This is a genomic window from Actinotalea lenta, assembly GCF_030586465.1.
GTDB classification, from domain to species: domain Bacteria; phylum Actinomycetota; class Actinomycetes; order Actinomycetales; family Cellulomonadaceae; genus Actinotalea; species Actinotalea lenta.
On record NZ_JAUQYP010000001.1, the window covers coordinates 1280907 to 1338577 of the forward strand.

Genomic DNA, 57671 nt, shown 5'->3' on the forward strand with positions numbered 1-57671 from the left:
AGTAGCCGCTCCGGGCCAGGGCTGCGCGCGCGCCCGTGACCAGCTCGGGGAAGAACGGGTTGGTGATCGAGGGGACCACGAGGGCCACGTGGCGGGTTCGGGCCTGCGCGGCGGGCCCCCCGGGGTAGCCCAGCTCGTCGATCGCGGCCGCGACCCGGCGACTGGTTCCCTCGGCGACCCGGGCCGTGCCGTTGACGACGCGGGACACGGTGGCGGTGGAGACCTCGGCACGACGCGCGACGTCACGGACGGTCACTCGACCCGCCATGCGACCTCCCCGTCGAGGACCCGTGAAATGGATTTCCCAGGCGTTTCCCGGCTTTCCTACACCGCTCGGGCGGTCGCGTCAACGGCTGCGAGGCGCCGGCCACGGCCTGCAGCAGGGCCCTTGCGTACATGGCGTTACACGCCTATCAAGACCGCGTCGCGCGCCGTGAGCCCAACGGTGGGCTCGCCCCGGCAGCGCGCGGAGAGGAAGGCCCCCGCGATGACGACCAGGCTGATCCTGGACTGCGACACCGGTACCGACGACGCCGTGGCGATCATGCTCGCCGCGACCCACCCCGACCTCGAGCTCGTCGGGGTCACCACGGTGAACGGCAACGTGCAGGTCGAGTACTGCACCGAGAACACCCTGCGCGTCCTGGACCACGTCGGACGTTCCGACGTGCCGGTCCACGAAGGCATGGACCGGCCGATCGTGCGGACCGACTTCCCCGTTCCGCGCGACGCGGCGCTCAACCCGAACAGCTCGATCCACGGGCGCGAGCTGCCGCTGCCGCCGGCCACCACGCGCAAGCAGGACGTCGGCGCCGTGGAGTTCCTGGTCGAGACCTACCGGCGTACCACCCAGGAGATCACGCTGGTCCCGGTCGGCCCGCTGAGCAACATCGCGGCCGCGCTGGCCGTCGAGCCCGGTCTCGTCGATGCCGTGCCCGAGGTGGTGATCATGGGCGGGGGCAACGTCAAGGGCAACGCCACGCCGTCGGCCGAGTTCAACATCTGGGCGGATCCGGAGGCGGCGGCCACGGTGCTCGCCGCCGGCTTCCGTCGGGTCACCCTCGTGCCGCTGGACGCCACCCACCAGGCCCTCGTCTCCCAGGCCCAGTGCGACGAGCTCCGCGCACTGGGGACAACCGCCGGCGAGGCGGCCGCCACGCTCATCGAGCGTCGGATCACCGGGTACGACTCCACCCAGCCGATGGCCACCACGCACAGCGCGCCCGTGCACGACGCGCTGTGCGTGGCCTACCTGCTCGACCGGGACGTGGTGGACCTGCACCACCGGCACGTGGACGTCGAGACCGCGGGGCGGCTGACCGTGGGCCGCACGGTGATGGACCTGTACTTCCGCGGCCACCAGGAGCCGAACTGCCACGTCGCACTGGGTGCCGACCCGGACCGGTTCTTCGCGATCCTGCGGGACACCTTCGCCCGCGCGGTGTGACTCAGGCCGGGTGGGGGGCGGCCGTCCGCGCTCCCCACCCGCCGGTCGAGGCCGGCTCGTGGACGGCCGTGGACTCGCGCACGACGATGTCCGGGGCGAAGATGCTCTTCCGGATGGCGGCCTCGGGGTGGCGGCGCCGGTGGTCGAGCAGCCGGACGGCCTCGCGCGCCATCGAGTCCACCGGCTGGTGCACCGAGGTGAGGTGCGGCACGGTGAGCAGGCCGAGACCCGAGTCGTCGTAGCTGACGACCTTGACCTCGTCGGGGACGTGCACGCCGGCCTCGGACAGCACCGCCATGAGGGACACGGCGATGACGTCCGCCCCGCACACGATCGCCTCGGGCATCTCCCCACGCACGAGCGTGGTGGCGGCCTCGCGGCCCCAGCCGCCGCTGAACTCCCCGAGCAGGATCCACTCGTCCCGGGTCGAGTCGGGCCCGACGAGCTCGCGGAACGCCCGCAGGCGTGCCTCGGCGGTGCTCGTCGTCGGGCGTGCTCCGATGTATGCGAACGTGCTGCAGCCCCGGTCGCGCAGGTGGTCCACGCACTGGTGGACGCCCTCGGCGTCGTCGCTGCCGACGAAGTCGGTCAGCGCGCCGCGCGCGACGCGGTCGAACTGCACGACCGGCACGCGCGCCGCGGCGGCTGCGAGGGCGGGCACGGACCGGGAGTCGTCGACGGGGATCACGACGAGCCCGTCGACCATGCGCTGCACGAGCAGGTCGGTGCGCTGCGCCTCGATCTCGACGGAGTTGCCGGAGTTGCACAGGATGAGGGACCGGCCCGAGCTCGCCAGGGCCTTCTCGACGGCCTCGACGGCGCCGACGAAGTAGGGGTTGCTGATCGACGGGACGACCATGCCGATGCTGTCCGTGCGCTCGGTGCGCAGCGCCCGGGCGAACACGTTGGCCGAGTAGCCCAGCTCCGCGCTGGCCTTGAGCACGCGCCGCGCCATCTCGGGGTTGACGGACTCGTGCCCGGACAGCACGCGGGAGGCCGTGGCGGCGGAGACGCCGGCGGCGGCCGCGACGTCCCGGACCGTGACCTTGCGCCCCGACGAGGAGCCGCCATCGTGTCGAGCTCGCACCGCCGTCTCCTCCGCACCATCCACCGACTGTCGAGGGGAAGGTATCGCATGGCCGTCCAGATGCGGCCGACTCTACGCCTGGAAATCGATTCCTGGGATGTCTCCTCCCGATGGCCCTCATCCCTGCAGGTCGCGGTCGATCCCGTCCTCAGGTGCTGGTGCGCGGGTGGTGGCCACCCCGAACTCACGGGCTGGATCGTGCGTGTAGTCGTGACAAAACCGCAACAAACCGAAGGCGGCCCCACCCCTTGACAGTGCCGGGGCGGGCGGAGTTTGATCCGGGAAACGCGAGAAATCGATCTCTCGGAAGGTTGGGCAATGAGGCCAGACCTCGACGTCACCGTCGTCGGCAGCGTGAACGTCGACCTCGTGGCGACGGTGGCGGCGCTCCCGCTGCCGGGGGAGACGGTCCCCGCGCTCGACTACGCGCAGTTCATCGGGGGCAAGGGCAGCAACCAGGCGATCGCTGCGGCGCGGCTCGGCCGCGCCGTCGCCTTCGTGGGCCTGGTCGGCGACGACCGCGAGGGGACCGCGGTACGCGGCGCGCTCGCGGCCGAGGGCGTCGACGTCACCTACCTCGAGGTCTGTGAGGGCGTCCCGACGGGCCGCGCCATCGTCCTGGTCGACGGGACGGCCGAGAACTCGATCGTCGTGGTGGGCGGTGCGAACCAGAGCCTCGGACCGCGACACATCGAGGCCGCCGGCGAGGTCGTGCGCCGCGCGAGGGTCGTGGTCAGCCAGCTCGAGATCCCGCTCGACGCGGTGAGCGCGGCGGCACGGACGTGCGAGGGCACGTTCATCCTGAACCCGGCCCCGGCGCGGTCCCTGCCGCGTGAGCTGCTCGACCTCGTGGACGTGCTGGTGGTCAACGAGGTCGAGTACGAAGCCGTCACGGGCGCTGCGCTGCCCGACGACGTCGACGACCTCGAGCGAGCCGTCCGCGAGCCGGGCATGCCGCCCGGGGTGGTGGTCACCCTCGGCGCCCGCGGCGCCTACGTCTGGGACGGGGAGCAGGTCGCCCACGTCGCGGCCCCTCGGGTCAAGGTCGTCGACACCACCGGTGCCGGGGACACCTTCATCGGTGCGCTCGCCGACGCACTCAGCCGCGGCGAGGAGCTGCGGTCCGCCGTCCAGTGGGCCGTGCGCGCAGGCGCCGCCGCCGTGCGCTCGCTCGGTGCGACGACCGGCATGCCGACCCCGGAGCAGGTGCAGGCCCTCACGGCTGACCAGCACGAGCACGCCCCGGAAGGGGAGGAGGACGTGCGAACACCTCGGTAACCCCCAGCAGGACACCCGGAACGACACGAAGGAGTGGAAAGCATGAAGCACGGACGGTTCGGTGGGTTGGCCATCGCCGCCGCGGCGGCACTCACCCTGGCTGCCTGCAGCGGCGGCACGACGAGTGCGGCATCGAGCGGTGACACCAGCTCGTCCAGCAGCGGCGGCAGTGCCGACAAGCCTCTGCGGGTGGTCAACGTCATCAACGGCTCTCTCGGCGACCAGGGCTTCTTCGACGACGCCGCACGCGGCATGGCCGCGATCGCCAAGACGGGCGCCGAGACGCGCAACATCCAGGCCGACGCCGAGAACCCGGCGCAGTGGCGGTCCAACCTCGAGTCGGTCTCGGGCGGTGACTGGGACCTCGTCATCACGGGGACGTCGCAGATGGTCGACATCCTCAACGAGACCGCGCCCAAGTACCCCGACCAGAAGTACGTCATCTACGACAGCGTCGTCGACCAGCCCAACGTGGCGTCCATCGTCTACAAGCAGAACGAGGGCTCGTTCCTCGCCGGCGTGCTCGCCGGTCTGGTGACCGAGGACCCGTCCACCTTCCCCAAGGCGAACGCGGACAAGACCGTCGGTCTCGTCGGTGGCATGGACATCCCGGTCATCAACGACTTCGTCGCCGGGTTCAAGGCCGGCGTCGAGGCCGTGGACCCCGACATCCAGGTGCTCGTCTCCTACGTGGGTGACTTCACCGACTCCAACCGGGGCTTCGACCAGGCGACCGCGATGTACGACCAGGGCGCCGACGTGGTGTTCCAGGTGGCCGGTGGCGCGGGGATCGGCGTCCTGCGCGCGGCCGAGCAGAGCGACAAGTACGCGATCGGCGTGGACGCGAACCAGAACGCGCTCCACAAGGGCTACATCCTGGCCTCGATGCTCAAGAACGTCGGCGTCTCGCTGGAGAACGCGTTCGAGCAGTTCAAGAAGGGTGACCTGGCGTTCGGTCAGACCACCGAGTACGGCCTCGCCAACAACGGTGTCGGCCTGGTCTTCGAGGACAACGGCGGCATCGTCCCCGACAGCATCCAGAAGGACATCAAGGACTACGCGCAGAAGGTCATCGACGGGCAGATCAAGGTCCCGTCGGCCACGTCCTGATGCCGGCCGCGGCAGGTCCCGGGCGTGCCCGGGACCTGCCGCGGCACCCCGTTCGGGTTTCTCCCCCCGGCCCGCGAAGAGAGAGACGATGACCACTCCACTCCTCGAGCTCCGCGACATCACCAAGGCGTTCGGCGACCTGGTCGCCAACGACCGGATCTCGTTGTCGGTCATGCCCGGACGTGTGCACGCCCTCGTCGGGGAGAACGGCGCGGGGAAGACCACCCTCATGACGATGGTGGCCGGCACCGCCCAGCCGGACTCCGGCCGCATCGTCTTCGACGGGCGCGAGGTGGAGATCACCAGCCCGCACCGGGCCGCGTCGCTCGGCATCGGCATGGTGCACCAGCACTTCAAGCTCGTGCCCTCGCTCACGGTCGCCGCCAACGTGTTCCTCGGCCGCGAGCTCCGCACGCAGCGCGGCACGCTGGACACCGCGGCGATGGAGCACGAGGTCGCCGAGCTCAGCCGTCGGTTCGGCCTCGCGATCGACCCGAAGGCGCGGATCTCCTCGCTCTCGGTCGGGCTCCGCCAGCGGGTCGAGGTGCTCAAGGCGCTCAGCCACGACACCCGGCTGCTGATCCTGGACGAGCCGACCGCCGTGCTCACGCCGCAGGAGACCGACGAGCTCTTCGTCGTGGTCCGCGACCTCGCGCGCAAGGGCTGCGCCGTGCTGTTCATCTCCCACAAGCTCGGCGAGGTCCTCGAGATCGCCGACGACGTCACCGTGATCCGCGACGGGCAGGTCATCGACACCAGGCCCGCGGCCGGGCTGTCCCAGGCGGACATCGCCCAGATGATGGTCGGCCGCGAGGTCCTCCTGCGCATCGCGCACACCCCCGCGACGCCGGGCGACGTCGTGCTGTCCGTCGAGGACCTGACCGTGGTGGACCACCGCGGGGTCAACGCCCTCACGGACCTCTCGCTGCAGGTGCGCTCGGGGGAGATCGTCGGCATCGCCGGCGTGGAGGGCAACGGCCAGAGCGAGCTCGCCGCCGCCGTCGCCGGCATGCAGCCCGTGGCCGCCGGACGCATCGTCCTCGACGGCGCCGAGATCACGACCGCGCCGGTCGCCCAGCGGCGCGCGGCCGGGCTCGCCTACATCCCCGAGGACCGGCACGAGGTCGGCTCGGGCCCGAACCTCTCCGTCGCGGAGAACGTGATCCCCACCCACCTCACCCCGCCCGTCGCACGGTACGGGTGGGTCGACAACGCGGCCGCCGCCGCGTTCACGCGCGAGCTCATCGAGCAGTTCGACATCCGCGGTGCTGGCCCGGCGACGCCGATCAGCTCGTTGTCCGGCGGCAACATGCAGAAGGTCATCATCGCCCGCGAGTTCGCGAGCGAGCCCCGGCTCCTCGCGGTGAGCCAGCCCACCCGGGGCGTCGACGTGGGCGCGATGGAGTTCGTCCACAACGCGATCGTGGCGCGCCGCGACGCCGGCGCCGGCGTCCTGCTGCTGAGCGCGGACCTCAACGAGGTCATGTCCCTGTCCGACCGGCTGCTGGTGATGCACCGCGGTCGGATCGTGGCCGAGTTCACCCAGGAGACGATGAGCGAGGCCGCCGTCGGGCTCGCGATGGCCGGTACCGCGCCGACCGAGGAGGACATCGCTCGGGCGCGCGAGCAGCACGAGCGCACCGCGGCCGCCGTCGCGACGAGCGCGCAGGGCGCGCCGGTCGCGCAGGCCGCCGGTGTCGGGCACGCCGCCAGGGAGGCCGCGGCGGCGCCCGACCGCCCGGCGCGGTCGCGCAGGACGGAGCGAGGAGCGCCCGAGACCTGGTCGGCCAGGGTGGCCCGCGGAGCCCGCCGCGCGCTCGCGGCCTCCGTGCAGCCGGTCGTCGCGATCGTCCTCGCCCTGCTGATCGGGATGGGCATCATCCTGGCCCTGGGCGAGAACCCGATGGACGCCTACGACCAGCTCTTCTTCTCCAGCTTCCGCACCCCCTTCGGGGTCGCGGCCTTCCTGGCCCAGTTCATCCCGTTGGTCGTGCTGGCCTCGGCCGTGATCGTGTCCTTCCGGGCCGGCTTCTTCAACATCGGTGGGGAGGGGCAGCTCTTCCTCGGCGCGTTCACCGCGGCCTGGGCCGGTTTCACCTTCACGGGACTGCCCGGTCCCGTGCTCACGCTCGTGGTGCTCCTGGCGGGCTTCGTCGGCGGGATGGTGTGGGGCTTCATCCCGGGGCTGCTGCTCGCGCTGTGGCGGGTGGACATCATCGTGACGACCTTGATGATGTCGAGCATCGCGGCGCTCCTGACGGCCTACCTCGTGACCGGCCCGTTCAAGGACCCGACCGCGGGGATGGCCGCGTCGGCGAAGATCGCGCCCGACGCCCACCTGCCACTCTTCGTGGCGCGGTACGGCATCGGCCTGGACCTGGTGATCGCCCTCGCGATCGCGGTCGTGCTCGGGCTCATCCTCACGCGGTCGACATGGGGCCTGAACGTCCGACAGCTCGGTGAGATGAACCGGTTCGCGGAGTACACCGGCGTCAGCGCCAAGAAGATGAGTGTCCAGGTGATGTCCCTGGCCGGCGGCGCGGCGGGGCTCGCGGGTGCGATCTTCGTGCTCGGCCCGAACGGCGGCCGGTTCCTGCAGAACTTCTCCCCGGGGTACGGGTTCCTCGGCATCACGGTCGCGCTGCTCGCCCGGCTCAACCCGTGGGCCGCGATCCTGGCGGCGGCGTTCTACGCCAACATGATGTCCGGCGCGAACGGTATGCAGATCAACACGGACGTCCCGTTCCCGCTGGTCAACGTGCTCCAGGGCATCATCATCCTGATCATCACCGCGGTGTTCGTGATCGATCGGCGTACCCGCGAGCGCATCCTCGCGATGCTCCCCTTCCGGCGGCGCGGTGCGACCGCGTCCGGCCCCGGTCCCGAGACGGCCGCACGGCAGGGCGACGTGGCCGTCGCTCCGGTCGCCGCGAGCTCCGACCACCACCGAGGAGACGTGTGATGGACGTCCTCCAGCAGATCCTCACGACGGCGACGCTGTTCGTCATCCTCATGAAGGTCGCTCCGATCCTGCTGGCCGCGATCGGCGGCTCGTTCACCCAGCAGGGCAACATCCTGAACATCGGCCTCGAGGGCATGATGCTCATGGGTGCGTTCACGGCGATCGCGGTGGGCTCCGCCACGGGCAGCGCCCTGGTCGGGGTGCTCGCCGCAGCCGGGGCCGGGCTGGCCCTCGCCCTGCTCTTCGCCCTGGCGACCCTGTGGTGGAAGGCCGACTTCATCGTGGTCGGCATCGGGGTGAACCTGCTCGCCGCAGGCCTGACGATCTTCCTGCTTCTCGTGGTCTACGGGAGCCCGGGCGTCACCCCCCCGACGGCCAGCATCCGTCTGCCGCGCATCCCCCTCGGGCCGGTGGCGGACATCCCGGTGATCGGGCCCACGATCAACAACCAGACGGCCCTGGTGTGGCTGGCGTTCCTCAGCGTGCCGCTGGCCTCGCTGCTGCTCTACCGGACGCGGTTCGGGGTGCACCTGCGCGCCGTCGGCGAGGACGAGCCCGCCGCCGAGGCCGCCGGCATCGCGGTGCGTCGCGTCAAGCTGGGCGGGGTGCTGATCTCCGGTCTGCTGTCCGGCATCGCCGGTGCCCAGCTGTCCATGGCCACGCTCGGCAGCTTCACGGCCAACATGACCTCCGGCCGGGGGTTCATCGCCGTCGCAGCCCTCACGTTCGGGCTCGCCAGACCCCTGCGCACCATGATCGCCGCGGTCATCTTCGGCGCCGCGGACGCGGTCGCCGACCAGCTGGGGATCGCCGGGTTCAACTCGAACCTCGCCCTCATGACGCCCTACGTCATCACGATCATCGCTCTCGTCCTCGTCGGCATCAGGTTCCGCGGCGCCTGGCGCGCGCGGGCCTCGGCGGCCCCCGCGCCGCAAGCCGGTTGAGCGTGTCCTGCCCGCATGCCCCCACCAGCAAGGAGTGCTTGGCCCGATGACCGAACGCCTGATCCTCGACTGCGACCCGGGACACGACGACGCGCTGGCGATGATCCTCGCCGCGGGAGACCCGCGCGTGGAGCTGCTCGCCGTCACCACGTGCGCCGGCAACCAGACCATCGAGAAGGTCACGCGCAACGCGCTGGCCGTGTGCGCGGTCGCCGGCATCGACGTGCCCGTCGCCCAGGGCGCCGCGCTGCCGCTGGTCCGTGAGCAGACGGTGGCTGCCGACATCCACGGCGACTCCGGACTGGACGGTCCCGTCCTGCCGGAGACGACCCGTGCGCTCGACCCCCGGCACGCGGTCGACCTCATCGTGGAGGAGGTCATGGCCGCGGAGCCCGGAAGCATCACGTTGGTGCCGACCGGTCCGCTGACCAACATCGCCCTTGCGATGCGCAAGGAGCCGCGGATCGTCGAGCGGGTCAAGCGGGTCGTGCTCATGGGCGGGGGGTACTCGCGCGGCAACGTGACCCCCACGGCCGAGTTCAACATCTACGTCGACCCGGAGGCGGCGGAGGCCGTGTTCGCCGCCGACTGGCCGGTGACCATGGTCGGCCTCGACCTCACGCACCAGGCCACGGCCGACGCCGACGTCGTGGAACGGATCCGCGCGATCGGGTCCCCGCTGTCGCAGTTCGTTGTCGACGTCCTGACGTTCTTCGGGTCGACGTACCGTGAGCGGCAGGGCTTCGACGCGCCCCCCGTGCACGACCTGTGCTGCGTGGCAGCCCTGTGCGACCCGGCGGTGCTGGCGACCCGGCCCGCGTTCGTGACGGTCGAGCTGGCCGGCCGGTGGACCGCGGGCACGACCGTCACGGACTTCGGTGACCTGCTGGGCCGGCCGCACAACACGGACGTCGCCACCACCCTGGACCGGACGCGGCTGTGGGACATGACCGTCGAGGCGATCGAGCGCCTCTCCCGGACGGGAGGCGCACGATGACCGCGATCATCCTGGACTGCGACACCGGCATCGACGACTCGATGGCGATCGTGCACGGCGCGGGCAACGGCGCGCGGTTCGTCGCGTGCACCGTCACGCACGGCAACGTACCCGTGCACGTCGGGGCGCGTAACACGGTGACCGTGCTGGACCTCCTCGGGCTGAGCGACGTCCCCGTGCACGCCGGCGCCGCCCGGCCGATGGCCCAGCCCCTGCTCACCGCCGAGTGGGTGCACGGCCAGGACGGGCTCGGAGACGCAGGCATCCAGGCGTCGGACCGCGAGATCGCGGGCGACCTGGCGGCCGCGGAGATCGTCCGGCTCGCCAGGCTCCACCCGGGTGAGCTCACGGTGGTCGCGGTGGGTCCGCTCACCAACATCGGCCTGGCCCTGCTCCTCGAGCCGCGGCTGCCCGAGCTGGTGCGCGGGATCGTCCTCATGGGCGGGGCCGTCGGCGTGCCGGGCAACGCCTCCGAGCTCGGCGAGGCGAACGTCTGGCACGACCCGGAGGCCGCCCAGCTGGTGATCGACGCGCCGTGGGACGTGCTGCTCGTCGGCCTGGAGACCACCATGCGCACCGTCCTGCCGGACGAGGCGCTGCAGCGGATCGCGACGAGCCCCGACCCCCGGGCGCAGTTCGTCTGGCGCATCCTGCACCACTACCTCGGGGTGTATGAGCCGATGTTCGGGCGCCGCACCTGCGTGCTGCACGACCCGTTGGCCATGGCGCTCGCGCTCGAGCCCGAGCTCGCGACCTACCGGCTGCTGCGGGCCGGTGTCGAGCTGCGCGGCGAGCGCTCCCGCGGCCAGGTGGTCGCCGACCTGCGGGGCTTCGACGCGCCCCCGACCGACCCCCGCGAGCCCGGTGTGGTGCGGGTCGTGGACGTCCTGGACGTGTCGACCTTCCACGAGCGCTTCCTCCGGGCGATGGGGGCCTGAGGTGCCGGTTCCTCTGCTCCTGGACTGCGACACCGGCGTCGACGACACGCTCGCGATCCTGCTCGCCGCCCTGCACCCCGACGCCGAGCTGGTGGGTGTGGGTTCGGTGTGGGGCAACGTCGACGTGGGTACCGCGACGCGCAACTCGCTGCACACCGTGCACATGGCGGGCCGCCCCGACGTCCCGGTCGCGCAGGGTGCCGCCGGGCCGCTGCTCGGGACGCCGCCGGTGTACGCGTTCCACGTGCACGGCGACGACGGGCAGGGCAACGCCGGTACAGGTCGGGCGGTCGGCACTCCGGTCGCCGAGAGCGCGGCGGAGCAGATCGTCCGGCTCGCGCGCTCGCGTCCCGGCGAGATCGAGCTCGTCGCGGTCGGTCCGCTGACCAACCTCGCGCTCGCCCTCGGCCTGTGCCCGGAGCTGCCCCGGCTGGTGCGGGGCGTCACGATCATGGGTGGTGCCGCCCTCGCCCCGGGCAACGTGACCGAGGTGGCCGAGGCGAACATCTGGTGCGACCCGGAGGCCGCGGCCGCGGTGTTCCGCGCACCGTGGCCGCTGACCATGGTCGGGCTCGATGTCACGATGCGGACCACCCTCGACGAGGGGCACCGTGCACGGCTGGCCGCAGGAGGATCGCTCGGCCGCTACGTCGCCCGCATCCTCGACCACTACATGGGGTACTTCGCGGCCGCCTCGTTCGGGGAGCGGCGCAGCTGCATGCACGACGCGCTGGCCGTCGCCGTGGCGTGCGGTGCTCTCGTCCCCCACCTCGCTCCGACCGTGCGCGCCTTCGTCGTGACCGATGGTCCCGCCCGGGGCCAGACGGTGTGCGACCTGCGTGGCCGGTACATGGGGTACCCCGCGCAGGACGGCGCGCACTGCCGGGTCGTCCTGGACAGCGACCCCGCCTACGCCGACGTCGTCGTGGACCTCCTGGTCGCGGCGGGCGATGCGGCCATCGACGTGGAGGTGCAGCAGTGATCGACCTCACCGAGCAGGTGGCGCTCGTCACAGGCGCAGCGCGGGGCATCGGACGGGCGACCGCCATCGCCCTCGCCGAGGCGGGTGCAGCGGTGGTGGTGACGGACCTGGCCCACCAGCTGGACGGCCTGACCTACCGCACCGCCACGGACGACGACCTGGCGCAGACCCTGTCCGCGGTGCGGGCCGCCGGGGGCCGCGCCGCGGCGGCGCCGGCCGACGTGCGTGACTACGCCGCGCTGGTCGCAGCGGTCGAGCTCGCCATGAGCCGGTTCGGTCGGCTCGATCTCGTGGTCGCCAACGCCGGCGTCGCGAGCTGGCCGGAGAGCACGTGGCAGGCCACGCCCGAGCAGTGGCAGACCATGATCGATGTGGTCCTGACCGGCACCTGGAACACGGTCCGGGCCGCGGTGCCGGCGATCCTGGCCGGGGGGCGGGGCGGGTCGATCGTGCTGATGGGCTCCACCGCGGCGGTCAAGCCGCTGCCGACCATCGGGCACTACGCGGCGGCGAAGTTCGGCATGGTCGGCCTGATGAAGAGCCTGGCGCTCGAGCTGGCCGGGGACCGGATCCGGGTCAACGCCGTCCACCCGGGTGGCACGGGCACCGAGATGACCCAGAACCCGGCGGCCGAGCACTGGCAGGCGACCGCGCCGGGCGTCGGCGGCGCTCTCGAGCTGCCGCTGCCGATCCACCGGATGGAGCCCGTCGACGTCGCGCACGCGGTGCGGTGGCTGTGCTCGTCCGAGGCCCGCTACATGACCGGAGCCGAGCTCGTGCTCGACGCCGGCGCGACCCTGCGCTGACGGTCCCCCGCGCGCGAACCGAAGGAGGACGTGATGGACAGCCCTGTCGTCGTGGCCGAGGAGGTGGCCGACGCGCTCGCGGACGGGCGCCCCGTGGTGGCGCTCGAGTCGACGATCATCTCGCACGGCTTCCCGCGCCCCCGCAACCTCGAGGCCGCGCGGCTGTTCGAGCGCCTCCTCGTGGACGCCGGCGTCACGCCGGCGACGATCGCGCTGATCGACGGCGTGCCGCGCGTCGGGCTCGACGAGGCGGCCCTGGTCCGGATCGCCGAGGACCCGGCGGTGGTCAAGGTGTCCGGGCGGGACCTGCCGGTCGCGATGGTCCAGCGGGTCACCGGCGCCACCACGGTCGCGGCCACGGCGTTGCTCGCGCACAGGTCCGGGATCCGGGTGTTCTCCACCGGCGGCCTGGGCGGGGTGCACCGGCAGGCTGCGCGGACCTTCGACGAGTCCGCGGACCTGACGACGCTGGCCCGGGTGCCCATCGCCGTGGTCTCCGCCGGCGCGAAGTCCATCCTGGACATCCATGCCACGCTCGAGCGGCTGGAGACGCTCGGGGTGACCGTGGTCGGGTACCGCACCTCGCGATACCCGGGCTTCTACCTCTCCGACTCCGGTCACCCGGTGGACTGGCGTGTCGAGACGCCGGAGGAGGTGGCCGAGGTGATGGCGGCGAGGGACTCGCTCGACGCCCCCCAGGCCGTCCTGGTGGCGAACCCGCTCCCCGCCGACCTGCAGCTCGACCCGACCGTGCACGACCGTGTCCTGACCGACGCGCTGGCCGAGGCAGACCGGCGCGGGGTGACCGGCAAGGCGGTCACCCCGTTCCTGCTCGCCTACCTCCAGGAGCACACCGGTGGGGCGAGCCTGGACGTCAACATCGACATCGCACGCAACAACATCGTTCTCGGCGGCCGGATCGCTGCGGCGTGGTGCGCCCGGGCCGCGGAACGGTGACCCCCCGGGTCCTGGTGGTCGGGGACGTCATCAACGACCTCATCGTCCGCCCGCTGTCTGCGACGGTGCCGGACTCCGACACGCGTGCCGAGATCGTGCAGCGGCCGGGTGGCTCGGCCGCCAACCAGGCGTGCTGGTTGGGGCTGCTCGGCGCACCGGTGACCTTCGTCGGCAGGGTCGGCCGGGCAGACCTCGACCGGCACGTCGCCGAGCTGCGGCGCTGGGGGGTCCAGCCGGCGCTGGTCGCGGACGACACCGAGACCGGCTCCATCGTGATCGTGGTGGCCGAGGGCGCCCGCACGATGTACGTGGACCGCGGCGCCAACCTGAACCTCCACGAGCGGGACGTGCCCGAGGCCGCCTGGGCCGACGCGGGGCTGCTGCACCTGACCGGCTACTCGTTCTTCGAACGCGGCACCCGCGCCGCAGCACTCGCGCTGCTGGACCGTGCCCGGGCTCGGGGAGTCCCGGTCTCGGTGGACCCGAGCTCCGTGGGGTTCCTGTCCGAGGTCGGTCCCGAGGAGTTCCTCCGGTGGACCGACGGCGCGGAGCTGTGCTTCCCGAACCGGGCCGAGGCGGCCCTGCTCACCGGGACCGACGACCCGGCCGAGGCCGCCGTCCGCCTCACGGAGCGCTGCCGCACCGCCGTGGTCACGCTGGACGCGGACGGCGCGGTGGTGGCCAGCCGCGGGAGCGCACCCGTGGCGATCCCGGCCCTACCCGGCCCGGTCCTGGACACGACGGGCGCCGGAGACGCCTTCTGCGCCGGCTTCCTGCGCCGGTGGACGGTCGACCGGGACCCGGTCGCCGCGGCCCGGGACGCCGTGCGGGTCGCCACCTCGGCCCTGCGCCGGCTCGGCGGCCGCCCGGGCCCGGTCGCCGAGCTCGCCGCCGGCGCGCCGGCGACCTGACCTTCCCATCCCTGACGAACGGAGCCGACATCGTGCAGAAGATGATCATCGACACGGACACCGCGTCCGACGACGCCGTGGCACTCGTGCTCGCGTTGACCGACCCTCGCGCGCAGGTCCTGGCCGTGACCGTGGCGTCCGGGAACGTGCCGCTCACCCCGGCCGTGCAGAACGCGCTCTACACGGTCGAGCTGTGCGGGGCGGACGTGCCCGTGCACGCCGGGGCGGACCGGCCGCTGCAGCGCCCGGCGCAGTACGCGACGGACGTGCACGGCCAGGACGGCATGGGAGACATCGGACTCGTGCTGCACGGCCGGGAGCCGCGGCCCGAGCACGCCGTCGACGTCCTCATCGACCTCGTCCGGCGCAACCCGGGTGAGATCACGCTGGTGACGCTCGGCCCGCTCACGAACATCGCCCTCGCGCTGCGCAAGGCCCCGGACATCGCCGCGCTGATCCCGCGCGTGGTGATGATGGCGGGTGCCGCAGACGGGCTGGGCAACGTCACCCCGGCGGCGGAGTTCAACGTCTGGGTCGACCCGGAGGCGGCCGACATCGTCTACCGCTCGGGCATGCCCCTGGTCCAGGTCGGCTGGGACGTGTCCCGCAAGGACGCCACCCTGACGCTCGCCGAGGGCGACGAGCTGGCGGCCCGGGGTCCGCTCGGCGAGTTCTGCGTCCGCATCCAACGCCAGCTCGTCGAGTTCTGCCGCGAGGTCACCCACATCGACGGCTTCGACCTGCCGGACCCGGTCACGATGGCCGTCGCGCTCGAGCCCGCGGTCGCGACCCGGGTCGAGCGTCGCTACGTCGTGGTCGAGACGTCCGGGGACCACACCACGGGAGCGACCCTCGTCGACCACCTGGGGGTCACGGGGGAGCCGCCCAACGTCGACGTCGTGCTGGCCGCAGACCGGGCCCGCTTCCGGGAGATGCTCCTGCAGGCAGGTGCCGCCAGGGCGGGACGGTGACCGGCGGCGTCCTCCTCGCACTGCTCACCAGCGCGCTGTACGGGGTCGGCGACTTCGTCGGCGGCCTGGTGTCGCGTCGCCGGCCGTTGACCTCTGTGCTGTTCGTGGCACAGACGGCGGCCGTCGTGCTGCTGGTGCCGCGAGGTGTCGGAGCCCTCGAGCACGCGAGCGCGTCATCCCTCGCGTGGGGCGCGCTCGCGGGGGCCGGGGTCGCGCTGGGGATGGCCGGCCTCTTCCGCGGGCTGGCGATCGGCACGATGGGGGTGGTGGCGCCCATCTCGGCGCTGAGCGTGGTGATCCCCGTCCTGGCCGGCGTGCTGTCGGGGGAGAGGTTCGGCCTGCTGGTCGCGTTCGGCCTGGTGGTCGCCGTGGCCGGCGCGGTGCTGGCCAGTGGTCCGGAGCGACGTCGCGGTGGCGACCGCGCCTCGCTGCAGCCCGTCGTGATGGCGGTGCTCGCCGCCGTGGGGTTCGGGATCGCGCAGCTGGCCATCGCCCGCGGCAGCGCCACGGGCGTCACCGCGACCGTGTTCTGCGCGAACCTCGTCACCTGGGTGCTGTACGCAGGCGCCGCGGCGCTGCGCCGCGCACCGGTCCGGATGCGCGGGTGGGACCTTGTCGGAGCGCTCGGGGTCGGCGCTGCGGGCGTCGGGGCGACCCTCGCCTTCGGGACGGCGTCGAGGGCAGGTGCGTTGACCGTGGTCGCCGTCCTGGCCGCCCTCTACCCGGCGATCACCGCCGTGCTCGGCTGGCGCCTGCTCGGTGAGCACCTGCGCGGCATCCAGCGTGCCGGGGTCGTCGCCGTGCTTGCGGGGGTCGCGCTGATCGCGGGTGGCGCCTGACTGTTCCCGGTCCTGCCCGTCGCCCTAGGCTGGCGGCGCGTGCGGTGCGCCGCGCGGGCCGCCGACGGAGGCGGTCCGCCCGGCCCCGGAGGGAGAGTCCGATGTCGCACCCTGTGCCCCAGCCGAGTCCCGAGCGGATGGTCCCGGTCTCCGGCCATCCCCTGGTGCTCGCTCTCGAGCCGGACCAGCCGGAGCTCGTGGCGCTCACCGCCGCGGAGTGGGCGCGGGCCGCCGGGGCGTCCGCGTTGTACTGCGCCTACGTCGACCAGGCGCGCTACGTCGCCCAGGAGTACCCGGACGGCACCGTGCTGCACGCCCCGATCGACCCGGACGGGCTGGACGACGCGTGGCAGGCGCGCGAGCGGACCTACGTGGCGCACCTGGAGTCGGTGCTGGCCGACGCCGGGCTGCCGTGGGAGTTCAGGTACCTCGCCGGCCGCCCCGACCGCGCGCTGACGCACCTCGCCCGGGCGGTGGACGCCGCCGGCTTCGTGGTCGGCACGCGGGCGCCGGGGCCCGGCGCCCGGGTACGGGAGTTCGTCGACGGTTCGGTCGCCGTGCGGCTGACCCACCACCAGCACCGGCCGGTCCTGATCGTGCCGCTCGAGGTGATCGACTGGCGCGCCAGCCACTGGAGCTGAGGCCGCCGCGCACGCTGCGTCGTGGTCGTCGTGGTGCGCGACCACCGATCGGGTGACAGGTTTGACGGGAACGTCGCCGACGCGCACACTAGTGACCAGACAGTGCGCGTCGCCTGCCCCCTGCGCGGCGCGCACTGTCGTATGTCCGGGCACTGCGGCTCCGGGCACTGTCGGCCGCGGCGACCGCCGCGCCCACTCCTTCGCGCTCCGCTCCCGGACCGCCCGGCGATGGCATCCCACCGGCCCGACGGCGCGCCTCACGCCCCGTACCGAGACCGCCCCGTTAGCGTGCTGGGGTGATCCCCGCCCAGCACCCCGGGACGAGCCCGGCGGACCCCGAGACCGGCAGCCGGCCGGTGGCTGCGGTGACCACGGCCGACCTGGTCGCCACCGCGGTGCGCCGATGGCGGGACGCGCTCGCGGACGCCGCCGGCGACTCGGCACTCTCGGACGTCGAGCGCCTCGGCGACGCCCAGCTCGACCTGTCCGCGGCCCACCCGTCCGGCATCGCCCAGCTCTTCGCCGGACGGCCCACCAGACTGTCCAACCTGGTACGGGAGGGTGCCGCCCTGGCGCTGGCGCGCCGCCGCGCGCGCGCCGTCGGAGCGCTCGCGGAGCAGCATGCCCTGCGGTCCGGTCTCGCGACCGCCTTCCTCGCGATCGGGGTGGCCTCCTGGAACGAGCCGGAGGATGGCTCCGAGGCCGGCTCGTCGGAGGACGGCGACACCGTGCCGCGCGCCGTCGAAGGCGACACCCCCCACGGGACCGCGAGCGAGGAGGAGCCCCGCCGGATGCGCGCGCCGGTCCTGCTACGTCCCGTCACGGTGACGCCGAGGGGGCGTGGCGAGGCCGACTACGACCTGGTCCTGGAACCGTCCCTGGAGATCAACCCGCTGCTGGCGACGGCTCTGCGCCGCCGCGGGGCGCTGCTGGACCCGGCCTCCCTGGCGCGCGGGGCGTTCACCGCGCAGGGCTTCGACCCGCGTGCGGCGCTCGAACGGCTCGGCTCGCTCGGTGGCGCGCTGCTGGACGACTTCGAGCTCGTCGACCGCGTGGTCGTCGGGACCTTCATGCACCCCGAGCAGACGCTGCTCGACGACCTCGACCAGCTGGCGCCGACGCTGGCGGGGCACGAGGTGGTCGCCGCCGCGTGCGGGGATCAGCGGGCCGCGGCCGCTCTCGCCCACCCGTTGCCGACGCCGGTGCGCGGGGATCGAGGACTGGACCAGGAGCGCGGGGTCGGCGACCTCGATCCCGCCCAGGCGCACGTCCTGGACAGCCTCGCGGGCGGGCACCATCTCCTGGTCGACGCCCCGGCCGGCGCCGACGTGCCCGGAACCTTGGCGGCGGTGGTCGCCGACGCGGCCGCGGCGGGGCGCAGGGTGCTCTACGTGGCGGGGCATCGCCGGGCGGCGACGGCGATGACCGCGCGGCTCGGCGCGCTCGGTCTCGGGGACCTCGTGCTGGACGTCGCACCCGACTCGGGCTGGCGTTCCGAGGTGGCGCGTCGCCTGCTGGGCGCCATGACGATCGAGCCGGTGCTGGTCGACGCGGAGAAGGTCTCGATCGTCGAGCGGGAGCTGCTCGACCGCCGCGCCCGGCTGTCCGGCTACGTCGAGGCGCTGCACACCGTGCGCGACCCGTGGGGATGCTCGGCCTACGACGCGCTGCAGGCCCTGGCACGGTTGACGGCGGACCGTCCGTGCCCGCGTACCACCGTGCGCCTGACCGCCCAGGTGGCCGAGTCGCTGACCGCCGAGCGCCGCGCCCAGGCGGCTGCCGACCTGGTCACCGTCGCGGGGCTCGGGGCCTTCACCGCGAGCACCACGACGACGGCCTGGTACGGGGCGGACCTGCCGACCGCCGATCGTGCGGCCAAGGCCCTGGAGCGGGTGGCCAGGCTCCGCGAGCGCCTGCCCGAGCTCGAGGAGCAGACGGCGGAGGTCGCGGAGGCCACCGGGCTGGTGCAGGCCAGGACACCCGCGCAGTGGGCTGAGCAGCTGGCCATGCTCGGGGGCGTCCGCCAGGTCCTGGACGTGTTCCAGCCGATCGCCTTCGAACGGTCGGCCGCGGACCTGATCTCGGCCACAGCGAGCACGCAGTGGCGTGCCGAGCACGGCGTGGAGATGCCCGGGCGGGTGCGGCGGCGGTTGCGCCGGCAGGCCAAGGACCTGCTGCGGCCGGGTCGCCCGGTGGCGGACCTGCACGGCGCGCTCGTCGAGCTGCACGCGCAACGCGAGATCTGGCAGGCGCACTGCCCGGCCGGAGGGTGGCCCCGCCTGCCCGAGGGCCTCGCGGCGATCGAGCGCGAGCACCGCACGGTCGCGGAGGACCTCGCCGAGCTCTCCGCCGTCCTGCGGCCCACGGCCGACGGGGGCGGCCTCGCGGAGCTGACGTGGGCGGATCTGCGCGCTCGCCTGGACCGGCTGCACGCGGACGCCGCGGCGCTGGAGTCGCTGCCCGGCCGGACCGCGCTCCTGCGGGACCTGACCAAGCGCGGGCTCGGCGAGCTGCTCGAGGACCTGGCCCGCCGGCACGCCGTGGCCGGTGTGGTGGCGTCCGAGCTCGACCTCGCCTGGTGGTCCACCGCGTTCGAGGAGATCCTCCGCCAGGACCCGGCGATGGCCGCGGCCGACGGGGCCGCCCTGGCCCGGCTCGCGGCGGAGTTCCGCACGCTCGACCGCCGGCACCTCACCGACCGCGCGCTGCTGCACGTCGCAGGCTCCCGGGAGTCGCTGCGTCAGCGCCTGCACCGCTGCGACGAGCAGGCCCAGGCACTGTTCGGCGAGATCGTCGAGGACCGCTTCACGAGCCTGCGCGCCGCGGTCGAGCGGTACCCCGACGTCACCCGGCACCTGCGCCCGTGCCTGGTCGTCGGGCCGATGCTGGTGCCGCACGTGCTGCCGCCCACGAGGTCCGAGGACCTGGTGATCCTGGACGCGGCCGGCCACCTGCCGACCGAGCTGGTCGTCGGCGCGCTGGCCCGAGGCAAGCAGGTCCTCGTGGTCGCGGACACCCGCACCGCGACCGGGTCGGCGATCCGGTCGTTGGCCGAGGTGCTGCCGCGCGTGACCCTGCACAGCGACGCCACCCCGCGTCACCCCCGCCTGACCAGGTTCCTGGCCGAGCACGGGTACGGCGACAGCGTGACCGCGACCCCGCTGCCGAGCACCGCCGGACTGCTGCGTCTGGACGTCGTCGACGGCACGGGGATGCCCGGGCCGGACGGCGCCGTCGCGTCGACGCCCGCCGAGGTGCGGCACGTCGTGGAGACCGTCGTGGAGCACGCCGTGACGCGGCCCGAGGAGAGCCTGGCCGTGGTGGCGCTCAGCACCGCGCACGCCGACCAGGTGCGCCAGGCCGTGCTCGCGGAGGTCCGGGCCAGTCCCGCCCTCGGGCGGTTCTTCGACCCCTTGGCGCGCGAGCCGTTCGTCGTCGTGGACCTCGGCTCGACCGAGGCGCTGCGGCGCGACGCGGTAGTGCTCACGGTGGGGTACGGACGGACGCCGCACGGTCGCGTGCTGCACCGCTTCGGCCCGCTCGCCGAGCCTGGCGGGGACGCGCGGCTGCTCGAGGCGCTGGGCGTGGCGCGTCGTCGGCTCGCCGTGGTGTCGTGCTTCGGCGCCCAGGACCTCGACCCCGAGCGCCTCGGGGCCCCGGGCGCGGCCCTGCTGCGTGATCTGCTCGCCTCGGCGGCCGAGGCGGACGCGACCGGTTCCGGCCGGCGCGCGCCCGAAGGAGCCGACCGCCTCGTCCTCGACCTCGCCGAACGGCTCTGGCGGATGGGGCTGACGGTCGTCCTGGACCACGGTGCGGCGGGCACCACGGTGCCGATCGCCGTCGGGCACCCGGACCTGCCCGACGAGCTGCTCGTCGCGGTCCTCACCGACGACGACGACTACCTCGGCGAGCCGAGCGTGCGGGTCAGGGACCGGCAGGTGCCCGAGCGGCTCGAGCGGCTGGGATGGAGCGTGGTCCAGGTCTGGTCCGCGGCCGCGTTCGGCGACCCGCAGGCCGAGGCGGACGCGATCGCCCAGGCCGTCGTCGAGGCATACCAGGCCGCGGTGCGCGACCGGCCCGGACCGGCCCCGGTACCGGACCGGGTGGACGCCGCCGACGCGGTGCCGGTCGAGCCGCGCGCGTCCGGTGCCGTACCGGTCCGGCCGGCCGTGTCGCCCGGTAAGCCGATCAATGCCTACTCCGACGACGAGCTCGACGACCTGGTGGCCTGGTTGCGCGCCCGGGACGACGCCCGGGACGACGAGGAGCTCGCGGCCGCGGTGCGCGCGGAGCTCGGGTTGAAGCGTCGCGGTTCCCGGATCGACGCGGTCGTCGGGGCGGCCGTCCGGCGGGCCCTGGGCTCATCGTGACCGAGCGCGACGAGCCCTCGGAGCCTCGTCCGCGCCGCAGGCACCGGCGGGCGATCGGCGGGACGCCGTCGACAGGGCCGGAGCCGCGCGCCCCGCGCGACGAGCCGGAGGGCTGGGGCGGGGCTCCTGAGGCCGAGGACGACGACGAGCGCATCCGGCGGGAGAAGCCGCCGCACTGGTGACGGCTAGCGCTTGAGCAGGTCCCGGATCTCCGTGAGCAGCAGGATGTCCTCGGCTGGTGCGGCGGGCTCGGGCTCCGCTCCCGACTTGCGGCGCTCCGCGAGCCTGTTCATCGGCACGACCACGGCGAGGTAGACCGCGAGGGCGATCAGGACGAAGTTCAGCGCCGAGCCCAGGAACGCCCCGATCGACAGGACCGTGGCGGGTGTGTCGCCCTCGGCGGGGCGCACGGTCCAGGCGAGGACGCCGGACAGGTCCGGCTGGCCGAACACCGCGGCGATGAGCGGGTTGATCACGTTGGTCACGAGCGAGGTCACCACGGCGCCGAACGCCGCGCCGATGACGATGCCGACCGCGAGGTCGACGACGTTCCCGCGCATCACGAAGTCCTTGAAGCCCTTGATCACTGGTTCCTCCCGATGGCCGGCCCAGCGGCCGCTCGTCCGGTGATGTGCGCGCCCGATCATCGCACGAGCACCGCGGCCAGGGAGCAGACGTCCCTCAGCGCGGTGAGCGTGGTCGCCTCGGCGGGGGAGACCGCGAGGAGCACGGTTCGGCTCCCTGCGTCCGGCCGCTCGGCGACCAGTGCGCGGTGGGCGACCCGCGTGGTGGTCTGCGGGCAGCCCGCGGGCAGCAGGTCCACGTGGTCCCCGGCTCGGAGCACGTCCGCCTCGGCCAGCGCGACCGGTGCCACGACGGCGCGGTCGGGGACCGGCACGTCGAAGCGGTCGGCGAGGAGCTCGGGGACCAGGGGGAGCCCGGCGGGCACCGCGAGCGCCAGCCGGTGGCCCACGAGCGCTTCCGGGTCCGTCCCGGCGCCGACCGGCGGGTCGCCCACGGCGCGCAGGCGCAGGTCGCTCGCGGCGAGCACGTGCCCGGCGGCCAGGGGCCGACCGGCGGCGAGCACGCGTGGCGCGGGCTCGGTGACGACTCGGGCCGTCGCGAGTGCGGCGATCAGGACGCCGGCCGCCACCACGGCGGGACGGGCCCGCCACCACCAGATCCGCAGGGTCAGGAGCACGCGTCCACGATCGCGCGGGCGGGCGTGCTGCCGGCGCCGCGACCGGTCGCGTGGGGGACGGGTCCGGGGTCCGCCGGCCTGTGGATCAGGCCGGCGCCGCGGCCGCGGCGGTCCTACCCGTCGAGCCGGAGGCGCCCGAGCCCGACCCTCCGGCGCCCCCGCTCGACTCCCCGCCGGACGTGCCGGAACCGGCGTCCCCCGACGCGCTCGTCGAGCCGGGGGTGCTGCCCGTGGTCGAGGGCGCCTTGCTGCGGCCGTTGTCCCGCGCATCGGTGCGGTAGAAGCCTGGGCCCTTGAAGACCACGCCGACCGAGCCGAACAGCTTGCGGAGCCGACCCCCGCACTGCGGGCACTGCGTCAGCGCGTCGTCGGTGAACGCCTGCTGGGCGTCGAAGCGGTGGCCGCACTCGGTGCAGGCGTAGGAGTAGGTGGGCACGGTCGTCCTCCGGTCGGTCAGATCCGCGGATAGTCTCGCACCGTGACCCGACGACGTGCGCCTCGTGTCCTCGCCGGGGTCGCCGGCCTGGTCGTCGTGGCGTTCCTGGCGCTGGCGGGCGCCGGCCTCGTCGTGGTGCGCCGGCCGTTGCCCAACCACGACGGCACGGCGACCCTGGTCGGCCTGGACCGCGAGGTGACGGTGCGACGCGATGCGCGGGGCGTCCCCGCGATCCGGGCCGGAACCGCGACGGACCTGTTCCGTGCCCAGGGGTACGTCGACGCGCAGGACCGCTTCTTCCAGATGGACCTGCGACGGCACATCGCCTCCGGCCGGCTCGCCGAGCTGGTGGGTGACGACCCCGACGCGATCGCGTCGGACACGGTGATGCGCACCCTCGGCCTGCGGCGGGTCGCCGTCGCAGAGTGGGCCCAGCTCGACGGCACCACCCGCGGCTACCTGCAGGCCTACGCCGACGGTGTCAACGCCTACCTGGCGACCCGCGGCCCCGATGGCCTCGCGGTGGAGTACACGGTCCTGGGGACCCGGGCGGACGTGGGCGAACCGGCGCCGTGGGACCCGGTGGACTCGCTGGCGTGGCTCAAGGCGGTGGCGTGGGAGCTGCGCTCCAACGACCGCGACGAGCTCGCCCGGGTCCAGGTCTACGACGCCATCCGGGACGTCGCCAGGACGGAGCAGCTCTTCCCGCCCGCCTCGGCGAGTCCGCCGATCGTGGCCGGTGAGGCGAGACCGGCGGCCATGACCACGCGCGTGACGCTGGATCCCGGTGCAGCCGCCGCCGCGCGGTCCGCGCAGCAGGCCCTCGACGCCGTGCCGGACCTGGTCGGCCGCGGTGAGGGCATCGGCTCGAACTCCTGGGTGCTCTCCGGCGCGCACACCGCCAGCGGTGCACCGCTGCTGGCGAACGACCCGCACCTGGCGCTCGCCGCTCCGGGCGTGTGGTCCCAGGTCGCGCTGAGGTGCGCCCCTGTCACCGCGGGCTGCCCGTTCGACGTGGCGGGCTTCTCCTTCGCCGGCTTCCCCGGGGTGATCATCGGCCACAACCCGCATCTCGCCTGGGGGTTGACCACGATGGGGGCCGACACGTCGGACTTCTTCCTCGAGCGCCTGGACCCGGGGAGCGGGACCTACCAGCGTGACGGCGCGCAGATCGCCCTGGAGTCGCGCACCGAGACCATCGAGGTGGCCGGCGGTGAGCCGGTGGCGCTCGAGGTGACCTCCACCGTCCACGGTCCGATCGTGTCGGACGTCCTCGACCCGCTGTGGGGTGCGCCCGTCCCACCGGGCGGCTGGGGGACGGGCGCGGTCGCCCTGAGCTGGTCGGGCCTGGAGCCGGGCCGCACCGCGCAGGCGGTGTTCGCGATGGACACCGCGGCCGATGCGGCCGACGTCCGGGAGGCCGCCGCGCTGTTCGACGCCCCCGCGCAGAACATCGTGTTCGCGACGGTCGACGGGCACATCGGGTACCAGGCCCCGGGCCGGATCCCGATCCGGCGGGTGATCACGGACGGCCCCGTCCCGTCCGACGGCACCTGGCCCCGCCCCGGCTGGGACTCGCGCTACGACTGGCAGGGCTGGGTCGCCCCGGAGGACCTGCCGGCTCAGCTCGACCCGCCCGAAGGGTTCATCGTCGCCGCGAACCAGGCCGTCACCGCGCCCGGGACCGGCCCGTTCATCGCCCGGGACTGGGACTACGGCTACCGGGCGGCGCGGATCCGCCAGGTGCTCACCGCGCAGATCGCCGCGGGACGCCCGATCGACGTCGCCTCGGCGCAGACCCTCCAGATGGACGCCCGGACGGCCCTGGTGGACGCCCTGGTCCCCGCCCTGCTCGCCGTGTCCGTCGACGACGCCTTCACCCGCCAGGCGGTCGACCTGCTGCGGGGCTGGGACGGCCAGATGACCGCGGACTCGCCGGCGGCGGCGTACCTGGCCGCCGTGTGGGACGTGCTGCTCGCGGACACCTTCCACGACGACCTGCCGCAGTCCCAGTGGCCGGACGGCGGTGACCGCTGGTATGCGGTGGTCGACGGGCTCCTGGGGGAGTCGGACAGCCCCTGGTGGGACGACCGGACGACCGTGAGCGTCGTGGAGAGCCGGGACGAGGTGCTCGAGCGCGCCCTCACCCAGGCGCGGGTGAGGCTGACGGTCGCACTCGGCAAGGACCCGTCCGGGTGGCGGTGGGGTCGGCTGCACCGCGTGGCCCTGCACCACCCGGTGCTCGGTGGGGGCGCGGCGCCCTGGCCGGTGACGATGCTCGTGAACCCTGCGCCGGTGCCCGTCGACGGTGGTGGCTCGATCGTGGAGGCCACCGCGTGGGACGCCTCCTCCGACTCGTTCGAGGTGGTCAGCGGGCCGTCGATGCGGATGGTGTGCGACCTGGCCGACTGGGACGCCTCGACCTGGGTGAACGCCACCGGGACGTCGGGACACCCGGCTTCCCGGCACTACACCGACCAGCTCGCCGACTGGGTCGCCGGCCGCCAGGAGCCGTGGCCGTTCAGCGAGGACGCGGTGACCGCGGCGACCCGCGCGACGCTGGTCCTGCGCCCGCCCGCCTGACCTGGGCCTAGACGGGCTCGGACCAGTCGCGCAGCTCGCGCAGCTTCGTGGTCGTCACGGCGGCGTGCACGCGACGGTCGTGCGGCTCGACGGGCAGCGGCTGGGAGTCGGCGTCGTAGATCTCCTCACCGAAGACCAGGGCGATCACCGGCACCCCGGGGCGCACGTGCTCGAGCACGCGGTCGTACCACCCGCCGCCGTGGCCGAGCCGGTATCCGGCGGTGTCCACGGCCAGGGCCGGGACCACGACGACGTCCGCCTCGGCCAGGGCGTCGGGGCCGAGCGTCGGCCCGGCGGGTTCGGGCGGCCGGCCAGGGGCCCGGATCTCGAGCTCCTCCACCGAGGTCAGCGGCGCCCACTCGCGCTGCAGCCCGGTGCCGAGCACGGGCAGGAGCACCCGGGTGCCGCGGCGGGAGAGCCGGTCGAGCAGCGGCGAGGTGCCGGGCTCGGACGCTCGCGCGGCGTACGCGGCCACGGTCCGGGCGGCGCGCACCTGCTGCAGGTCGCCGACCACCTGGGCGAAGTCGTGGGCGGCGCGCTCGAGCTCGCGCGGCGAACGCTTGTCCCGTTCCGCGATGATGGCGCGGCGGAACTGCTCCTTGACCACCGGGAGCTCGTCGCCCGAGCCGAACGGTACGTAGGGCTGGGCGATGGCGCTCATGGCTCCATCCTTGCAAACGTCACGGCCGGGGGCCCCGTCGCCGCGCGGCACGGGGCGACGCTCGGGGCAGGTCCGGCTAGCCTGCCCGTCATGGCCATCCGAAAAGCTGTCATTCCCGCCGCCGGACTGGGCACCCGCTTCCTGCCCGCGACCAAGTCGACGCCCAAGGAGATGCTGCCGGTCGTCGACAAGCCGGCCATCCAGTACGTCGTCGAGGAGGCCGTCGCGGCCGGGCTCGACGACATCCTCATGATCACCGGACGCGGCAAGCGCACCCTCGCGGACCACTTCGACTCCGTCCCCGAGCTGGAGGCTGCGCTCGAAGCCAAGGGGGACGCGGCCCGGCTCGAGGCGGTCCGCGCCTCGACCGACCTCGCGAACATGCACTTCGTGCGGCAGGGCAAGCCGCGAGGCCTCGGCCACGCCGTGCTGTGCGCCAAGCAGCACGTGGGCGACGAGGTGTTCGCCGTGCTGCTGGGTGACGACCTCATGGATCCGCGCGACCCGCTGCTCGCGCCGATGCTCGACCTGCAGCAGCGCGTCGGCGGCTCCGTGGTCGCGCTCATGGAGGTGCCGCCGGAGCAGACCTCGATGTACGGGTGCGCAGTGATCGAGGACGGGCCGGAGAACGACCAGCCCCGGATCACCGGCATGGTCGAGAAGCCGGACCCCGCCGATGCGCCGAGCAACCTGGCGATCATCGGTCGCTACGTGCTGCACCCCCGGGTGTTCGAGGTCCTGGAGCGCACCGAGCCCGGCCGCGGTGGGGAGATCCAGCTCACCGATGCGCTCGCGACCCTCGCCGGGATGCCGGCCGAGGAGGGCGGCGGCGTGCACGGGGTGGTGTTCCGGGGTCGGCGCTACGACACCGGTGACCGCCTCGACTACCTCAAGGCGCAGATGCGCATCGCCGTCGACCGCCCCGACCTCGGGCCGGACCTGGTCGCGTGGCTGAAGGAGTACGTGGCGACGCTGTGACCCGTCGATGAGAACCGTCGCCGACCACCTCGCCGCGGTGCTCGACGCCGCCAGGCCGGTCCCGGCGCTGGACGTGGTGCTGGCGGACGCCGCGGGCTGCGTGCTGGCCGAGGACGTGGTCGCGGGGCGGGACGTGCCCGTGCTGGCCGTGGCCGGCTGCGACGGGTATGCGGTGCGCACCACCGACGTCGGGGTCCCCGGTCCGGGTCCGACGGCCGAGGTCACGCTGCCGGTGGTCGAAGACGTGCCGGTCACCACGCCGGAGCCCTTGCGCCTGATCCCTGGAGCCAGTGCGCTGGTCGCGGCCGGGGCCCCGGTCCCGGCCGGGGCGGACGCGGTGGTCCCGCTCGAGCGCACCGACCGCGGACGGGCGCGGGTGGCGATCCGCGGCGGGGCCGAGCCGGGCGAGAACCTGCGGGCGGCCGGCTCCGACGTGCCGGTGGGTGCCAGGGTCCTCGCGGCGGGCACGCGTCTGGCGGCCCGCCACCTCGCCGTGGCCGCGACGGTGGGGCGCAGTCGGCTGCGGGTGCACCCGCGTCCTCGGGTCGTGGTGCTCACCGTGGGCGACGAGCTCGTCGAACCCGGTCGTCCCGTGCCGCGGGGGCGCCGGCACGACGCGGACGGCCACGCCCTTGCGGCGGCCGCGCGGGACGCCGGTGCGATGCCGGTGCGGGTGGGTCCGGTCCCCGACGAGCGCGGCGCGCTGCGCGAGGTGATCGCCGACCAGCTGGTCCGTGCCGACCTCATGCTGATCACCGGGGGGCTGTCGGCGGGCCCGTGGGACACGGTCACCGATGTGCTCGCCCCGCTGGGCACGGTGCGGTTCGACCACGTGGCGATGACCCCGGGTGACCGCCAGGGCTTCGGCACCGTGCGCGTCACGGAGGACTCGACGGACCTGGTGCATCCCGGAGGGCTGGGGTCCGGGGGTACGGGCGTGCCGCTGTTCGCCGTGCCCGGGCACCCCGTCGCGGCGATGATCTCCTACGAGGTGTTCGTCCGGCCGGCGCTTCGCGCAATGGGTGGGCACGCCGACGTCTACCGGTCCTCGTTGCGGGCCGCCGTCGCGCGGCCGCTGCAGTCCCCTGCCGGCATGCGACACTTCGTCCCCGCCCGGCTGAGCGGGTCGCCGACGGAGGGCTACGTCGTGGACCCGGTGGGGGACCCCTCGGAACCGTCGATCGTGGGTCTGGCTTCGGCGAATGCGCTGATGGTGGTGGGCGAGGACACCACCAGGGTGCGGGCCGGGGACAGCCTGCCCTGCCTCGTGCTGGAGGGCTGAGATGGCGCCCGGATGGCCCGCGGTGCTGCGCGAGGGCGATGTGGTGCTGCGACCGCTGCGACGGTCCGACGCGCGCGACTGGCTCGACGTCCGGGCCCGCAACGCGGACTGGCTGGCGCCGTGGGAGGCGACGTCTCCCGAGCCGCCGCGCGGTCCGACGCCGACCTTCGCGCAGTACGTGCGCCTGCTGCAGCGGCAGGCCCGCCGCGGCGAGGCGCTCCCGTTCGCGGTCGAGTACGGGGGGAAGGTCGTCGGTCAGCTCACCGTGTCCGCCATCGCCCGTGGGTCGGCGTGCTCGGGTTCGATCGGCTACTGGGTCAGTCGGGACGTCGCGGGTCGCGGGATCATCCCGACGGCCGTCGCGATGACGGTGGACCACTGCTTCGGCCCGGTGGGCCTGCACCGCCTCGAGATCGCGATCCGGCCGGAGAACGCCGCGAGCCTGCGTGTGGTCGCCAAGCTCGGGCTGCGCGAGGAGGGCGTGCGGGAACGCTTCCTGCACATCCAGGGTGCCTGGCGTGACCACCGGACGTTCGCGGTGACCACGGAGGAGGTTCCCGAGGGGCTGCTGGCCCGATGGCGCACGCACGGGGGTGCCGACACGCCGCCCGCCCTGCGATAGGCGGCTGACCTGCTCGCCTACCGTCTCCTTGTGGGGAAGGAGCAGGCCGGCTTCGTGCTCGCCGCGGTGGCCGGCCTGTGGATCGTCTACCTGGTGCCCCAGCTGCTCCGGCACCGCCGCCAGCTCGCGGACGCCAGGGTCGACGACCGGTTCTCGGAGCGCCTGCGGGTGCTGCGGGTGGCGGAGTCCCCCGCGTCGGCGGGAGCGCACGTCCCGTCGCAGGGCCGGGTGCAGCTGCACCCGCGAGGAGGGGACCGGGCGATGCACCGACCGCAGTCCGTCGCAGACCGGGTCAGCGCCGACGGCGCGTACCTGACGGCGTCGGAGCGCGCCGCGCGCGCCGCCGCCCTGGCCCGACGCGCCGCCGCTGCGCGCCGACGAGCCCGGCTGGTGGCCGGGCTGCTGCTCGTGACGCTGATCACCTGGGGGGCGGTCCTCACGGCGCAGCTGGCCGTGCTGGTCGCGGTCGCTCCGACCCTGCTGCTCGGGGCCGTGCTGATCGCCGGGCGCCGGGCGGTGCTGGCCGGTCAGCGGGCCGACGCCGCGTGGGCCGCCGGTGCCGCACGCCGGGCCGCGCGCCCCGGTGGCTCTTCTCGGACCCTTGCCGTGGGTCGGGCCGTGCACCCGTCGGAGGCCGTCACCGAGATCCTGGAGAAGGTTCCGGCGGGACCCGTGCGCTCCGCCGCCGAGCGGGTGCTCGCCACCGGTGAGGTGCCGGTCGTCGCCGGCACCGAGGCGCGCGAGTCGCGTCCGGCGGCCACCGAGCCGGCGCCGACCCCGAGCCCCGCACCGTCCGAGGACGCCGCCTGGGTGCCGGTGCCGGTGCCGCCGCCCACCTACGTCCTCAAGCCCGAGGCCCGTCGGCCCGAGCCCCGCCCGCTGACCGGCCCGCAGCCGGCGGTGCCGGCGGCGTCCGGTGCGGGCGCCGACGAGGCGCCCGAGGTGCGGCCGACCACGGGTGGCGTGGCGCTGGACGCGATCCTGGCCCGCCGTCGCGCGTCGGGGGAGTAGCCCCGAGCGGGGATCGCTCCGTCCCGCGGGAACGCTTCCGACCAAGGACCCATGCCTGAGGTCCCATCCCGAGGCGGCACTCATTGTTATGGTTCTTCTATAACAGTTTGAGCAAAGGATCGAGCATGGCCGCGTCAGCCCGCACCGTCGTCGCGCGCGCCACCTGGGTGGCACTCGTGGTTCCCGTCGTCGTCACCGCCGTCGCCGTGGCCCTCCAGCTGGCGTGGCTCGGAAGCCTCCCGGACCCGGTGGCGATCCACTGGGGCCTGGCGGGCGGCCCCAACGGCTTCGCGGCTGCGTGGGTCTCGATCGCGATCACGAGCGCCGCCGGGCTGCTCCTGCCGGTGCTGATGGCCGCTGCGACGATCCCCGCGTTGCGCCGCGGCGCGCAGGGCCCCACGTTCCGGTTCATGGCGGCGCTGTCAGCAGGCATGTCCGTCCTCATGGGCGTCGTGGCCACCTGGGCGCTCGCGATGCAGCGCGGCCTGGCGGACGCCACGGCGGCGCCCTCGATCACGCCGGCGCTGCTGGTCGGCCTGGCGGCCGGAGCGGTCGTCGGGGCCGTCGGCTGGGCGGTCCAGCCAGGCCAGGAGCAGGTGATCGTCGGCGCGTCGGCCGCCGAGCCCATGCCGGTGCGCCCGGGGGAGCGGGTCCTGTGGACGCGCACCGCCACGGCGGCGCCCTGGCTGATGCTGCTGCTCGGCGCCACCGCGCTCGTCACGGTCGCTCTCGGCGTCGCCGCGTGGTTCACCGACCCGGCCCGCGCATGGACCTGGCTGGCCACGACGGTGGTCGTCGTGCTCGCGATCGCCGGGACCGGGGCCTACACGGTGCGCGTGGACGGCGACGGGCTCACCGTGACCGCGGCGCTCGGCCTGCCGCGCTTCCACGTGCCGCTCGCGGAGATCGACGCCGCCGGGACCGGCGACGTGGTCGGCCTGGGCGAGTTCGGCGGCTACGGGATCCGCCATGCGCCGCACACCACCGGCGTGATCCTGCGCAACGGGCCCGCCCTGCGGGTCCGGCGCACCGACGGTCGGTACCTCGTGGTGACCGTGGACGACGCGCCGGTCGCGGCGGCACTCATCGAGGGGCTCGTCGAACGTCGCGCCCGGTCCCGCGGCTGACCGCGATGCTGATCCGGATCGACCCCGGCAGCGACGTCGCGCTGTTCGCACAGGTCGCCGCGTCGCTGCGCGGAGAGATGGCCCAGGGGCGGCTGCGCCCGGGCGACCGGCTCCCGGCGGCGCGGGAGGTGGGGACGTCGCTCGGCGTGAACCTGCACACCGTGCTGCGCGCCTACCAGGACCTGCGCGACGAGGGGCTGGTGGACATGCGCCGTGGCCGGGGCGCTGTGGTCACGCCGCGCGCCGCCGCCCTGAGCGACCTGCGCGCGGAGATCCTCGCGCTGGGCGACCGCGCACGGGCCCTGGGGATGACGGCCGACACGCTCGCCTCCCTCGTGCGCGACAGCCTGAGCGACGGTCAGCCGGGCACCGGGTGGCCCGAGGGACCGCGCGAGCAGGTGTGAGCCCACGCCGCGGCGGTGGTAACCTGTCCGCGCACTTCGGGGCTGTGGCGCAGTTGGTAGCGCGTCTCGTTCGCAATGAGAAGGTCAGGGGTTCGAATCCCCTCAGCTCCACCCCAGGACGGCCCGGCTGACGCCGGGCCGTTCGTGTCTGTGCGGGTCGCTCCGGCCGGCCGCCGGACGCCTCAGACCCAGCTCGGCAGCCACATGTGCAGCTGCCAGAACCAGAACGGCACCACCGCGGCGGTCCAGATGGGGTAGAAGAACGCCGTCACCAGCACGATCAGACCGCCGGCGACGATCACGGTCACCCGGCGCCACGTCACGACCTCGCGCCACCGCGCCCCGGGCTCGTTCAGGCCGAGGAACCGCACCGCGGTCCAGGTCACCAGGAGCGCGACGAACGGCAGCATGACGATCGCGTAGAACGTGAAGATCGTCCGCTCCGGGAACAGGAACCACGGCAGCCACCCGGCGGCGAGCCCGGTCAGCGCCGCGACCAGGATCGCGTCGCGGCGGCGCACGACCCACCAGATCGCCGCCAGGATCGCGATGCAGCCCAGCCACCAGATCAGCGGGTTGCCCAGCGACGTGATGGCCTGCGAGCAGTGGTCGCTGCCGCACCGCTGCTGAGCGGGCTCCGGGGTCTCGTAGAAGAACGACGTCGGCCGCCACTGGATCATCCAGGTGAAGGCCTTCGCGGCGTAGTCGTGCGGCGTGGTCAGGTGGGTGTGGAAGTCCCACATCTGGGCGTGGTAATGCAGCCACGAGTTCAGGCCGTCGGGCAACCACGTCACACCCTGACCGGGGTGCTTCGCGGCCCACTGGTGCAGGTAGGAGTCGGGCTCGGAGAACCACCGGAACCAGCTCGCCAGGTACGTGACGGCGGACACCAGGACCAGCGAGACGAACGCCGGGACACTGTCGCGCAGCAGCGTCCCCGTCAGCCACCGCGGCACCCCGGCGCGGCGTCGGGCGGCGGCGTCCCAGCCCACCGAGAGCAGGCCGAACGCGGCGACGAACCAGATCCCCGACCACTTGACCCCGCAGGACAGGCCCAGCAGCACCCCGGCGACCAGGCGCCACCCGCGCACGCCCAGGTGGGGGCCGAACGGCCCCCACTGCACCTGCGGTCCGAGCGCCGCCAGCCGCTCGGCGGTGCGGTCGCGGTCGATCAGGAGCGCGCCGAACGCGGCCGTGACCAGCAGGGCCAGGAAGCCGTCGAGCAGGCCCGTGCGCGACTGGACGATCGCCAACCCGTCGAGCGCGACCAGGAGGCCGGCGACGCCGCCGAGCCAGTCCGAGCGCATCAGGCGACGACCGATCCGGGTCACCAGCAGCACCAGCATGATGCCTGCGACGGCGGCGGAGATGCGCCAGCCCACCGAGCTCTCGACGCCGACCACCTTCTCGCCGACCGCGATGAACCACTTGCCCACCTGCGGGTGGACCACGTAGGACGCCTGGTGCAGGTAGCTGGTGACGTCCCCGGCCTCGAACGCCGGGTTCGGTGTGTCCGGCCACTGGGCCGGGTAGCCCAGCTTGAGCAGCGTCCAGGCGTCCTTGACGTAGTACGTCTCGTCGAACACCAGCTTGTGGGGTCGGCCCAGGTTGGGCAGGCGCAGGACTGCCGCGAGCAGCGTGACGCCGGTCGCGATGAGCCAGCCCCGCAGCCGGTGGGCTCTCAGGTCGGCGTCGGGCACGCGCCACAGGCTACGGCGTGCACGCCGCCCGGGGCGCGGCTTCGGCGCGGCGCGGCGACCCGTAGGCTGGCGACGTGAGCCCCGTCGTCCTGGCCGCCACCCCGATCGGCGACCCGGGGGACGCCTCCCCACGACTGCGCGCCCTGCTCGCCGAGGCGGACGTCGTCGCAGCGGAGGACACCCGCAAGCTCATGGACCTGGCCCGCCGGCTCGGTGTGACGGTGGGCGGCCGGGTGGTCAGCCACCACGAGCACAACGAGTCCCAGCGGGTCGACGAGCTGCTCGACGCGGTCCGCGCCGGAGGGACCGTCGCGGTGGTCTCGGACGCCGGGATGCCGACCGTCTCCGACCCGGGCCTGGCACTGGTGCGTGCGGCCGTGCGCGAGGCGCTGCCGGTCACGGCCCTGCCGGGCCCCAGCGCCGTGCTGACCGCGCTCGCGCTGTCCGGGCTGCCCACCGACCGGTTCTGCTTCGAGGGCTTCGTGCCGCGCCGACCTGGTGCCCGGGCCGCGGCGCTCGGGGCGCTCGCCGACGAGCGGCGCACCCTCGTGCTGTTCGAGGCGCCGCACCGGCTCACCGCCACGTTGCGCGCCATGGTCGACGCGTTCGGGCCGGACCGGCCCGCCGCCGTGTGCCGCGAGCTGACCAAGACCCACGAGGAGGTCGTTCGCGCCCCGCTCGCGGAGCTCGCGGCCTGGGCCGAGACGTCCGCTCCGCGCGGGGAGATCGTCCTCGTGGTCGGTGGTGCGCCGCACGTCGTCCCCGCCGTGGAGACGCTGGTCCCGCAGGTCCTGGCCCGGGCGGACACCGGGGAACGGCTCAAGGACGCGGTGTCCGCCGTGGCGGGGGACACCGGCGTGTCCAAGCGTGAGCTGTACGAGGCTGCGTTGGCCGCCAGGAAGGGCTGAGCAGTGCTCAGGCGGCGTCGGAGGGGACCAGCTCGGCGCCGGCCTCGGCCATCCGGGCCCGCGCCTGCACGCCGAGCTCCTCGCTCACCGGCACCGTCAGGTCGGTCAGCACGCGGGCGCCGAAGCCCTCGCGCACCGCGTCCAGGGTGGTGTGCAGCACGCAGTGCGACTCGGCGATGCCGACCACGTCGACATCCGTGATCCCGGCGTCGCGCAGCACGGAGCGCAGGTCGCGCGAGTCGCCCGTCGAGCCGTCGAAGCCGGAGTACCCGGCCGAGTACTGGCCCTTGCGGACCGAGGCGTCGGGTGCAAGGTCCGCGAGGGCGGGGTGCAGCTCGGCGTTGGGGGTGCCCGCCTGCCCGTGCGGCGGCCAGGTGTCCACGAAGTCCGGCTCGTCGGGCGGGGTGGCGAAGTGGCGACCGGGGTCGACGTGCCAGTCCTGGGTGGTCACCACCAAGGCGTAGCGGTCCCGGTGCGCGGCGGCGTACCGCGCGATCGCCTCCGCGACCGCGGTGCCACCGGTCACCGCGAGCTCGCCGCCCTCGCAGAACGTGGGCTGGACGTCGACGACGATCAGGGCGCGACGGGTCATGGCTCCAGGGTAGGCGGCCGGCGGGCGCCGATGCAGGGTGCGGGTGCACGGACGAGTCCGCGCCGCTGACGGCACGGTGATGCCGATCCCGCGGCCCTGACCGACCTAGACTCCCGGACCATGGCCACGAGCGGGGTGCAGGTCGTCGACCGCTCGTCCGCGCGGATCCGCAGTGCCGAGGACGCCGCCGGGGCCGCCCTCGCCGCAGCGGGCGTGGTGGTCGTGCTGCTCCTCGCCGTGTACGCGCACGCGACGACCTCGGGTGTGGCACAGGACGTGCAGGGCATCGACGCGCTGCTCGGCAAGCTGCTCGTCGTTCCGGTCGCAGTGCTCGCCGGCGCGGTCGCGGTGCTCGTGCCGGTGACCGTGCTGCTCGACCTCGCCGTCCGACGCTCCGGTCGGCTCGTGGTGGAGACCGTCCTGGGTGGGCTCGCCGGCGTCGCGATCGCCGCCGCGATGGTCGCGGTGCTGCAGGCGGTGGGGAACGACCCGCTCACCCAGGCGCTGACGCTTCCCGGGTCGGCCGTCGTGTCGGTCCCGCTCGAGTGGGCCACGATCGCCGGGCTCCTCACCGTGGCCGGGCCCCGGTCCGTGCGGCGCAGCGTCGCGTGGTCGCAGAACGCCGTGGGGATCACGATCGGAGTCCAGCTGGTCGCCGGCCGGGTGTCGCTGCCGGGCGTCGCAGTCGCGCTGCTGCTCGGGCGCCTGGCGGGCTGCCTCGTGCGGCTCGTCGGCGGGGTGCCGACCGAGCGCGCCTACGGATCGGCACTGGTGGAGGGGTTGCGCCGCGTCGGGATCCAGCCGCGGCGGCTGACCCGGCTGCCGGGTGACGGCGCCCGGACGTACGAGGTCACGACGGACGACGGCGAGCTCGCGCTGCGGGTGCTCGACGGCGACCGGCAGGTCCTCGGTGTGGCCACGCGGCTGTGGCGGTCGCTGCGACTGCGAGGGATCGAAGGGCGCGCCTGGCTGTCGTTGCGGCAGGCCGCCGAGCGCGCCGCCCTGGTCGCGCACGCCGCCCGCGTCGCCGGGGTGCGCACCCCGCTGCTGCTCGCCGTCGGGCAGTCTCAGGACTCGATGCTGCTGGTGTCCGAGCCGGCACCAGGGACCGTGCTGGCCGAGGCGGAGCCGTCCGACGAGGTGCTGGTCGACGCGTGGCGGCAGCTCGCCGCGGCGCACCATGCGGGCCTGGCGCACCGCACGTTGGACGCGGACGCCGTGCGGGTCGACGACCAGGGGCAGGCGTGGCTGCTCAGGTGGGACGACGGCGACCTCGCGGTGCCCGACCTGACGCGCCGCATCGACGAGGCTCAGATGCTCGCGGTGCAGGCGATCGCCGTCGGGGTTCCTCGCGCCCTGCGCGCCGCCCGGGAGATCCTGCCGGCCGAGGAGCTGGCGGCGGTGGCTCCCGTCGTTCAGCCGGTCGTGATGCCGCGGGCGACCCGCGCCGCGCTGCGCGAGCGCGCCGATCTGCTGCCCGCGCTGCGGGAGGCCCTGGCCCAGGACCTCGGGGAGAGTGAGGTCGAGCCCGTCCGGCTGACGCGGTTCTCCCTGGGCACGCTGCTCACGGTGGTCCTGCCGGTGGTCGCGCTGGTGGTGCTGCTGGCGCGGTTCAACGTGGACCAGGTGGTCGCCGCCGTCGAGGGCAGCGACTGGCGCTGGTCCCTGGTGTCCTTCGGACTCGGCCTGGCGACGTTCGTCGGTGCGGCGCTGACCGTCCAGGCGTTCTCACCGGTGCGGCTCCCGCTGTGGCGGGTGACGCTGGTGCAGGCCGGCGGCGCGTTCCTCGCCCTGGCGGCGCCCGCACACCTGGGCGCGGGGGCCCTGAACGTGCGACTGATGGTGCGGCGCGGGGTGGCAGCCTCGCTCGCCGTGGCGACGGTGGCACTGGTGCAGATCTCGCAGTTCGTGGTGACCCTGGCGCTGCTGGTGGTGCTCTCGGTCGCCTCGGGCTCGGCGGCGGCGACGGCGCTGCTGCCCAGTGAGGGGACGCTCGAGCTCATCGCGGCCGCGGTGCTGCTGCTCGCGGTGCTCGGGTTGATCGCACCGCTGCGGCGGTGGGCGCTGGGCAAGATCGTGCCGATGCTGGAGCAGGTGTGGCCGCGCCTGATCGACGTGCTCGGCGAGCCGGGTCGGGTGGTGGTCGCGCTCCTCGGCAACGCGGTGCTGACGGTGGGTTGGGTGCTCGCGTTCGATGCGGCCCTGGCCGCGTTCGGCATCCGGCTGTCGTTGATCCAGGTCGCGGTCATCTACTTCGCCGGCAACCTGGCCGGGTCGGCGGTGCCGACGCCCGGCGGGCTCGGCGGGATCGAGTTCGCGCTGATCGGCCTGCTCACCGCTGCTGGGGTGAACGCCGGGGTGGCGGCCAGCGCGGTGCTGCTGTTCCGGGTGGCCACGTACTGGCTGCAGATCCCCATCGGCTGGGGTGCGATGCGTCTGCTGCACCGCGCCGGCGAGCTCTAGCACGAGCTCGTCGTCGGGTCCGCGTTCCGCCGAGCGGCAGGCGGCCCACGCGGCGGGGAGTCGTGGGAGGCCATCGGGCGACCGGAGGGTGGATGGTCGTGCAGCGCCGCGCGCGTGGGCGCGCCGTCGCCGCGTGGGGCGCCGGTGCTGCACGCCGTCGCCGCGTGGGGCGCCGGTGCTGCACGCCGTCGCCGCGTGGGGCGCCGGTGCTGCACGCCGTGGGCGATGAGTCGTCGCGCTGTCCACGTGCCGCACCGCGGGCCGGTTGCCCACAGCTCCGCGCACCGGCCGCCACCCGACGCCTCGGGGCCGGGCACGGTCGGGCGGTGACGATCGAGGAGCGGGTGCGTGGCCGTGGTGGCGTGGCGCGGTCCGGCGATGTCGCTCGTACCTCCACGGACCGCGCGCGACTCGCCGACGCCGTCCGCGACGGGCGGCTGGTCCGGGTGGCGCGCGGCATCGTGGCCGTGCCCGCCGCGGTCCCCCAGGGCAGGGCACTGGCCTGCGGAGGGTCGTTGACCTGTGTCAGCGCACTCGCGGTGCGGGGCATCCCGCTGCTCGCAGAGCCCGCGGCGCTGCATGTCGCGGTGCCGCGCCGCCGCGGGCCGTCACTCGGCGTCGTCAAGCACTGGGGCGGGGACGCGGAGTAGTCCGGGGTCGCCTCGTTGCCCGCGGCGCTCGTGCATGCCGCTCGCTGCCTGCCCCGAGCCGAGTGGGTCGCGGCGGCCGATGCGGCGGTTGCGCGAGGCATGGACCCGGCACGGCTGCATCGGCCGCGAGCCGCACGGGGCGGGCGTGCCATGGCATCGCTGATCGGCCTGATCGACGCCCGCAGCGGTTCCCTGCCCGAGAGCCTGCTACGCGTGGCGATGCTCGATGCCGGGCTGCCGGTCCAGCCCCAAGTTCTGCTGCCGGGCATCGGGCGCGTCGACTTCCTGGTGGACGGCGTGGTGGTCGAGGTCGACGGCTTCGCGTACCACTCGGGGCGTGCCGAGTACCGCGCCGACCGGCGCCGCGACCGCGAGGCGCACCGGCAGGGCTACGTGGTGCTCCGGTTCACGTTCGAGGAGGTCGTGCACCACCGGGACAGGGTGGTCGCGGAGGTGGCGGCGTTCTGCGGGGTGGCCCTCCCGGCACCGCACGCGGCGAACGACAGGTGAGGGGCTCAGGGCGTCCGGATGGTGGACGGCCGTGCGGCGTGGCACGCGTGGGTCGTCCTTCGCCGCGTGGGCCGCCGGTGGTGCGGCGGCGGATGGGACCCCTGCGGCGCGGGCGGCTGGCGCGCCTCACTAGGATCGGGCCCCATGGCCCACATCCTCTCGGCGGTCGCATGGCCGTACGCCAACGGCCCGCGCCACATCGGTCACGTCGCCGGGTTCGGCGTCCCCTCGGACGTCTTCAGCCGGTACATGCGGATGGTGGGCCACGAGGTGCTCATGGTCTCCGGCACCGACGAGCACGGCACCCCGATCCTGGTCCAGGCGGACAAGGAGGGCGTGAGCGCCAAGGAGCTGGCCGACAAGAACAACGCGATCATCGTCCAGGACCTCGTCGACCTCGGGCTGTCCTACGACCTGTTCACCCGAACGACGACCGGCAACCACTACCGGACGGTCCAGGAGCTGTTCACCACGGTGCACCGCAACGGGTACATGGTCGAGCGCACCACCCAGGCGGCGATCAGCCCGTCGACCGGCCGTACGCTGCCGGACCGCTACATCGAGGGCACCTGCCCGATCTGCCGGTACGCCGAGGCGCGCGGGGACCAGTGCGACAACTGCGGCAACCAGCTCGACCCGACCGACCTGATCGAGCCGCGCAGCAAGATCAACGGCGAGACGCCGGAGTTCGTGCAGACCCAGCACTTCTTCCTCGACCTGCCCGCGCTCGCCGAGGCGCTCGGCGCGTGGCTGGACGAGCGCGAGGCGACCGGCCTGTGGCGGCCGAACGTGATCAAGTTCAGCCAGAACATCCTGGGGGACATCAGGCCGCGCGCGATGACCCGGGACATCGACTGGGGCATCCCGATCCCGCTGGAGGGCTGGCGCGAGCAGCGCAGCAAGCGCCTGTACGTCTGGTTCGACGCGGTGATCGGCTACCTGTCGGCGAGCATCGAGTGGGCGCGCCGGATCGGCGACCCGGACCGGTGGCGCGAGTGGTGGAACGACCCCGAGTCGCTCTCCTACTACTTCATGGGCAAGGACAACATCGTCTTCCACTCCCAGATCTGGCCCGCCGAGCTGCTCGCCTACAACGGCGAGGGGGAGCGCGGCGGGGCGCCGGGGCAGTACGGCCGGCTCAACCTGCCCACCGAGGTGGTCTCCAGCGAGTTCATGACGATGGAGTCCAAGCAGCTGTCCACCTCGCGCGGGCACGTCATCCTGGTCGGTGACATGCTCGCGCGCTACCAGCCCGACGCGCTGCGGTACTTCATCTGCGCGGCCGGACCGGAGACCTCCGACGCCGACTTCACCTGGGCGGAGTTCGTGCAGCGCACGAACTCCGAGCTGGTCGCCGGCTGGGGCAACCTGGTCAACCGCACCGCCACGATGATCGCCAAGAACTTCGGCGAGATACCGCCCGTCGGTGCGCTCGAGCCGGTCGACGAGACCGTGCTGGCCACCGTGCGGGCGGGGTTCGACGCGGTCGGTGGCCTGATCGGCCGGCACCGGCAGCGGGCCGCGATCGCCGAGGCGATGCGTGTCGTGGGCGAGGTGAACAAGTACCTGACCGTCACCGAGCCGTACAAGATGAAGGACCCCTCGCAGCGTGAGCGGCTGGCGACCGTCCTGCACGTCGCCGCGCAGTGCGTGCAGGACTGCAACACCCTGCTGGCGCCCTTCCTGCCGCACTCGGCGAACCGCGTGCACCAGGTGCTCGGCGGAACGGGCGAGCTCATGCCGATGCCGCGCATCGACCACGTCACGGAGCTCGACCCGGGCGACGGCGCGGGCCTGGACCGCTACCCGGTGATCACGGGGGACTACTCGGCGACGCCGGCCTGGGAGTCCCGCCCTGTGGTGCCGGGGACGCCCGTCGCCAAGCCCACTCCGGTGTTCACCAAGCTCGACCCCGCGGTCGTGGACGAGGAGCTCGGGCGGCTGGGCTCGGCCGGGGAGTGAGCCGCCCGCGATGAGTCGCAAGCGCCGCGACCGGTCCTGGCCGCCGGCTCCCGAGCCGCTGCCCAGGCCGCTCGTCGACAACCACACCCACCTGGACCACGTCCTGGAGGTGGCAGACGGGTTCGGCTGGCGCGAGCGATCCGCGGACGGCCCCGGCCAGGAGTGGCTGGGCCGTGAGCCGGTGGCGGCGGATCATCTCCTCCGGGCCGCGGAGGTCGGGGTGGACAGGGTCGTCCAGGTGGGGTGCGACCTGCCGTCGATCGGCTGGACCCGGGAGCTGCTGTCGGGCCCGCCGCTGCCCGGTGCCCGGGTGCTGGGCGCGGTCGCGATCCACCCGAACGAGGCGGTGCTGCACGCCGGGGTGCGCGAGGTCGCGCCCGACGGCCTGGACCCGGCCCCCCGCGCCCATCACGACGTGCCGCTGGACGAGGCGATCGCCGAGGTCGCGAGGGTTGCCGCGGCCGAGCCCCGGATCCGGGCGATCGGCGAGACGGGCCTGGACCACTTCCGGGCCGGCCGGCGCGGCCGTGTGGCGCAGCGTGCGGCCTTCCGGGCTCATGTCGCGCTCGCCAAGGAGCTGGACCTCGTGCTGCAGATCCACGACCGGGACGCGCACGCCGAGGTGGTCGACGTGCTGCTGGCCGACGGCGCACCCGCCCGCACGGTGTTCCACTGCTACTCCGGTGACGGTGCCCTGGCGGAGGTCTGCGCGGAGCACGGCTGGTACCTGTCCTTCGCCGGCCCGGTGGGGTATCCGGCGTCGGACGACCTGCGCGACGCCCTGCGCCGCACCCCGCTGGACCACCTGCTCCTCGAGACCGATGCGCCCTACCTACCGCCGCACCCGTACCGGGGGCGGCCGAACGGTCCGTACCTGGTGGCGGCGACGGCGGCCACGGTCGCCGAGGAGCTCGGCTGGGACCTGGGCGCGCTGTGCGACCGGGTGAGCGCGACCAGCGAGGAGCTGTACGGGCCCTGGTGACGTCCGGGTGAGACTGGGACGGCCCCGGTGGAAGGTCCGCTTCGCCTCTCTTCTGCACGACTCTCGGCCACTCGACGCGCCGACGACTACCACCATCGTGTCCGTTCCGTTACCGTCAGGAGGTCTTGGACTGCCCGCTCCCCTCCGAACGGATACCGAGTGCCTGTGTCGCCCCTGCCCCGACGCCCGCGCGACAGGCGCGCCGGCGTGCGGATCGGGGTGCAGGCAGCGGTGCTGGCCGCCGTCGTCGCCGGCACCACAGGGTTCACGACGTTGCACAAGCAGGTGCTCGTCCAGGTCGACGGGCACACGGTCGCCGTGACGGGTTTCGGCCGCACCGTGGGTGACGTGCTGGCCGGCGGCCACATCGCGGTCGCCGACGGTGACGCCGTGGTCCCTGGGCTGGACCAGGCGGTGGGAAACGGCGACACGATCGTCGTCGAGCACGGTCAGCAGGTGCATGTCGAGGTGGACGGGCAGCGCCGCACGCTGTGGACCACGGCCCGCACCGTGGGCGGGGTGGTCGACGAGCTGGGCCTGCGCGATGCGCGCGCCTCGGCCCTGCGGTCCTCCGCCGTCGGCCGCGGCGTGCTGCGGGTCTCGACCCCCAAGGACGTCCGGGTCGCCGTGGACGGGGCCACGCACGAGGTGCACACGGCGGCCTCGACCGTGCGTGAGGTCCTCGCGGACGCCGGCGTCGTGCTCGGCGCGCACGACCTGGTCTCGGTCCCGTTGGACACGACCGTGGTCGACGGGCTGGTCGTCATGGTCACCAGGGTCACGACCGAGGTGCGCACGAGGACGGTCACGGTGCCGTTCTCGACCGTCAAGCAGGACGACGCCTCGATCATGCAGGGCACGCAGGTCGTGGCCAGCGCCGGCTCCGAAGGGCGCGAGGTGGAGACCTACGAGGCGTACCTCGTGGGCGGGGCCGAGGTCGGCAGGACGGTGCTGACGCGGTCCGTGCTGGCCACACCGGTCGACCGGGTCATCAAGGTCGGGACCAAGCAGCTCCCACAGGTCGCCGCGGTGGCTCCGGGCACGGCGCGCGCGATCGGCCTGCAGCTCGTGCTCGCCCGCGGCTGGTCGCAGCAGGAGTTCGCCTGCCTGGACTCGCTGTGGACGCGGGAGAGCAACTGGCGGGTCGACGCCCACAACGTCTCCAGCGGGGCCTATGGCATCCCGCAGGCCCTGCCGGGATCCAAGATGGGGTCCGTCGGTGCCGACTGGCGGACGAACCCGGCGACCCAGATCACCTGGGGCCTGAACTACATCGCCGGCCGCTACGGCACGCCGTGCGCCGCCTGGGCGTTCTCCAACGCCCACCACTGGTACTAGGAGCGAGCGCGGCCCGGTCTCGACGGACTGTGTGCGCGATCTCCACAGCCCTCTCACACCAGGGGTTTGACACCCTAGGTCACGATTCGGTTACGGTCGGTGTGTCATCCCACGGGTGACCGACCATCGCGATCCACGCGGTGGTGAGACGGCCGGATCAGGGAGTCCGGACCAGCCGCGGGCCGTCGAGCCCATCCCCCCTTCACGACCGGCTGGGCGCTGCGTGCGCACCTTCTCCCTGTGCCCGGATGGAACGACGACAGGAACCTCGTGCGCTTCTCCCTCCGACGCACTCAGACGCAGCAGCCCGCGCCCGACGGCGCGACCGACCTCCCCACTCCCGACGACTCCCGCCGTCGACGCCGTATCCCGATCGTGCTCGCCACCACCGGCGCCCTCGTGCTGGCCGGCGCGGGCGTGGCGTTCGCCCAGGCCCACAAGACCGTCACCCTCGACGTCGACGGTCAGCGCGAGCAGGTCTCCACGTTCGCCGGCACCGTCTCGGGCCTGCTCGGCGACCAGGCCGTGACGATCGGCACGCACGACGCACTGACGCCGACCGCCTCCACTGCGCTGTCCGACGGGGCCACGATCGTGGTCCGGCACGCGCACCGCGTGCAGGTCAGCGTGGACGGGGCGACCAGCACGGTCTGGTCCACCGCCCTGTCCGCCGCCGACGCGCTCGGCGCCCTCCAGGCGCGCGGCTCGGACGTCGCCCTCGTGCCGGCGCGGTCCACCACCGGCCGGGTCGCGCTGCCGCTGCGTCTGGCCGCCGCGGGTACGGTCGACGTGCTCGCCGACGGCTCGACCTCGACGGTGTCGGCGACCGGGGACGTGGCGTCCGCGCTCGCGGCCGCGAAGGTCAGCGTCGGCCCGCGCGACCGCGTCCTGGTGCACACCGTCGACGGCCGGCTGACCGTGCAGGTCCAGCGCGTCGTGGTCGAGGACAAGACCGAGACGTCGCCGGTGGACTTCTCCACCACGACCCGCAAGACGTCGGCGCTGTACACCGGCCAGAAGCGGACCGTCCGCAAGGGCGAGCCGGGGGTGCGCACCGTCGTGTACCGCGTGACCACCGTGGACGGCAAGGAGACCGAGCGCACCAAGGTCAGCGACGAGGTCACCCAGGCTCCGGTCGACGCGGTGGTCGAGGTCGGGACCAAGGCTCGCCCGGCCCGACCCGCCCCGGTGGTGAGCTCGCCCGTCGGCGGTGACGTCTGGGCGGCGCTGGCCCAGTGCGAGTCCGGCGGCAACCCGCGGGCGGTGTCCTCCAACGGGCTCTACTACGGCCTGTACCAGTTCACGGTCGGCACGTGGCAGGCCATGGGCGGCTCGGGGCTGCCCTCGCAGGCCTCGCCCGCCGAGCAGACCGCACGCGCCAAGGCGCTGCAGGCGCGGTCCGGCTGGGGCCAGTGGCCCGCGTGCTCGCTCAAGCTCGGCCTGCGCTGACGGCACCCGTTCGACGGCCCGGTCCCGCTCGCGGGGCCGGGCCGTCGCGTCCCGGTAGGTTCGTGGCGTGACCGACCCCCTGCTGGGCCCCTCCGCGGTGCGCGCGCTCGCCGCGAGCATCGGCGCGCGGCCCACCAAGACGCTCGGGCAGAACTTCGTCGTCGACCCCGGCACCGTGCGACGCATCGTGCGGACCGCGCGGGTCGCGCCGGGCGAGCGCGTCGTGGAGGTGGGCCCGGGGCTGGGCTCGCTCACCCTGGGGCTGCTCGAGGCCGGTGCGTCCGTGGTCGCCGTCGAGATCGACCCGGTGCTCGCGACCCGGCTCCCCGCCACGGTCGCGGAGCGGCTGCCGGAGGCCGCAGATCGGCTCACCGTGGTCGGTGCGGACGCGTTGCGGGTCACCGAGCTGCCCGGCGCGCCGCCGACCGCGCTCGTGGCCAACCTGCCCTACAACGTGGCGGTCCCCGTGCTGCTGGCGTTCCTGGAGCGGTTCAGCACGCTCCGGCGCGGTCTGGTGATGGTGCAGGCCGAGGTGGCCGACCGGCTCGTGGCCGGTCCGGGCTCGCGCACCTACGGTGTCCCGTCGGTCAAGACCGCGTGGTACGCGCACGCTCGCCCCGCCGGCGTGGTGGGGCGGGCCACGTTCTGGCCGGTGCCTCGGGTCGACTCGGCGCTGGTCGCCTGGGACCGGCACGAGCCCCCGCCCGGCGACCGTGATCAGGTGTTCGCGCTGGTCGACGCCGCGTTCGCCCAGCGCCGCAAGATGCTGCGGGCCGCCCTTGCCGACGCCGCCGGGTCCGGTGCGGTCGCCTCCGCGGCTCTGACCGCCGCAGGGGTCGATCCGACCGAGCGTGGTGAACGGCTCGGTGTCGAGCAGTTCGCGGCGGTCGCCCGGGCGCTCGCCGACGCGGGCGTCGTGGTCGCGAGCCGGCGCCCGAGGTCGTGAGCGTGGCCCTCGTGGACGTGCCAGAGTGGGGCGCGTGAGCATCCCCGACGCCGTGACCGTCCGTGCGCCAGGCAAGCTCAACCTGAGCCTCGGCGTGGGTCGCCGACGCCCGGACGGCTTCCACCCGCTGGCCACCGTCTTCCAGGCGGTCTCGGTCTACGAGGAGGTCACCGCGACGGCCGCCGACGCCATGAGCCTCACGGTGGAGGGCGCCGACGCGGACCGTGTCCCGACGGACGAGTCCAACCTCGCCTGGCGCGCCGCGCTGCTCGTGGCTCAGGACGTGGGCATGGAGCCCCTGGTGCGGCTGCACGTGCGCAAACGGGTCCCGGTCGCGGGCGGGATGGCCGGCGGCTCAGCGGACGCCGCCGCGGCGCTCCTGGCCTGCGACGCGCTGTGGGGCGCCGGGCTCAGCAAGGACCGCCTCGTGGAGCTGGCCGCGGAGCTGGGGTCGGACGTGCCGTTCGTGCTGCTCGGGCACACCGCGGTGGGCACGCAGCGCGGCGACCTGCTCAGCCCCGCGCTGTGCCGGGGGCGCTACCACTGGGCCCTGGCCACCCGGCGCGCGGGCCTGTCCACAGCTGACGTCTACCGGCGGTTCGACGAGCTCGTCGACCCGGGGACGCGGGACCCGGAGCCCGACCGGGACCTGCTCGTGGCGCTGCGCGCGGCGGACCTGGCCGCCGTGGGCCGCTGTCTGGGCAACGACCTGCAGGCGGCGGCCCTGGAGCTCGCTCCGGAGCTCGAGCGGACCCTGGACGCGGCGACCCGGGCCGGGGCGCTCGGCGCCGTGGTGACCGGTTCGGGCCCCACCGTGGCGGCCCTCGGGCGCAGCCGGCGGCACGCGACCGAGCTGGCCACGGCGATGCGCGCGGCCGGCGAGGCCGACCAGACGCTCACGGTCGTCGGGCCTGTGGCGGGGGCTCGCGCGCAGTGAGCCACCTGCTCGGTCTGGACGCGGTGGGCCTCGCGGTCGGCACCCGCACCCTGCTGGACGGGCTGAGCCTCGGCCTGGACGACGGCGACCGGGTGGGCGTGCTCGGCCCCAACGGCGCGGGCAAGTCGACCCTGCTGCGCATCGTCGCACGGCGCCAGGAGCCCGACGTCGGCCGGGTCACGCACGTCGGCGGCCTGCGGGTGGGACTCCTCGACCAACGCGACCCGGAGGTCGCGGGCACGGTGCTGGACCTCGTGCACGGCTCCGCTGCGGAGCACACCTGGGCGTCGGACGCCGCGGTGCGCCAGGTCCACGCCGGTCTGCTGGCCGACGTCGACCTGGGCGCCCCGGTCTCGACGCTGTCCGGCGGCCAGCGGCGTCGCGTGGCACTGGCCGCGCTGCTCGTGCAGCGCCCCGACGTGCTGCTGCTGGACGAGCCCACCAACCATCTGGACGTCGAGGGCGTCGCGTGGCTCGCCGACCACCTGGTCCGTCGGTACTCGGGCACCGGTGCGCTGGTCGTGGTGACGCACGACCGGTGGTTCCTGGACGCGGTGTGCACCCGGACCTGGGAGGTGGTGGGCAACGGCGACGTCAGCCCGCTGGACGGCGGCTACGCGGCGTGGGTGCTGGCCCGTGCCGAGCGGGCCCGTACGGCCCAGGTCACGGCGGAGAAGCGCGCCAACGCGCTGCGCAAGGAGCTGGCCTGGCTGCGCCGAGGCGCCCCGGCGCGCACCAGCAAGCCGCGCTTCCGGCTGGACGCCGCGGCGGCGCTGATCGCGGACGAGCCGCCGCCGCGGGACGCCCTGGAGCTGACCCGTCTGGCCACCGCCCGGCAGGGCAAGGACGTGCTGGACCTCGAGGGCGCCACGATCGGCTACCCGAGCGCACCGCCGCTGCTGACGGACGTGACCTGGCGGTTGGGCCCGGGCGAACGCTGGGGCGTGGTGGGCGTCAACGGCGCGGGCAAGACCTCGCTGCTGCGCGTGCTCGACGGCTCGCTCGCCCCGGTGCGCGGCCGGGTCAAGCGTGGCAAGACGGCCGTGGTCGCGACGCTGTCCCAGGACGTCGCCGAGCTGGACGCACTCGGCGGTCTGCGCGCCGTCGAGGTGGTCGAGCGGGAGCGCCGTCGCACCACCGTCGGCGGGGCGGAGCTCACGGCCGCCCAGCTCGTCGAGCGACTCGGCTTCACCCGGGAGCGCGCGTTCACCCCGGTGCGGGACCTGTCCGGCGGCGAGCGGCGCCGGCTCGCCCTGCTTCGCCTCATGGTCGGCGAGCCGAACCTCCTGCTGCTCGACGAGCCGACCAACGACCTCGACACCGACACGTTGGCCGCCGTGGAGGACCTGCTGGACGGCTGGCCCGGGACGCTCGTGGTGGTCTCGCACGACCGCTACCTGCTGGAGCGGGTGTGCGACCGGCAGGTGGCCCTCCTGGGTGACGGCGCCCTGCGCGACCTGCCCGGGGGAGTCGAGCAGTACCTGGAGCTGCGGCGGCAGGCGGCCCAGGAGCAGGCCGCACCGGAGCCGGAGCAGGACCGTCAGTCCGGGCGATCCGCCACCCCCGCGCAGTCGCGCCAGGCGCGCAAGGACCTGGCGCGGATCGAGCGGCGTCTGGACCGGTTGGCCGGCGAGGTCGAGCGGCTGCACGTCGCGATGGTCGACAGCGCCGTGGACCACGAGGCGTTGCTGGCGCTGGACGCGCAGCTGCGCGAGCTCGAGGCGGAGCGTGAGCGCCTCGAGGAGGAGTGGCTGGCCGCGGCCGAGGCCGCGGGCTGACGTCAGGCGTCGAAGGGCGCGACGAGCTCGCGCAGCAGATCCGCGAGCCGGGCGCGCTCGGCAGGCGGCAGAGCGCCGAGCAGGGACCGCTCGACGTCCAGCAGGTCGGCCATCGCGCCGTCCACGACGGTGCGGCCGGACGGCGTGAGGCGGACCAGAACGCCGCGCCGGTCGGCCGGAGCAGGACGCCGCTCGACCAGACGGCGTGCCTCGAGGCGGTCGATCCGGTTGGTCATGGTGCCGCTCGTCACCAGGGTCTGGGTCACCAGGGCGCCCGGGGAGAGCTCGTACGGCTCGCCAGCGCGGCGCAGGGCGGACAGCACGTCGAACTCCCACTGCTCCAGGCCGTGCCCGTCGAAGGCCCGCGCCCTGGCCAGGTCGAGGTGCCGCGCCAGCCGGCTGATGCGGGACAGCACGGCCAGCGGCGCCACGTCGAGGTCGGGGCGCTCGCGGCGCCACGCCTCGATGATCCGGTCGACCTCGTCGATCACCGTCGGCCCGCCGGGCTCACGACGTCCGCCCGTCCCGACCGGTCGCTGCGCGCCCGTTGCCGCGCACCGCGGCAGGCATCGCACCGCGCAGGGTCGGGCTGCGCTGCAGGCCGGCGAGCCCGTTCCAGGCGAGGTTGACCAGGTGGGCGGCGACCTCGGCCTTCTGGGGCTTACGGGCATCCAGCCAGTACTGACCGGTGAGCGCCACCATGCCCACCAGCATCTGTGCGTAGATCGGCGCGGTCCGGGCGTCCAGGCCGCGCCGGGTGAACTGGTCCGCGAGCAGGTGCTCGACCTGCATCGCGACGTCGCCGATCAAGCTGGAGAACGTCCCGGTGGACTGGGTGACGGGGGAGTCGCGCACCAGGATCCGGAAGCCGTCCGTCGAGGACTCGATGTAGTCCAGCAGAGCCAGTGCGGTGCGCTCGACCAGCACCTGGGGGTGGCCGCCCGCCTCGAGAGCCCCGGTCAGGGCTCCGGTCAGGGCCTGGATCTCCCGGTCGACGACGACGGCGTACACGCCCTCCTTGCCGCCGAAGTGCTCGTAGACCACGGGCTTGGAGACTCCCGCGCGGGAGGCGATCTCCTCCACGCTGGTCTGGTCGAACCCCTTCTCCGCGAACAGCCGGCGCGAGACGTCGAGCAGCTGCTCGCGTCGCTGCGCCGCCGTCATGCGGGTCCTAGGGGTGCTGGCCACCCGCCCATCATGCCGTGACCGGGTGGCACCTGCTGGCAGACTGGCCCGGCGGCACCGTGCTCCGACGGGCACCGGGTGCCGGTCCGCCCTGGTGTAACGGCAGCACGCAGGCCTTTGGAGCCTTGCGGTCCAGGTTCGAATCCTGGGGGCGGAGCCGCGTGCGAGGCCCCGCGGTCTCCGAGCCCGCGACGCGACGGTAGAGTGGCCGCGGCCGTCCTCGCTGGTGAACCGACGGGAGTCCTGGTGACCGCTGTCCGCCCCGCCGCCGTCGTCGTCCTCGCCGCAGGCGAGGGCACCCGGATGCGGTCGGCCACACCCAAGGTGCTGCACACGCTGGCCGGGCGCAGCATGCTCGGGCACGCGTTGGCCGCCGCCTCGGCCCTGCAGCCCGACCGCCTCGCCGTCGTGGTGCGGCACGGGCGCGACCAGGTCGCCGCGCACGCCCGCGAGCTCGAACCCGGCGTGCTGATCGCCGACCAGGACGACATCCCGGGGACGGGGCGCGCCGTGCAGTGCGCGCTGTCCGCGCTGGACGCCGCCGCGGCTGCGGCTGCGGCCTCGTCGGAGGCCGGCGAGGACGTCGTCTCCGGGCCGGTCGTCGTGATGGCCGGTGACGTGCCGATGCTCGATGCGGAGACGCTCGCGGAGCTGCTGGCCGCGCACGTGGCGGACGGCAACGCCGTCACGGTGCTGACCACCGAGGTCGACGACCCGACGGGCTACGGCCGGGTGCTGCGTGCCCCGGGCACGGGCGAGGTGCTCGGGATCGTCGAGCAGCGCGATGCGACGGTCGAGCAGCGCGCCGTCCGGGAGATCAACTCCTCCACGTACGTGTTCGACGCCGCGGTGCTGCGCTCGGCGCTCGGCCGGCTGGGCCGGGACAACGCGCAGGGCGAGGTGTACCTCACCGACGTGCTGGGGATCGCGCGGGCGGACGGTGGCGCGGTGCGCGCCGTCCAGGTCGACGACCCGGTGCTCGTCGAGGGCGTCAACGACCGGGTGGCCCTGGCCCGTCTCGCGGCGGAGATGAACAGGCGGATCCTGGTGGGCTGGATGCTCGACGGTGTCACCGTGGCGGACCCGGCCACCACGTGGGTGGACGTGGACGTCGAGCTCGAGCCCGACGTCACCCTGCTGCCCGGTACCCAGCTGCTCGGGTCCACGAGCGTGGCGTCCGGCGCCGTGGTCGGCCCCGACACCACGCTGCGCGACGTGATCGTGGAGGCCGGTGCCCAGGTCGTGCGCAGCCACGGCACCGGGTCGCGGATCGGTCGGCGCGCCGTGGTCGGGCCGTTCTCGTACCTGCGGCCCGGCACCGACCTGGGCGAGAGCGGCAAGATCGGCGCCTACGTGGAGACCAAGGCCGCGACGATCGGTGCGCACTCCAAGGTCCCCCACCTGTCCTACGTCGGCGACGCCACGATCGGGGAGCACTCGAACATCGGGGCCGGCACGATCTTCGTCAACTACGACGGCGTCACCAAGCACCACTCGACGGTCGGCGACCACGTCCGCATCGGCTCGGACAACGCCCTGGTGGCGCCGGTCGAGATCGGCGACGGCGCCTACACCGGCGCGGGGTCGGTGATCCGCCGGGACGTGCCGGCCGGCGCCTTGGGTGTCAACACCGCTCCGCAGCGCACGATCGACCGTTGGGTCCTGCGCCGGCGGAGCTCCAGCCCGTCGGCCACCGCGGCCAGGGCGGCGCTGGGGGAGAGCGAGGAGGGCGAGGTCGCGCTCGCCCCGCAGGCGATGGCCGAGCGGCGCTCGCACGCGAACCACACGGACCCTGGGACCTCCGACGAAGGGCAGCCGCGTTCATGACCGGGATCGTCTCGACAGACGGCGAGCGGCGGCTCGTCCTGATCTCCGGCCGGGCGCACCCCCAGCTGGCCGAGGACGTGGCCCGGGAGCTCGGCGTCGAGCAGGTGCCGACCACCGCGTACGACTTCGCCAACGGTGAGATCTACGTGCGGTTCGGCGAGAGCGTCCGGGGGGCCGACGCGTTCGTGCTGCAGAGCCACACCTCGCCGATCAACGAGTGGATCATGGAGCAGCTGCTCATGGTCGACGCCCTCAAGCGCGCGTCGGCCAAGACGATCACGGTGATCATGCCGTTCTACGGGTACTCCCGGCAGGACAAGAAGCATCGCGGCCGGGAGCCGATCTCGGCGCGCCTGATGGCCGACCTGTTCCGGACGGCGGGCGCGGACCGGCTGATGAGCGTGGACATGCACTCGGCGCAGACCCAGGGCTTCTTCGACGGGCCGGTGGACCACCTGTGGGCCATGCCGTTGCTGGTCGACTACGTGCGCACCCGGGTCGACCCGACCAACGTCGCGGTGGTGTCCCCGGATGCCGGGCGGATCCGGGTGGCCGAGCAGTGGGCCGCGAAGCTCGGTGGGTGCCCGTTGGCGTTCATCCACAAGACCCGGGACATCACCCGGCCCAACCGTGCGGTCGCCAACCGCGTGGTGGGCGACGTGGAGGGCCGCACGGCGATCCTCACCGACGACCTCATCGACACCGGCGGCACCATCGCCGAGGCGGTCCGGGTGTGCATGGCGGCGGGCGCCAAGGACGTCATCGTCGCGGCCACGCACGGGGTGCTCTCCGAGCCGGCCGCACAGCGTCTGACGGGCTCGGGGGCGCGTGAGGTCGTGGTGACCGACACGTTGCCGATCGCCGAGGAGAAGAAGTTCGACACCCTGACGGTGCTGTCGATCGCCCCGCTCCTGGCCCGTGCCATCCGCGAGGTGTTCGACGACGGGTCGGTCACCTCGCTGTTCGACGGCGCGAGCTGACCGGTCGCCCGCGCGACGCAGCCGCGCCGCGCTGGGCGGGTCTCGGCGCGTGCGCCGGCCCGTGCACCACCCGCTAGAATGCTGCGGTTGCCTCGGCGAGGGAGGGCGGGCGACTCAGGTCGCCACGGTCCTCGGATCGACCTCCGTGATCGACGCGGTGTGCTCCGTGCGCGCCCGCCGTCCCGCGCCGAGGCCCACCGCCTGCCGTCGGGGCCACCCCCCACCTACCGAAGGAACCCACCGTGTCCGACCTGAAGCTTCCGGCCACCGTCCGCACCGAGTTCGGCAAGGGCGCCGCGCGCCGGCTGCGCCGTGCCCACCTGATCCCCGCCGTGCTGTACGGGCACGGCGAGAAGCCGCAGCACATCACGCTGCCGGGTCACGAGACGATGCTGGCCCTCAAGCACCACAACGCACTGATCACCCTGGACGTCGAGGGCACCGAGGAGCTCGCGATCGCCAAGGACGTGCAGCGCGACCCGGTCCGTCAGGAGATCGAGCACGTCGACCTGCTGCTGGTGCGCCGCGGCGAGAAGGTCACGGTCGAGGTCACCGTGCACGTGGTCGGCGAGTCCGCGCCCGGCACCATCCACATGGTCGACGCCCAGAGCATCACCCTGGAGGCCGAGGCGACGCACCTGCCGGAGGTCATCGAGGTGTCGGTGGAGGGCCTGGAGGCCGGTACCCAGGTGCGCGGTGCGGACCTCGTGATGCCGGAGGGCGCCGTGTTCGCCGGCGACCCCGAGGCGACCATCGTCACCATCGCGATCCCGCGCGCCGAGGTCGAGGAGCCCGTCGAGGGCGCCGAGGGCGTCGAAGGCGTCGAGCTGCCCGAGGCCGAGGGCGAGGGCGAGGAGCCCGCCGACGAGGCCTGAGCGCCTGGTCACCTGGCTCCGCGGGCGGCGTCGGGGAGGAGGGTCGAGCGTGGCGGATCCGTGGCTGGTGGTCGGGCTCGGCAATCCCGGGCCCGGGTATGCCGGCAACCGGCACAACGTGGGTCAGATGGTCACCGCCGAGCTGGCGGCGCGGTCAGGCACCGCGTTCGGGTCGGACCGGTCGCGCGCCAAGGTCGCCGACGTGCGGCTGGGGACGCTGCCCGGGGGTCTGCCGGGGCCACGGGTGCTGCTGGCGCAGCCGACCACCTACATGAACGTGTCGGGCGGTCCGGTGGCGGCGCTGCTGCGCTACCACCGGCTGTCGCCCGAACGGCTGGTCGTGGTGCACGACGAGCTCGACGTGCCGTTCGGGGACGTCCGGCTCAAGGCCGGTGGCGGCGAGGGTGGTCACAACGGGCTGCGCAGCATCAGCCAGGCGATCGGCACCCGCGAGTACCTGCGGGTCCGTGTCGGCATCGGGCGTCCTCCCGGCCGCACCGACCCGGCCGACTTCGTGCTGTCGGACTTCTCCACGGTCGAGCGCAAGGAGCTGGCCTGGCTGGTCGACGCGGCGGCGGACGCCGTGGAGATGCTCGTCACGCAGGGCCTGGCCGCGGCGCAGCAGCGATTCCACTCACCCTGACGGAGCTGGCCGCGGCGCCCGGACCTGGCCAGACGGTCACGGTCGGATCACGGGCCGTGAGGAAGGTCCTGCCGAACGGGTGAAATCGGGCATAGGGGACATGCTGGGAGCAACCCGTCGCGATAGCCTCGGCGCGAGGTCATCGACGAGACGGGGTGAGTGCTGTGACGCTTGCGGTCGACGACTCCGCCCAGTGGCCCCTCGAGTCCGACCGTCGGGGGCTCGCGGTAGAACCCCGGCGCTCGTGGGCGTCGCCGCAGCCTGCTGAGCTGCGCGGCACACCGTTCAACGACTCCCGTGCGGCGGCCCGCCGGTGGCCGGTCGTGGCCCGCGGTCACCAGCGTCGCACGCTCGCGATCGACCTGGTCGTGGCGACGGCGGTCACCGTGCCGTTCCTCGTGAGCGTGCTCGGGTGGTCGTGGCAGGTTCCCCTGTTCACCGCGTGCGTCGTCGGGGGCCTCGTGGTGCTCGTCATGCTCACCCGGGGGTACGACGTCAAGCACCTCGGTGACGGGCCTGAGGAGTACCAGGCCGTCCTGCGGGCGGGCTCGTACGGCGCCGCCCTCGTGATCGGGCTGTCGTACGCCGGGCGGATCGAGGTGTCCCGGTTCCTGGTCTTCGTCGGGATGCCGGTCCTGATGCTCGCCCTCATGGCGGTGCGGTACGCCGGACGCCGGGTCCTGCACCGGGCGCGGGCCAAGGGCCTGTCGATGCGGAACACCCTGCTCGTGGGCACGTCGTCCGACGTCGAAGGGATCGCGCAGCGGCTCGCCTCGGCCACGTATCACGGGTACGACCTGTCGGGGGTGTGCCTGCCGAGCATCGACGAGTGCGACCGAGTCGCGGGGCTGCCCGTCGTCGGTGCGGTCGCCGACGTCGCCCAGGTGGTGGTCGACCGCGCGGTCGACGTCGTGGTGGTTGCCGGGCCGTCGCTGTCGCCCGAGGCCCTGCGGCGGCTGTCCTGGGCGCTGGACCGCGTGGGCGCGCAGCTGGTCGTCGTCCCGGGCCTCGTCGAGGTCACCGGGCCGCGTATCACGCTGCGTCCTGCCGCCGGGCTCTCCCTCCTCGAGCTCGAGGTGGCCGCGCCACGACGCCGCCTCGTCGCCAAGAGCGTCCTGGACCGCGTGGCCGGGATCTCGCTGATGATCGCCGCAGCGCCGATCATCGCCGTGGCCGCGCTGGCCGTCCGGCTGACATCCAGGGGGCCGGCGTTCTACCGCCAGACAAGGGTCGGCGTGGACGGCACACCCTTCACCATGTGGAAGCTGCGCAGCATGTACGTCGACGCCGATCGCCGCCGGGCGGCGCTCGCGGAGAGCAGCGACGGCAACGGCGTGCTGTTCAAGATGCGCGCGGACCCGCGGGTGACGCCGGTGGGTCGCGTCCTGCGCCGCTACTCGATCGACGAGCTCCCGCAGCTGCTCAACGTGGTGCGCGGCGACATGTCGCTGGTCGGCCCCCGGCCGCCGCTCGGCGAGGAGGTCGCCGCCTACGAGGACGCCGTGCACCGGCGGCTGCGCGTGCGCCCCGGGCTGACCGGACTGTGGCAGGTGTCCGGCCGCTCGGATCTGACCTGGGAGGAGTCCGTCAGGCTCGACCTGCGCTACGTCGACAACTGGTCCGTGACGATGGACCTGATGATCCTGTGGAAGACCGCGCGCGCCGTGCTGCGTGGGTCCGGGGCGTATTGAGCGTTGCCCACGCGAAGGGCCCCGGGCTGCCGGCCCGGGGCCCTTCGCGTGGGGTGGTGGTCAGCGCGTGATGGTGACGGGTGCGCCGTCGGTGAAGTAGTTGCCCGTCAGGGCCAGCCGGTAGCTGGTGTTGGGCATCTTGATGCCGCAGCTCGGGTAGATGGCGTGGCGGCCGAAGGTGTTGTCGGCCAGGCGCACGTTCTGCGGTGCGGTGGGCTGGTTCTTGATGTTGACCACGCAGGCGCCGTAGTCGAGGAGGTTGTTCTGGATGTCGAGGTCGGCGACCAGGCCCTGGTCCTCGGTAACCATGATCGCGGCGTTGTGGGATCCGGTGATCACGTTGTTGCGCAGGGTGATGTTGCGCCCGACCTGGATCTGCACGCCGTCGTCGTGGCTGGGCGTCCCGCCGTGGTTGGGGTCGTTGAGGAAGTGGGCGTTGTCGTGCAGCCACGAGTCAGTGATGGTGACGTTGTCGCCGTAGATGTGCACCTGGTCGACCACGCCGTGAATGTTCAGGCGGGTGGCGGTGATGTTCATGCCGCGCAGTCCGTCCTGGTAGGGCGAAGAGATCTCAGGAACGATCTCGGTGTCCTGCACCGTGGCCGAGTAGGCCGAGGAGGGCACGGTGATCAGGCCCCGGCTGTAGGTGGTGGGGGTTCCGCCGCGCACGATCGAGTTGCGGATCACGACATTCCTGGCCTTGACCACGACGTAGCCGTGGACGTCGAGCCCGTCCAGCACGGTGCCGTCCCGGGTCACCACGATGTCCCCGTCATGCCGGGTCAATGACGTACCGGTCGGAACCCCCGTCGTGCTCGGACCTGGGGTGACGGGCGCGGGCTGCGCCGGGGCGATCTCTGGGAGCGGGGAGCCGTCGCCCACGTAGTAGCCCTGCAGATCGACGAAGAGCCGTGTTGCGCCGGCATTGTTGTAGAGCGTCACCTGATTCCCACGGGGGCCACCGAGCTTGAGGACCGCGTTGTTCGCGGTGTCGGCGAGTGGACGGGGATTCAGCGTCGAGGACTCCCGGCAGTCGGCGAGCGAGGTACCGGTCGGGCAGGCCGAGACGTAGGAGGCTCCGGCGGCGGCCGTGGCGGTCACGTTGACGACGGCGGCGGTGGCTCCGGAAGGCACGTTCGGAAGTGTCACCGTGGTCGTCGCCCCGCTGCCCATCGCCGCGCCCGCGAGAACGCGCTGGGGCTGGACCTTCGCCAGGTTCGCGGAGCCTGCCGGCGCCTTGCTCGAGTCGACGAAGAAGCCCTCGACGTCCGCCATCAGGAGTGCGGTCCCGGAGTTGTTGTAGAGGCGGACCTGGTTCCCTGAGCCGCTCAGCTTGACGATCGCCAGATTGGCGACGTCGATCCCCGGATGCACGTTCAGGGAGGAGGTCGACGTGCACGACGACAGCGCCTGGCTGGCGGGGCACGCGGATACGAACGACAGCGCCGACGCATGGCTGCCCGTGAGATTCAGCGCGACGGCGACGGCTCCGGCCGGTGCCTCCGGGAACGACAGGGTGTAGTTGCTGCGAGCCCCGAAGGTCCTCGGCTGCATCGCCCGGTACGGCGTCGTGGGGATGAAGTCGCTACCCCCGGTCGTTCCCGCGGGCACGTAGTACCCCGAGATGTCGGCGACGAGTTGAACCGTGCCGACGTTGTTGTACAGCATCACCGAGTTCTTGGCGCTACCGCCCAGTGCGACCAGGGCGGCAGTCGCGGTGTCCACGCGGGGCGTTGGATTCAGCGCCGATGTCTGCCGGCAGGTCAAGACGGGTGTGCCGGCGGCGCACGCAGAGATGAAGGTGTTCGTGCTCGCCCGGCTTGCCGTGACGGTGAGCTGGACTGCGGTGGCCCCCGAGGGAAGTCCGGGGATGACCAGCGTCCTGCTGGTGCCGGCGCCGAAGGAGGTCGCAGACATCACCCTGTGCGGCGCCACTGGCACGAAGACCGCGTCGGCGGCCGTGGGCGTCGACGCCGACAGGGTCGTAGCCCGTGCCGGGGCGCCCGGCACGGCGAGCACCGACACCAGCGCGAGGCCGAGGGAGAAGACCGGGACAGCGACACGCCGCGCCGCCGCGAGGAGTGCGGATACGGCGGTGCGCCGCTGGGAGGGGTGGTTCACGCTTTCGCTCCGTCGGGTTCGGTAGCCTGGCGAGCCCAAGTGGGCCCCATGGCTTTGCGTCTCCGCCTCTCGGCGGGTTTGCCTTTTCGTCCACGGCAGCAGTTGCGCTCCTCGCGGAGTGCGCTGCCGCGAAGAGCAAATCAACATGCTCAGTACTGCTCGTGACATACGTTACAAGCGACACGCGGGTGATTTCATGCGCCTGTGAGGAAGATCACAGACGCATAAAGATCACCGCGGGGCAATTCGGACATATCCTTTCGAATCTGGCTCTTGCCTCGCCGGGTCCGGTGAGGTGTGCCGGGGTGCTCGAAGGGCGGGGGCGGCTCGCCGCGCCAGGCGCGGCCCAGCAGGTGAGTTGCTCGCGGTGCGCAGCTCGCTCCATTCTCGGGTCTTGATCGGACTGAGTTTCGCGGTCGGCCGCACCCGAATTCTGCAGCGTCGAGTATTCGCCGATTGTCTTCTTGAGTATTCGTGCGCAGATTCTCAGGGTGTGCGCCCAACCGGCGCCCCATCGGTGAATGCGTTGTTCGCCAGGTCGAGCTGGTAGGCGGCATTGGGCACCTTGATCCCGCAGCTCGGCCATCGG

At 73.7% G+C, this 57671-nt stretch carries 49 protein-coding genes, 2 tRNA genes, 1 pseudogene and 1 riboswitch (2 of these 53 cut by a window edge); of the genes and pseudogenes, 40 read left to right on the forward strand and 12 right to left on the reverse strand.

Features of this window, described 5'->3' with window-relative positions:
• Positions 1-268 carry the beginning of a LacI family DNA-binding transcriptional regulator gene (locus Q6348_RS06000; RefSeq protein WP_304600394.1) on the reverse strand. Its footprint begins 722 nt before the window's first position, so the window shows 268 of its 990 coding nt (coding positions 1-268); the start codon lies at positions 266-268; the stop codon falls past the left edge of the window.
• Between the two features lie 219 nt (positions 269-487).
• On the opposite strand from Q6348_RS06000, the gene Q6348_RS06005 reads away from it, so the two are divergent.
• Positions 488-1447, forward strand: a complete 960-nt coding sequence (locus Q6348_RS06005) for a nucleoside hydrolase (protein ID WP_304600395.1) — start codon at positions 488-490, stop codon at positions 1445-1447.
• 1 nt (position 1448) lies between these two features.
• On the opposite strand, the gene Q6348_RS06010 is transcribed toward Q6348_RS06005, so the two are convergent.
• Positions 1449-2534 carry a LacI family DNA-binding transcriptional regulator gene (locus tag Q6348_RS06010; RefSeq protein ID WP_304600396.1) on the reverse strand — a complete coding sequence of 362 codons (1086 nt, stop codon included), beginning with the start codon at positions 2532-2534 and terminating at the stop codon, positions 1449-1451.
• Between the two features lie 318 nt (positions 2535-2852).
• Here Q6348_RS06010 and Q6348_RS06015 point away from each other — a divergent pair, with 318 nt between their 5' ends.
• The 14 genes from Q6348_RS06015 (at position 2853) to Q6348_RS06080 (ending at position 21240) form a co-directional block, all read left to right on the forward strand.
• Entirely contained in the window at positions 2853-3812 is a 960-nt protein-coding gene (locus Q6348_RS06015; protein ID WP_304600397.1) for a ribokinase, read from the forward strand.
• 42 nt (positions 3813-3854) lie between these two features.
• Positions 3855-4922 carry a BMP family lipoprotein gene (locus Q6348_RS06020; RefSeq protein WP_304600398.1) on the forward strand — a complete coding sequence of 356 codons (1068 nt, stop codon included), beginning with the start codon at positions 3855-3857 and terminating at the stop codon, positions 4920-4922.
• 88 nt (positions 4923-5010) lie between these two features.
• Positions 5011-7884: an ATP-binding cassette domain-containing protein gene (locus Q6348_RS06025; protein WP_304600399.1), complete on the forward strand. Its 2874-nt coding sequence runs from the start codon at positions 5011-5013 to the stop codon at positions 7882-7884.
• Entirely contained in the window at positions 7884-8828 is a 945-nt protein-coding gene (locus Q6348_RS06030; RefSeq protein WP_304600400.1) for an ABC transporter permease, read from the forward strand. The genes Q6348_RS06025 and Q6348_RS06030 overlap by 1 nt, the downstream gene beginning before the upstream one ends.
• 46 nt (positions 8829-8874) lie before the next feature.
• Positions 8875-9825, forward strand: a complete 951-nt coding sequence (locus Q6348_RS06035; RefSeq protein WP_304600401.1) for a nucleoside hydrolase — start codon at positions 8875-8877, stop codon at positions 9823-9825.
• Positions 9822-10763: a nucleoside hydrolase gene (locus Q6348_RS06040; protein ID WP_304600402.1), complete on the forward strand. Its 942-nt coding sequence runs from the start codon at positions 9822-9824 to the stop codon at positions 10761-10763. The genes Q6348_RS06035 and Q6348_RS06040 overlap by 4 nt, the downstream gene beginning before the upstream one ends.
• Before the next feature lies 1 nt (position 10764).
• Positions 10765-11745: a nucleoside hydrolase gene (locus Q6348_RS06045; protein ID WP_304600403.1), complete on the forward strand. Its 981-nt coding sequence runs from the start codon at positions 10765-10767 to the stop codon at positions 11743-11745.
• The gene (locus Q6348_RS06050; protein ID WP_304600404.1) at positions 11742-12551 is read left to right on the forward strand and encodes a mycofactocin-coupled SDR family oxidoreductase; all 810 of its coding nucleotides are present in this window, start codon (positions 11742-11744) and stop codon (positions 12549-12551) included. Before Q6348_RS06045 ends, Q6348_RS06050 begins: the two co-directional genes overlap by 4 nt.
• A gap of 33 nt (positions 12552-12584) precedes the next feature.
• Positions 12585-13508, forward strand: coding sequence for a pseudouridine-5'-phosphate glycosidase (locus Q6348_RS06055; RefSeq protein WP_304600405.1), 924 nt, complete (start codon positions 12585-12587; stop codon positions 13506-13508).
• Complete coding sequence (locus Q6348_RS06060; RefSeq protein ID WP_304600406.1) at positions 13505-14419, forward strand: carbohydrate kinase family protein; 915 nt, start codon at positions 13505-13507, stop codon at positions 14417-14419. Before Q6348_RS06055 ends, Q6348_RS06060 begins: the two co-directional genes overlap by 4 nt.
• A gap of 41 nt (positions 14420-14460) precedes the next feature.
• Complete coding sequence (locus Q6348_RS06065; protein ID WP_304601924.1) at positions 14461-15390, forward strand: nucleoside hydrolase; 930 nt, start codon at positions 14461-14463, stop codon at positions 15388-15390.
• Positions 15387-16229, forward strand: coding sequence for a DMT family transporter (locus Q6348_RS06070; RefSeq protein ID WP_304600407.1), 843 nt, complete (start codon positions 15387-15389; stop codon positions 16227-16229). Before Q6348_RS06065 ends, Q6348_RS06070 begins: the two co-directional genes overlap by 4 nt.
• 101 nt (positions 16230-16330) lie before the next feature.
• Positions 16331-16870, forward strand: coding sequence for a universal stress protein (locus tag Q6348_RS06075; RefSeq protein WP_304600408.1), 540 nt, complete (start codon positions 16331-16333; stop codon positions 16868-16870).
• 296 nt (positions 16871-17166) lie between these two features.
• A complete protein-coding gene (locus Q6348_RS06080; RefSeq protein WP_304600409.1) occupies positions 17167-21240 on the forward strand; it encodes a hypothetical protein in 4074 nt (1357 codons plus the stop codon).
• A 185-nt stretch (positions 21241-21425) separates the two neighbouring features.
• On the opposite strand, the gene mscL is transcribed toward Q6348_RS06080, so the two are convergent.
• The 3 genes and pseudogenes from mscL to Q6348_RS06095 form a co-directional block, all read right to left on the reverse strand.
• Positions 21426-21827: a large conductance mechanosensitive channel protein MscL gene (mscL, locus tag Q6348_RS06085; RefSeq protein ID WP_304600410.1), complete on the reverse strand. Its 402-nt coding sequence runs from the start codon at positions 21825-21827 to the stop codon at positions 21426-21428.
• Positions 21828-21883: 56 nt separating this feature from the next.
• Positions 21884-22441, reverse strand: coding sequence for an SAF domain-containing protein (locus Q6348_RS06090; protein WP_304600411.1), 558 nt, complete (start codon positions 22439-22441; stop codon positions 21884-21886).
• An 85-nt stretch (positions 22442-22526) separates the two neighbouring features.
• Positions 22527-22820, reverse strand: a pseudogene (locus tag Q6348_RS06095) (FmdB family zinc ribbon protein); the annotation flags it as partial.
• Between the two features lie 99 nt (positions 22821-22919).
• Here Q6348_RS06095 and Q6348_RS06100 point away from each other — a divergent pair.
• Entirely contained in the window at positions 22920-25460 is a 2541-nt protein-coding gene (locus Q6348_RS06100) for a penicillin acylase family protein (RefSeq protein ID WP_304600413.1), read from the forward strand.
• Positions 25461-25467: 7 nt separating this feature from the next.
• Here Q6348_RS06100 and Q6348_RS06105 read toward each other — a convergent pair whose 3' ends face one another.
• The gene (locus Q6348_RS06105) at positions 25468-26121 is read right to left on the reverse strand and encodes a 5-formyltetrahydrofolate cyclo-ligase (protein ID WP_304600414.1); all 654 of its coding nucleotides are present in this window, start codon (positions 26119-26121) and stop codon (positions 25468-25470) included.
• A gap of 90 nt (positions 26122-26211) precedes the next feature.
• Here Q6348_RS06105 and galU point away from each other — a divergent pair, with 90 nt between their 5' ends.
• The 7 genes from galU (at position 26212) to Q6348_RS06140 (ending at position 31656) form a co-directional block, all read left to right on the forward strand.
• Positions 26212-27099 (forward strand): UTP--glucose-1-phosphate uridylyltransferase GalU, encoded by an 888-nt coding sequence (gene galU, locus Q6348_RS06110; protein WP_304600415.1) that lies wholly within the window; start codon positions 26212-26214, stop codon positions 27097-27099.
• Positions 27100-27106: 7 nt separating this feature from the next.
• Positions 27107-28381: a molybdopterin molybdotransferase MoeA gene (locus Q6348_RS06115; RefSeq protein ID WP_304600416.1), complete on the forward strand. Its 1275-nt coding sequence runs from the start codon at positions 27107-27109 to the stop codon at positions 28379-28381.
• Position 28382: 1 nt separating this feature from the next.
• Positions 28383-29003 carry a GNAT family N-acetyltransferase gene (locus tag Q6348_RS06120; RefSeq protein ID WP_304600417.1) on the forward strand — a complete coding sequence of 207 codons (621 nt, stop codon included), beginning with the start codon at positions 28383-28385 and terminating at the stop codon, positions 29001-29003.
• Between the two features lie 30 nt (positions 29004-29033).
• On the forward strand, positions 29034-30014 hold the full coding sequence (locus Q6348_RS06125; RefSeq protein ID WP_304600418.1) for a hypothetical protein: 981 nt from the start codon (positions 29034-29036) through the stop codon (positions 30012-30014).
• 125 nt (positions 30015-30139) lie between these two features.
• Positions 30140-31141, forward strand: a complete 1002-nt coding sequence (locus Q6348_RS06130) for a DUF1648 domain-containing protein (protein WP_304600419.1) — start codon at positions 30140-30142, stop codon at positions 31139-31141.
• A 5-nt stretch (positions 31142-31146) separates the two neighbouring features.
• Positions 31147-31545, forward strand: a complete 399-nt coding sequence (locus Q6348_RS06135; protein ID WP_304600420.1) for a GntR family transcriptional regulator — start codon at positions 31147-31149, stop codon at positions 31543-31545.
• 38 nt (positions 31546-31583) lie between these two features.
• Positions 31584-31656 (forward strand) — tRNA-Ala (locus Q6348_RS06140).
• A 71-nt stretch (positions 31657-31727) separates the two neighbouring features.
• Here the strand turns inward: Q6348_RS06140 and Q6348_RS06145 are convergent.
• Positions 31728-33245, reverse strand: a complete 1518-nt coding sequence (locus Q6348_RS06145; protein WP_304600421.1) for a dolichyl-phosphate-mannose--protein mannosyltransferase — start codon at positions 33243-33245, stop codon at positions 31728-31730.
• 74 nt (positions 33246-33319) lie between these two features.
• On the opposite strand from Q6348_RS06145, the gene rsmI reads away from it, so the two are divergent.
• Positions 33320-34153, forward strand: a complete 834-nt coding sequence (gene rsmI / locus Q6348_RS06150) for a 16S rRNA (cytidine(1402)-2'-O)-methyltransferase (RefSeq protein ID WP_304600423.1) — start codon at positions 33320-33322, stop codon at positions 34151-34153.
• Between the two features lie 7 nt (positions 34154-34160).
• Here rsmI and Q6348_RS06155 read toward each other — a convergent pair whose 3' ends face one another.
• The gene (locus tag Q6348_RS06155) at positions 34161-34745 is read right to left on the reverse strand and encodes an isochorismatase family protein (protein WP_304600424.1); all 585 of its coding nucleotides are present in this window, start codon (positions 34743-34745) and stop codon (positions 34161-34163) included.
• Between the two features lie 120 nt (positions 34746-34865).
• Between Q6348_RS06155 and Q6348_RS06160 the strand changes: the two genes are divergently transcribed.
• The 10 genes from Q6348_RS06160 (at position 34866) to Q6348_RS06205 (ending at position 47760) form a co-directional block, all read left to right on the forward strand.
• Complete coding sequence (locus tag Q6348_RS06160; RefSeq protein ID WP_304600425.1) at positions 34866-37208, forward strand: lysylphosphatidylglycerol synthase transmembrane domain-containing protein; 2343 nt, start codon at positions 34866-34868, stop codon at positions 37206-37208.
• A 326-nt stretch (positions 37209-37534) separates the two neighbouring features.
• Positions 37535-37858: a type IV toxin-antitoxin system AbiEi family antitoxin domain-containing protein gene (locus Q6348_RS06165; protein WP_304600426.1), complete on the forward strand. Its 324-nt coding sequence runs from the start codon at positions 37535-37537 to the stop codon at positions 37856-37858.
• 150 nt (positions 37859-38008) lie between these two features.
• A complete protein-coding gene (locus Q6348_RS06170) occupies positions 38009-38368 on the forward strand; it encodes a DUF559 domain-containing protein (protein WP_304600427.1) in 360 nt (119 codons plus the stop codon).
• A gap of 144 nt (positions 38369-38512) precedes the next feature.
• On the forward strand, positions 38513-40330 hold the full coding sequence (gene metG, locus Q6348_RS06175; RefSeq protein ID WP_304600428.1) for a methionine--tRNA ligase: 1818 nt from the start codon (positions 38513-38515) through the stop codon (positions 40328-40330).
• A 10-nt stretch (positions 40331-40340) separates the two neighbouring features.
• Complete coding sequence (locus Q6348_RS06180; protein WP_304600429.1) at positions 40341-41312, forward strand: TatD family hydrolase; 972 nt, start codon at positions 40341-40343, stop codon at positions 41310-41312.
• Between the two features lie 159 nt (positions 41313-41471).
• On the forward strand, positions 41472-42650 hold the full coding sequence (locus Q6348_RS06185) for a resuscitation-promoting factor (RefSeq protein WP_304600430.1): 1179 nt from the start codon (positions 41472-41474) through the stop codon (positions 42648-42650).
• Positions 42651-42890: 240 nt separating this feature from the next.
• Entirely contained in the window at positions 42891-44099 is a 1209-nt protein-coding gene (locus Q6348_RS06190) for a resuscitation-promoting factor (protein ID WP_304600431.1), read from the forward strand.
• A gap of 67 nt (positions 44100-44166) precedes the next feature.
• The gene (gene rsmA, locus Q6348_RS06195; RefSeq protein WP_304600432.1) at positions 44167-45045 is read left to right on the forward strand and encodes a 16S rRNA (adenine(1518)-N(6)/adenine(1519)-N(6))-dimethyltransferase RsmA; all 879 of its coding nucleotides are present in this window, start codon (positions 44167-44169) and stop codon (positions 45043-45045) included.
• A 34-nt stretch (positions 45046-45079) separates the two neighbouring features.
• A complete protein-coding gene (locus Q6348_RS06200) occupies positions 45080-45982 on the forward strand; it encodes a 4-(cytidine 5'-diphospho)-2-C-methyl-D-erythritol kinase (RefSeq protein ID WP_304600433.1) in 903 nt (300 codons plus the stop codon).
• A complete protein-coding gene (locus Q6348_RS06205; RefSeq protein ID WP_304600434.1) occupies positions 45979-47760 on the forward strand; it encodes an ABC-F family ATP-binding cassette domain-containing protein in 1782 nt (593 codons plus the stop codon). Before Q6348_RS06200 ends, Q6348_RS06205 begins: the two co-directional genes overlap by 4 nt.
• 2 nt (positions 47761-47762) lie before the next feature.
• Here Q6348_RS06205 and Q6348_RS06210 read toward each other — a convergent pair whose 3' ends face one another.
• Complete coding sequence (locus tag Q6348_RS06210) at positions 47763-48251, reverse strand: MarR family winged helix-turn-helix transcriptional regulator (protein ID WP_304600435.1); 489 nt, start codon at positions 48249-48251, stop codon at positions 47763-47765.
• Between the two features lie 16 nt (positions 48252-48267).
• The gene (locus tag Q6348_RS06215) at positions 48268-48924 is read right to left on the reverse strand and encodes a TetR/AcrR family transcriptional regulator (protein ID WP_304601925.1); all 657 of its coding nucleotides are present in this window, start codon (positions 48922-48924) and stop codon (positions 48268-48270) included.
• 106 nt (positions 48925-49030) lie between these two features.
• Here Q6348_RS06215 and Q6348_RS06220 point away from each other — a divergent pair.
• The 6 genes from Q6348_RS06220 (at position 49031) to Q6348_RS06245 (ending at position 54961) form a co-directional block, all read left to right on the forward strand.
• A tRNA-Gln gene (locus Q6348_RS06220) sits at positions 49031-49102 on the forward strand.
• Positions 49103-49191: 89 nt separating this feature from the next.
• Positions 49192-50772, forward strand: a complete 1581-nt coding sequence (gene glmU, locus Q6348_RS06225; protein ID WP_304600436.1) for a bifunctional UDP-N-acetylglucosamine diphosphorylase/glucosamine-1-phosphate N-acetyltransferase GlmU — start codon at positions 49192-49194, stop codon at positions 50770-50772.
• On the forward strand, positions 50769-51752 hold the full coding sequence (locus Q6348_RS06230; protein ID WP_304600437.1) for a ribose-phosphate diphosphokinase: 984 nt from the start codon (positions 50769-50771) through the stop codon (positions 51750-51752). Before glmU ends, Q6348_RS06230 begins: the two co-directional genes overlap by 4 nt.
• A gap of 242 nt (positions 51753-51994) precedes the next feature.
• Positions 51995-52627: a 50S ribosomal protein L25/general stress protein Ctc gene (locus Q6348_RS06235; protein WP_304600438.1), complete on the forward strand. Its 633-nt coding sequence runs from the start codon at positions 51995-51997 to the stop codon at positions 52625-52627.
• A 49-nt stretch (positions 52628-52676) separates the two neighbouring features.
• Positions 52677-53270 (forward strand): aminoacyl-tRNA hydrolase, encoded by a 594-nt coding sequence (gene pth / locus Q6348_RS06240; protein ID WP_304600439.1) that lies wholly within the window; start codon positions 52677-52679, stop codon positions 53268-53270.
• 155 nt (positions 53271-53425) lie between these two features.
• The gene (locus Q6348_RS06245; RefSeq protein WP_304600440.1) at positions 53426-54961 is read left to right on the forward strand and encodes a sugar transferase; all 1536 of its coding nucleotides are present in this window, start codon (positions 53426-53428) and stop codon (positions 54959-54961) included.
• A 60-nt stretch (positions 54962-55021) separates the two neighbouring features.
• Here the strand turns inward: Q6348_RS06245 and Q6348_RS06250 are convergent, their stop codons facing one another.
• Positions 55022-57082 carry a right-handed parallel beta-helix repeat-containing protein gene (locus Q6348_RS06250; RefSeq protein ID WP_304600441.1) on the reverse strand — a complete coding sequence of 687 codons (2061 nt, stop codon included), beginning with the start codon at positions 57080-57082 and terminating at the stop codon, positions 55022-55024.
• Between the two features lie 17 nt (positions 57083-57099).
• Positions 57100-57175, reverse strand: a riboswitch (cyclic di-GMP riboswitch).
• A gap of 393 nt (positions 57176-57568) precedes the next feature.
• On the reverse strand, positions 57569-57671 hold the final stretch of the coding sequence (locus Q6348_RS06255; protein ID WP_304600442.1) for a right-handed parallel beta-helix repeat-containing protein. 1430 nt of this gene lie beyond the right edge of the window; only the last 103 of its 1533 coding nucleotides appear in the window; its start codon lies beyond the right edge, outside the window; the stop codon is at positions 57569-57571.

What these genes read in the sequence shown, in the direction of transcription:
- Q6348_RS06005 (WP_304600395.1), top strand. Translation starts at nt 488, where the DNA reads ATGACGACCAGGCTGATCCTGGACTGCGACACCGGTACCGACGACGCC.
- Q6348_RS06015 (WP_304600397.1), top strand. Translation starts at nt 2,853, where the DNA reads ATGAGGCCAGACCTCGACGTCACCGTCGTCGGCAGCGTGAACGTCGAC.
- Q6348_RS06020 (WP_304600398.1), top strand. Translation starts at nt 3,855, where the DNA reads ATGAAGCACGGACGGTTCGGTGGGTTGGCCATCGCCGCCGCGGCGGCA.
- Q6348_RS06025 (WP_304600399.1), top strand. Translation starts at nt 5,011, where the DNA reads ATGACCACTCCACTCCTCGAGCTCCGCGACATCACCAAGGCGTTCGGC.
- Q6348_RS06030 (WP_304600400.1), top strand. Translation starts at nt 7,884, where the DNA reads ATGGACGTCCTCCAGCAGATCCTCACGACGGCGACGCTGTTCGTCATC.
- Q6348_RS06035 (WP_304600401.1), top strand. Translation starts at nt 8,875, where the DNA reads ATGACCGAACGCCTGATCCTCGACTGCGACCCGGGACACGACGACGCG.
- Q6348_RS06040 (WP_304600402.1), top strand. Translation starts at nt 9,822, where the DNA reads ATGACCGCGATCATCCTGGACTGCGACACCGGCATCGACGACTCGATG.
- Q6348_RS06055 (WP_304600405.1), top strand. Translation starts at nt 12,585, where the DNA reads ATGGACAGCCCTGTCGTCGTGGCCGAGGAGGTGGCCGACGCGCTCGCG.
- Q6348_RS06065 (WP_304601924.1), top strand. Translation starts at nt 14,461, where the DNA reads ATGATCATCGACACGGACACCGCGTCCGACGACGCCGTGGCACTCGTG.
- Q6348_RS06075 (WP_304600408.1), top strand. Translation starts at nt 16,331, where the DNA reads ATGTCGCACCCTGTGCCCCAGCCGAGTCCCGAGCGGATGGTCCCGGTC.
- Q6348_RS06105 (WP_304600414.1), bottom strand. Translation starts at nt 26,121, where the DNA reads ATGAGCGCCATCGCCCAGCCCTACGTACCGTTCGGCTCGGGCGACGAG.
- galU (WP_304600415.1), top strand. Translation starts at nt 26,212, where the DNA reads ATGGCCATCCGAAAAGCTGTCATTCCCGCCGCCGGACTGGGCACCCGC.
- Q6348_RS06115 (WP_304600416.1), top strand. Translation starts at nt 27,107, where the DNA reads ATGAGAACCGTCGCCGACCACCTCGCCGCGGTGCTCGACGCCGCCAGG.
- Q6348_RS06120 (WP_304600417.1), top strand. Translation starts at nt 28,383, where the DNA reads ATGGCGCCCGGATGGCCCGCGGTGCTGCGCGAGGGCGATGTGGTGCTG.
- Q6348_RS06130 (WP_304600419.1), top strand. Translation starts at nt 30,140, where the DNA reads ATGGCCGCGTCAGCCCGCACCGTCGTCGCGCGCGCCACCTGGGTGGCA.
- Q6348_RS06135 (WP_304600420.1), top strand. Translation starts at nt 31,147, where the DNA reads ATGCTGATCCGGATCGACCCCGGCAGCGACGTCGCGCTGTTCGCACAG.
- Q6348_RS06155 (WP_304600424.1), bottom strand. Translation starts at nt 34,745, where the DNA reads ATGACCCGTCGCGCCCTGATCGTCGTCGACGTCCAGCCCACGTTCTGC.
- Q6348_RS06160 (WP_304600425.1), top strand. Translation starts at nt 34,866, where the DNA reads ATGGCCACGAGCGGGGTGCAGGTCGTCGACCGCTCGTCCGCGCGGATC.
- Q6348_RS06170 (WP_304600427.1), top strand. Translation starts at nt 38,009, where the DNA reads ATGGCATCGCTGATCGGCCTGATCGACGCCCGCAGCGGTTCCCTGCCC.
- metG (WP_304600428.1), top strand. Translation starts at nt 38,513, where the DNA reads ATGGCCCACATCCTCTCGGCGGTCGCATGGCCGTACGCCAACGGCCCG.
- Q6348_RS06180 (WP_304600429.1), top strand. Translation starts at nt 40,341, where the DNA reads ATGAGTCGCAAGCGCCGCGACCGGTCCTGGCCGCCGGCTCCCGAGCCG.
- Q6348_RS06215 (WP_304601925.1), bottom strand. Translation starts at nt 48,924, where the DNA reads ATGACGGCGGCGCAGCGACGCGAGCAGCTGCTCGACGTCTCGCGCCGG.
- Q6348_RS06230 (WP_304600437.1), top strand. Translation starts at nt 50,769, where the DNA reads ATGACCGGGATCGTCTCGACAGACGGCGAGCGGCGGCTCGTCCTGATC.